This is a genomic window from Petrotoga sp. Shatin.DS.tank11.9.2.9.3, from assembly GCF_003665005.1.
In the GTDB taxonomy this organism is placed as follows: Bacteria; Thermotogota; Thermotogae; order Petrotogales; family Petrotogaceae; genus Petrotoga; species Petrotoga mobilis.
In genome coordinates, this window is sequence record NZ_JGVT01000003.1 from 413140 (window position 1) to 470810 (window position 57671).

Genomic DNA, 57671 nt, shown 5'->3' on the forward strand with positions numbered 1-57671 from the left:
GAGTCTGAGAGGGACCGCAGGTCCCTTCCATAGAAGGGTGGGGAGCGGGGAATGGGCGCTATATCTAATGTTTTAGAGTATAATTTTTAAAAATAAGGGGAGGACTACTATGACTTCACTAGCAGAAAGCGGCAAAAAGAAAATAGAATGGGTAAAAAAGCACATGAAAGTCTTAAACTATTTAAAAGATCTATACCAAACAGAAAAACCCTTTGAAGGGGTAAATGTAGCTATAAGCATCCATTTAGAGGCGAAAACAGCTTACTTAGGAATAGTATTGCACGAATTAGGTGCCAACGTTGCTATAACAGGGAGTAACCCCTTATCCACACAAGAAGATGTCGTAGAAGCTCTGAAAGAATATGGACTCAACGTACATGCAGAAAGAACTTTAGATGAATCAGTCTACTGGAAAAATATCGATAAAATATTAGAAACTAATCCTAACATAATTTTAGACGACGGAGCAGATTTGGGAATAACCTTGATAGAGAAACACCCTGAAAAAGTAAGCAATCTCTGGGGAATCTGTGAAGAAACCACCACAGGTGTAAAAAGATACAAATCCCTCTTCAAAGAAAATAAATTACCTGTACCTGTGATTTTAATAAACGACTCTTACATGAAATATTTGTTCGACAACAGATACGGTACAGGCCAATCAACGTGGGACGGGGTTATGAGATCAACTAACCTTTCTGTTTCTGGTAAAATAGTAGTTGTAGCAGGGTACGGTTGGTGTGGTAAAGGTGTTGCCATGAGAGCAAAGGGATTAGGCGCCAACGTTATAATAACCGAAGTTGATCCAATAAAAGCTAACGAAGCGATAATGGATGGATTTAGAGTTATGAAAATGGATGAAGCAGTAAAATACGGGGATTTTTTTGTAACGGTAACAGGTGACATCGATGTAATAACGAAGAGGCACTTTTTAGAAATGAAAGAAGGTGCGATTCTTTCCAATGCCGGACATTTTGACGTTGAAGTAAAGGTAAAAGATTTGGAAGAAGTTGCGGTAGACAAAATCAACGTAAGAAACGGAGTAGAAGAATACAAATTACCTAATGGGAAAAGCGTATTTTTATTAGGACAAGGAAGACTGGTTAATCTTGTTAACGGCGATGGTCATCCCGCAGAAATAATGGATCTCTCCTTTAGTTTACAGTTAGAGGGTGCAAAATATATAAAAGAAAACCACCAAAATATGAAAGTAAATCTTTCCCCAGTACCTTATGAAATAGACGAAAAAATAGCACAAATTAACCTAAAAACATTAGGAATTGAGATAGACACCCTATCTGAAGAGCAAAAAGATTATTTGAATAGTTGGAAATAATATAAAAGGGGCACCAGTAGGCGCCCCTTTCACTCAATCAAATCTGCATACATTGGAAAACGTTGACAGAGAGAAACAACATCTTTTTTAATTTCTTGTGCTAAATCTTTATCTATATTCCCTTCTTCATCAAGAACATTGTTTGCAACTTTTGCTATCATTGAAGCGATTTCTTTCATTTCTTCTTCTTTCATCCCACGCGTGGTAACGGCTGGTGTACCTATCCTTATTCCACTAGTCACGAAGGGTGACAACTTTTCTTTGGGAACAGTATTTTTGTTAACCGTGATATCACATTGTCCTAATGCGTTTTCAAGGGCTTTCCCTGTTATATTAAGCTCAGATAGATCCACCAAGAACAAATGCGTATCCGTTCCGCCTGAGACGATTCTCAAACTTTGATTAGAAAGTTCTTCGCTTAAAGCTTTAGAATTTTTAACAACTTGTTTTTGATATTCTTTGAACTCTCCACTCATAGCTTCTTTAAAAGCAACAGCCTTTGCCGCTATTATATGTTCTAAGGGACCGCCTTGTATCCCTGGAAAAATAATTTTATTGATTGATTTGTAAATATCACTATCGTTTGTGAGAATAATTCCACCTCTAGGACCTCTTAAAGTTTTATGCGTTGTCGAAGTGACAACATGGGCATACTCCACTGGGTTTGGATGAATACCAGCGGCAACTAATCCTGCAAAATGGGCCATATCAACCATTAAATACGCACCAACTTCATCGGCTATTTCTCTAAATCTTTTAAAATCTATTATCCTAGAGTATGCACTCCCACCTGCCACAATAACTTTAGGTTTTGCATCCTTCGCTATTCTTTCAACCTCATCATAATTGATTGTTTCCGTTTCTTCATCGACACCATAAGAAACAACATTGAACAACATACCTGAGAAATTTACTGGAGCGCCATGGGTTAGATGGCCACCATGGCTCAACGACATTCCCATTAATGTATCCCCAGGTTTCATAAGCGCTAGATAAGCGCCCATATTCGCTTGGGACCCTGAATGGGGTTGAACGTTCGCAAACTTTGCATTGAAAAGTTCTTTTGCTCTATCCCGAGCAAGCGTCTCAACCTCGTCTATATATTCACATCCTCCATAATATCTTCTTTTTGGGTAACCTTCGGCATATTTATTCGTAAAAATACTTCCTGCGGCTTCCATAACAGATTTTGACGCATAATTCTCTGATGCAATCAATTCTAAACCATACTCTTGCCTTTTAAGCTCTTTTTGAAGAATCTCGTAAACTTCGTTATCAGAACTCTTTAAATCTTCCCACACTGTCAACACCTCTTTTTTAAAATTATAAGATTGCTCATTAAAAAATCATGTTTTTAATATTTTAACACACTATTTAATTTTCGAAATTAATTAAGATCAGCTATCATATATCAATGTTAAAATTTTATTATGAAATATATTTCATGAAATTTTTTTCATATGCCCAATAAATGCTTCTAATCGTCAATAAACGTCTGTAATCGTCTGTAACTGACTTTGACTTATCTCGATTATTTGATTATAATTGAGTTGTAGGATAAATAATGAAAAGGGGGGCAAATTATGAACTACGAAAAAAAGTTTTCAAAAGTTGCAAAAACGGCGAAAGCAAGCATTATAAGGGAATTATTGAAGGTAGCTTCTGAGCCTGAAACGATATCGTTTGGTGGGGGTGTACCTGATCCAGAGACTTTTCCTCGAGAAGAATTAGGAGAAATTGCGGCAAAAATAGTTAAAGAAGAATACAAAATAACTCTTCAATATGGTCCCACTGAAGGAGATAACGAATTAAAAAACGCTTATATAAATCTACTAAAAAAACACGAAGGAATAGAAGGGGTATCTCCGGAGAATATGTTGATAACTGTTGGTTCCCAGCAAGCCCTACAATTGATAGGTCTAGCACTGCTCGATGAAGATTCTTACTGTGCTGTAGGAAAACCCGTTTATTTGGGTGCAGTCAGCGCTTTTAGACAAATGTTTCCTAAATTTATGGAAATACCTTTAGAAGATGATGGAATGAATGTTGATATCCTTGAAGAAAAATTAGAAGAGTTAGTAACTAAGGGAGAAATAGATAAGTTTAAATTCGTTTACGTGGTGCCTACATTTCAAAATCCTGCTGGGGTAACTATGTCGTTAGAAAAAAGAAAGAAATTAATTAACTTAGCACATAAATATGATTTTTTAATTCTCGAGGATGATCCTTATGGTTCGTTGAGATTTGAGGGAGAACCAATTCCGTCAATTTACTCTCTTGATCCAGAAAGAACGGTCTTATTAAACACATTTTCTAAAATTTTGTGTCCAGGTCTGAGAATTGGGATAATTGTTGCATCAAAAGACTTATTAAGAAAGCTAACAATACTTAAACAAGGTGTAGATCTATGTACACCATCTTTGACCCAGAGACTAGCCGCTAGATACCTCCAAGCTCACGATAGGATCGAACAGTTAAAACCCACATTAGAACTTTATAAATCAAAAAAAGATACGATGTTGAAGGCGTTAGAAGAGGAATTCGGTGATATGCAAGGGGTAAGTTGGACTCGCCCGGAGGGTGGGCTCTTCATATGGTTAACTTTTCCAGAATGGGTAGATACTATGGAAATGTTTGAAGAAGCAAAGAAGAACAAAGTATTGTACGTTCCGGGAGAGGCATTTTATGTAAACGAGGTGGAAAAAAATCACATGCGATTATCTTTCTGCCTTCCTTCACACGAAGAAATAAAAGAGGGTATAAGAAGATTGAGAAAAGTTACAGAAAATTATATAAATGCGAATTCTATCCGTAGCAAATCCTAAAAAACTGATTATGGGAGGAGCTTTATGTATAAAATATTGGTCATAAATCCAGGGGCAACGTCTACAAAGCTCTCACTTTTTGAGGATGAGAAAGAAGTAATCTCAGAAAGTATAGAGCATTCCGTTAGCGAGATAGAAAATTGTAAAACGATTATGGATCAACTTCCTTTTCGTAAAAAATGTGTAGAGGATTTTCTAAAAAGATACAACATATCTATCAATGAATTAGATGCGATAGCTGCTAGAGGGGGGATACTTCCTCCTATGAAAAGTGGAACTTACCAGGTGAATGAGGATATGGTTAATTACCTAAAAACCAAAACAAGAGTTGAACACGCATCGAACCTAGCTGCTGTAATAGCCTTTGAACTATCAAAGAATTCCTCGAAAGACTTACCTGTTTTCATTACTGATCCTATTTCTGTTGATGAGTTTATCCCCGAGGCGAGAATTTCTGGAATACCACAACTTGAAAGACACAGTTTATTCCACGCTTTGAACATGAAAATAGTTGCAAGATTCGCTGCTAAAGAATTGAATAAAGAATATGAAAAATGCAATTTTGTCATAGCTCACTTGGGCGGTGGAATCTCTGTTGGTGCGCAGAGAAAAGGCCTTATGATCGACGTTAACAACGCAACAGATGAAGGACCTTTTAGCTCACAAAGAACGGGAGAATTACCAATGGGGGACCTTGCAAAATGGATTTTTAAAAATATGCATTCATACTCCAAAAATGATGTCAAATCAACATTTGTAGGAAAAGGAGGTTTGTTTGCATATTTAAAAACAGCAAGTTTAAAAGATGCTTTAAAACTTGCCGAAAAAGATGAATATGCAAAATTAATTGTAGAAGCCATGGCTTATCAAGTCTCAAAGGAAATAGGTGGGATGGCAGCAATTCTGGGTGGAGATCTCGATGCAATTATCTTAACTGGTGGAATGGCTCACAGTGACTACTTTGTTGAATTGATCAAAAGAAGGATCGATAAGTTAGGGGTGGTAATGGTTTACCCTGGAGCTTACGAGATGGAAGGACTCGCCTTAGGAGCCTTGAGAGCACTCGAACAGTTGGAAGATACAAAGATATGGGAGGGTGAAAATATTTTATGAAAATTGAGAACATTAGACAGATTATCGAATTAGTAAAAAATGAGCACAGATCAAAAACGATTGCGGTGGCAGCTGCCGAAGATGATGTTGTCTTGAAAGCTGTTCAAAAAGCTAAGGAAATTGATTTATGTAACTTTATCTTGTACGGAGATAAAACAAAGATCCAACATATATCAGAAGAAATTGGACTTGATACCACCAACATAGAAATCAGAGATGCTTCAACCCCTCTTGAAGCAGCAAAAGGAGCAATACAAGCCGTTGCCAATGGAGAAGCCGATCTTCCTATGAAAGGAAAACTTAACACCTCTGAGATTTTATCGGTATATTTAAAGGATGAATATGGTTTAAAAACAGGAAAAACGATGAATTTAGTCTGTGTCTTTGAAATACCCAGATACCACAAGTTGTTGATAATCTCTGATGCTGGTATGGTGATTGCTCCAACTCTTGAACAAAAAGTTGATATTATAAACAACGCTGTGTCAGTAGCCCATAAGTTAGGTATAGAAACACCAAAAGTTGCCGTTGTAGGGGCATTAGAGCAGGTTAACCCCAAGATGCCTGCAACAGTAGAAGCGGCAATATTAGCACAAATGAACAGAAGAGGCCAGATAAAAGGATGCATAGTAGACGGACCTTTTGCTATGGACAATGCCATTTCTAAAGAAGCTGCTACACACAAAGGAATAAACAGTGAAGTCGCTGGAGATGCGGATATATTAATCATGCCCGATATAGAAGCGGGAAACATATTGTATAAGACCTTAGTATATTTCGCCGATGCAAAGCTGGCGAGTTCAATTGTAGGGGGCAAAAAACCGGTAGTTTTAACCTCTAGAGCCGATAGTGATGAATCCAAACTCAACGCCATGGCGTTTTCAATCTTGATGTCTTAAATTTAAAAAGGAGAATTCATATGTATAAAATTCTCGTTATAAATCCAGGGTCCACATCGACTAAAATTGCTGTTTATGAAGATGAAAATCAAAGGCTAAAAAAAGTCATAGATCACGATGTGAACGAATTGAAAAAATACAAGACTGTTGCCGATCAATACGAATTGAGGAAGAATACGATTTTACAGTTTTTGAATGAAGAAGGAATAAACTTACACAGTTTTTCAGCCATCATTGGGCGCGGAGGACTCTTAAGACCTATACCAAGTGGAACTTATGAAATAACTGATCAGATGTTAGAAGAGTTACAAAAAGCCAAATACGGAGAACACGAATCAAATTTAGGGGCTCTTATAGCAAACGAACTAGCTGAACAGATTGGTGTAAAAGCTTACATAGCCGATCCCGTTGTGGTGGATGAGATGGAAGATATAGCAAGAGTTTCAGGTCACCCTTTCTTTCAAAGAAAATCGATTTTTCATGCTTTAAATCAAAAAGCAGTAGCAAGATCGCTCAGTGAAAAATTAGGCCGTGATTATTATGACTTGAATCTCATCGTTGTTCATATGGGCGGGGGGATATCCATCGGAGCACACAAAAAAGGCAGGGTAATTGATGTGAACAATGCCCTTGATGGAGATGGCCCTTTCACCCCCGAAAGATCTGGGACGTTGCCCCTTGTTGGGTTTATAGACCTTTGCTACTCAGGAAAGTATTCTGAAGGTGAAATAAGAAAGTTCATAAAAGGTAATGGAGGGTTAATTGCTTATTTAGGTACTAACGATGTGAGAGAGGTCGTAAAAAGAATAAAAAACGGGGATAAAAAAGCCGAATTAGTATATTCTGGGTTGATACATCAAATCGTTAAATGGATAGGTAAAATGTCAGCAGTTTTGAATTTTGACGTTGATGCCATAGCTTTAACTGGCGGAATGGCATACGAAAATGAGTTTCTTGTTCCTCAAATAAAAGAAAAAGTAAGTTTCATCGCCCCAGTGTATGTGTTTCCTGGAGGAGACGAAGAAAAAGCCTTAGCCTTAGCGGCGCTTAGAGTATTAAAAAAAGAAGAACAAGCAAAAACGTACTAATAAGGAGCTCTAAATACATGTTGAAAAATTTATTAAAAGATTATCAAGTTCATATTTTTGTTGGGATGTTTGGTTCTGGAAAAACGGAAGTTTCTATGAACGTAGCCTTGGAATTAAAAAAAGAGAACAAGAATGTAGCAATTGCGGATTTGGATATAATAAGCCCGTATTTTCGGGTAAGAGATAAAATTGAAGAATTGAATCGAAAAGATATTAAGGTAATCGCTCCCCCAGAAAAATACATGCATGCAGACGTTCCCATTGTACCTGGTGAAATAGGAGGATACATAACAAACCAAGATTATAAAACGGTAATAGACGTCGGGGGAAACGAAGATGGTGTAAAAGTTTTAGGATCTTTAAAAAATTATATAGATAATGCAAAATGTGCTCTGTATTTTGTAATCAACACGAGAAGACCTTTTATGGATACTAAGGAATATATAATAAAAAATTTGCAATCTCTAGAAAATAGTTCACGATTAAAAATAAATTATTTAGTTGTAAATTCAAACATTCAAAATGAAACAACTAAAGAAATCATAGAAGAAGGAGAAAACATAATAGGAGAAGTATCCAACATAACAAATATTCCCATCGCATTTACAGTAGTAACTAGAGATTTAGAAGATAAGATAAACGCTAAGTTTGAAAAATTTGTGATTCAAAGATTTTTTGGGAACTATGGTTTTTGCTGATCTGTGCAAAATAGTTTGTTTGCAATGCTTTAGAAATGTCTCCCAAAATCTCGTTTGCTACGCTTTTGCAGCTCTGTGCAAAAAGTTTTTTTGGGATAAATTTAAATTTGGGGGTTCTTAAGGGGGTATCCCCTTTTGCGGCTCTGTGCAAAAAGTTTTTTTGGGATAAATTTAAATTTGGGGGTTCTTAAGGGGGTACCCCCCTTAATGCCAATAAATGATTGGAGGGAAAACGATGAAAGAGACAAAGTTTGCAATTGATATCGATAAAGAAAGGTGCAAAGGGTGCGGTCTCTGTATTCAAGCTTGTCCCAAAGATGTCCTTGAATTTTCTAAAGGGTACAACAACAAAGGGTATCATCCAGCACAAGTTAAAAACATCGAAAATTGTATAGGATGCGGTTTTTGCTATCAAATGTGTCCCGATGTATGTATAACTGTAAAAGTACTAGAAAAGGCAAGGAGTTGATTTTTATGGAAAAAACCGAAAAAGTTATGGTTAAGGGTACAGAAGCAATAGGTGAAGCTGCAATAAGAGCAGGATGTAGATTATATTTTGGTTACCCAATTACTCCTCAAAGTGAATTAACAGAATACATGGCAAGAAGATTACCTGAAGTAAATGGGACTTTTTTACAAGCTGAAAGTGAAGTTGCCGTGGCAAATATGATATATGGAGCAGCTAGCACCGGAAAAAGGGTTATGACCTCCACTTCTTCTCCTGGATTCTCTTTAATGCAAGAAGGGGTTTCTTACATAGCAGGGGCTGAACTCCCATGCGTTTTTGTAAACGTGATGAGAGGAGGACCTGGCTTAGGAGATATTCAACCAGCGCAATCAGACTATTTTCAAGCCACAAAAGGGGGCGGACATGGCGATTATAAATTGATCGTATATGGTCCTGAATCCCTTCAAGAAGCTGTTGAATTGACCATTCGTGCTTTCGATGTAGCCGATAAGTACAGAATCCCAGTGTTAGTGTTAACAGATGGATTACTTGGTCAAATGATGGAGCCAGTTTCATTCCCTAGCTTTAAAAATCTAAACACTTTACCCGATCATTCGGATTGGGCATTGACTGGAACAAAAATGCAGCGAGAAGTACACAGAGTTACATCTTTTGATTTGGACCCTGTAAAATTAGAAAAAATGAATATTCAAAGACATGAAAAATACAAAACAATAGTAAAAGAAGAAAAACTATTTGAAGAATACAAATTAAACGATGCGGAAATTGTGTTGGTTGCCTATGGGACGATGGGAAGAATAGTAAAATCAGTTGCAGATAGTGCCAGAGAAAAAGGCGTAAAAGCGGGGGTATTTCGCCCAATAAGTTTATGGCCCTTTCCATATGAAGAATTAGGAAGATACGCTGAAAACGCTAAATTGTTCTTCACAGTAGAAATGAGTTTTGGTCAGATGGTGGAAGATGTAAGACTGGCAGTCAACGGAAAAAAGCCTGTAGAATTTTATGGAAGAACAGGCGGTATAATTCCAACCCCGGGAGAAGTATTGGCAAAATTAATGGAAATAATTTAAAAGAAGGTGAAGTTAATGGCCTATGCAGAAAGGTTTAAAGCACCAACATCATTAAGTGGAAAAGAGTTTACATATTGCCCAGGATGTTCTCACGGAATTGTTCATAGATTGATCGCTGAAGTAATAGACGAACTTGACATACAAGGGAAAACTATAATGGTTGCACCTGTTGGATGTTCCGTATTTGCTTACGAATTTTTTGATGTAGATGGCACTGTAGCAGCTCACGGAAGGGCACCTGCCGTAGCTACTGGTATTAAAAGAGCCAGCCCAGATAATGTTGTTTTTACATACCAAGGAGACGGTGATTTAGCAGCTATTGGAACCGCAGAAATAATACATGCAGCAAACAGAGGAGAACGTATTACAACCATTTTTATAAACAATGCTATATACGGTATGACAGGAGGGCAAATGGCACCAACTACCCTTTTAGGAATGAAAACTACAACTACCCCATATGGAAGAAGAGAAAATATTGAAGGGTATCCCATTCATGTTTCAGAAGTTCTAAAAGAATTGTCAGGAGTGGCGTTTCTAGCTCGTACAAAAGTTACAACTCCACAAGACGTAATAAAAACAAAAAAGTATTTAAAAAAGGCTTTTTATGCTCAACTCAATAATATAGGTTTTGGTTTAGTTGAAGTTTTATCAACATGTCCCACTAATTGGGGATTAACACCCATAGAATCTATGAAGTGGTTGGAAGATAATATGGTAAAAGAGTTCCCTTTAGGTGTATATGTTGATAAAGTTGGAGAAGTTCACTAATCATCTTATATTCCCTTGTTCTTACAAATATCAAAGGGAATAAATAAATGGAGGTGTTTTTATGTCATACCATGGATTAATAGCCGCCGGCTTTGGTGGACAAGGTGTCATGCTTTTCGGTCAGATAATTTCTTTAGCGGCTATGATTGATGGAAAATATACCACATGGCTTCCATCCTACGGACCTGAAATGCGAGGTGGAACAGCTAACTGTACGGTAATAATCTCTGATGAATACATTGCCTCGCCAGTTTTAGACGAACCAAATGAAGTTGCTGCCTTCAATATTCCGTCTATGATAAAGTTTGAAAAAACATTGAAAGAGAATGGGCTATTGTTGATCAACTCTTCTGTGATCGATAGGAAACCAGAAAGAAAAGACATACAGTTAGTAAAAGTACCAGCCAATGAAATAGCAGACGAGCTTGGGAATTTAAAAGTTTTAAATATGGTTATGCTTGGAGCTTACTTAAAAGCAACTCAAGCGGTAAGCTTTGAAGCCGTAGAAGAAGCGTTGAAAGAAAAGTTGACAGGGAAAAAGGGAAAATTGCTAGAAATAAATTTAAAAGCAATAAAAGCAGGAATGAAAGAAACTGTAAAATAAGAAAATAATATAATAAATGCTGGGAATTTTCCAGCATTTATTATTTTTAATGGCGGAGAGAGTGGGATTTGAACCCACGGACAGCTTTTAACCGTCACACGCTCTCCAGGCGTGCGCCTTCGACCACTCGGCCATCTCTCCATAATAGTTATTAACTTTTCCGAAAGTTATTATATCATAATAATCCCTTACCGTCAACCATCCACAAAACTAAATGTCGTTATATTTTAGATAATCCCAAATTAGGAACAACATCCAACTCTAACGTATCAAACATGTTTCTTACATATTTTTCGTATCCAGCCCGGCATATCATTGCTGCATTATCAGTACATAACGATTGTCTTGGATAATAGATATTCAATTTGTCTTTAAAAGCATTCAATTTTTCTCTCAATAGAGAGTTTGCAGCAACTCCCCCTGCTATTACAATATCTTTTATACTTTCTTTAATTGCAAATTTAGTAACTTTATGAACAAGTGTGTCTATTATCGCTTCTTGAAATGAAGCGGCTATATCTTCTTTTTTTGCCTGCGGATAATCTCTTACAAAATACAAAACAGATGTTTTTAAGCCAGAAAAAGAAAAGTCGTATTCTTTATCATACAAGGGTCTAGGAAAATCGTACAATTTTTGAGCCTTTTTTGAAATTTCATCTATAACTGGTCCTCCTGGATAACCCAAATCCAAAATCCTTGCGACTTTATCAAAGGCTTCTCCTGCCGCATCATCACGTGTTTCCCCTATTATTTCAAAGTCCAAATAATCTTTAACTAGCAAAATTGCTGTATGTCCACCGGAAACTAATAATGTGACAAAAGGAGGTTTCAGATTTGGGAAATCGAGAAAGTTAGCGTATATATGCCCCATTAAATGATTTACACCAATTAACGGTTTCCCCAAGGACAAAGACATCCCCTTAGCAAAACTCACCCCGATAAGTAAAGCCCCGATTAATCCAGGGCCGAAAGATACACTAACTGCATCTATGTCGTTTGGGGTAATTTGTGCCTCTTCGAAGGCTTTCAAACTTAGTTTGTACAAAACTTCGACATGTTTTCGAGCGGCAACTTCTGGTACAACTCCTCCAAATACCTTATGAACATCGATCTGTGAATTAACTAAATTAGAAAGCAGTTGATCTTTACCTTTTAATATCGCCACAGCCGTTTCATCACAAGATGTTTCTATTCCAAAAATGATTGGATCTTTTTCACTTTCTAATATGTTCAAGCGCTTTCTTTCCTTTTCACGGCTGGTTTTTTCTTAGTTACAACCTCTTCATCTATAACAATTTTATTAATTTTATTTTTTATCTCCGGAGCTTCATACATTACATCGAGCATTATCTCTTCAAATATTGTTTTTAAAGCCCTTGCACCCGTGCCTCGTTTCAAGGCTTGCGAACATATCTCTTTCATAGCTTCAGCAGTAATTTCTAGCTTTATACCTTCTATTTCCAACATCTTTTGATATTGTTTGAATAAAGCATTCTTTGGCTCCATGGCGATCTTAATGAGGTCTTCTTCATCCAAATCGTTGAGGGTTGCAACGACAGGGAACCTACCAACAAATTCTGGAATTAACCCATACTTAATAAGATCATCTTGGACAATATTTTTTAAGACCTCACCATCTCTCTGTTTGTTGTTACTTTTTATGTCGGCTCCAAATCCTAAAGAAGAATCCTTTACCCTGTGTTTTATTATGTCTGTCAAACCGTCAAACGCCCCTCCTGCAATAAAAAGAATCTTTGAGGTATCTATTTGGATAAATTCTTGGTAAGGATGTTTTCTTCCTCCTTGAGGGGGAACGTTTGCTAAAGTCCCTTCAACAATTTTAAGTAGTGCCTGTTGCACTCCTTCACCAGAAACGTCCCTGGTGATTGATGGGTTTGGCGATTTCCTTGATATTTTATCAATTTCATCGATATAAATTATCCCTTTTTCAGCTTTTTTTACATCATAATCACAAGCTTGCAAAAGCCTCAGTATAACGTTTTCAACATCTTCTCCAACGTACCCAGCTTCAGTTAAAGTGGTAGCATCTGCAATGGCAAAGGGAACATCTAATATCCGAGCCAAAGTTTGAGCGATCAAAGTCTTTCCAGTACCTGTGGGACCGATCAATAAAACGTTAGATTTATCTAACTCAACATCATTGATATTCTTTGAAGAATATATTCTCTTATAATGATTGTAAACAGCAACAGAAATTATTTTCTTAGCTGTTTCTTGACCAATTACATATTTATCAAGTTCTGATTTTATCTGTCGTGGAGTTGGAAGGGGTTTAACTTTTGTTTCAGTCTTTTCCCCGTTTTTTGTTTTATTCTCTTCAACTAACTCTTGAAAAAGATTAATACACTCGTCACAAATATAAATACCGTTAGGACCGGCAATTAAAGCCCCTGCTTGGCTTGCTGGTTTCCCACAAAAAGAGCAATACTTTTCTGACATCAATAATTCCTCCTGTTCTGTGTTTCTTTACTCTGTTTAAGATCGAGACTAATTATACCATGTATATGTTAACATAAATTCACAATAAACTCATATATTTATCCCCACTATCGGGGGCAATGGTAACAATTCTTCTGCCTTTTTCCATTCTATCGGCTAATTTGATGGCTGCCAGTATATTTGCGCCTGAAGATATCCCTACAAACAATCCTTCGTCTTTTGCAAGTTGTTTAGTCATTTCAATAGCTTCTTCGTCATTTATCTGGATTACTTCATCGATTAGATTCTGATCCAAATTATCTGGAATGAATCCTGCTCCTATACCTTGAATCTTATGTTTACCAGGGTTACCTCCAGATATAACAGGTGAACTGGTTGGTTCTACTGCCACTATTCTAACACATTCTGAAAATGCTTTTTTTAACGCCCTCGCTACCCCAGTTATTGTACCACCGGTTCCTACTCCTGCAACAAAAGCTTCCAAAGAATAGTCCATCTGTTTGATAATTTCAGGTCCGGTAGTTACTTCATGTGAATATGGATTGGCAGGATTTGAGAACTGATTGGGCATATACCCTTTTGTTTCGTTCACAATCTCTAAAGCTTTGTTAATTGCTCCTTTCATTCCTTGATCGGCGGGAGTAAGTATCAACTCGGCACCAAAAAACTTTAAAATTTTCTTTCTTTCTTCACTCATACTTTCAGGCATAGTTAATATGACTCGATAACCTCTGCTTCTACCAATTGCTGCCAAAGCTATGCCGGTGTTTCCACTCGTTGGTTCTACAATTATATTTTGGCTTTCATTAAGTTTGTTCTTAATTTCACCATCTCTTATCATAAAAAATGCAGGCCTATCTTTTACACTACCTGCGGGATTATTTTTTTCTAATTTAACAAAAACCCTTCCAGGTTGAATAATCTTTGATAATGTAATAATTGGAGTGTTCCCTATCGACGTGTAAATCAAAAGATCACCTTCCATATGTTTAATTTTATTTCAGATTAGATTCAACAAAAAATCTTTCACTGTTAAAAGTTTTTAAATAGAATCATTTAAATTACAAAATCCGAGTTTATCGTATTGTTTAAGTCATAGTAATTAGAAGAGGGACAATTGATTTTTTTAATTTTTGCCGGTACCCCAACTGCCAATGATTTAGGCGGCACATCCATTAAAACGACAGAGTTAGCGCCAATGACCGATTCATCTCCTATGTATATATGTCCAAGAACTTTAGCTCCAGCACCGATCATAACATTTTTACCAACTATTGGGTGTCTTTTTCCGGTGGTAACAGTTTTAGCTCCCAGAGTTACCCCATGGTAGATCAATGTCCCGCTACCAACGCTCGCAGTTTCTCCAATAACAACGCCAAAACCGTGGTCAATGACTACTCCAGGTTCAATATAGGCTGCGGGATGTATATCCATAGAATGTACTATCTTACTCAACACATATATAATGTAAGAAACAGGATATATCTTGTACCTATAAAAGAAATTAGCAAAACGGTAAGCCATCAACCCGTGAAAAGGGATGGAAGTGAAAAATACCTTCCACTTGTTTTTTGCAACCGGATCTTTCTCGACGTACATATCTAAATCTTTTGATAAAGACTTGAAAATTCTTCCAAAATCCCGAAAGAAACTTAAAATACTTCTCATACATTTCCTCCCCGACTAAATTAAATATAACTAAAATTGTCGCTATTACAACAAAATTATATCCTAATTTCTTTTCAAGAGAACGATGTTTTTCTAAATTACTGTTAACGCTTTATCTCGGGGAGATAATTTAGTTAAGTTAACTTTCTGAACTCTTGAACTAAGAAGCTGGCTCTTTTTTCGTTTTTCTTTTCTACCAAAACTAATTCTTTAGGGGATAAGTAAAATATTATATTTTCTGACATTCTCGATAAAATTGAGCGAATTTTTCTAATATGTATCGTTATTAAATATTGATTTTCAAAAGAATAGGGCAATTTAAAAGATATTTTTGAATTGTTGTTTTCTTTGTAAATGTAGCTGTTTCCTTTATTTAAGAGTAAATAGGCAATATTACTTTCAGAAAATGTTACATATAGTTTTGACAAAACCTTTTTTAATTCCCTTGTGTTGATCTCTTTTTCTTCGACAAAGCTCTTTTGGGTTACCAACAAATTTTTATTGTAAGAAGGCATGGACGAACATATTTTAATGAATATTCCTGGCATTCTTAATACAATATCTTTTTTGTCTATACCAAAATCGAGGATAGAACTTTTTTTCAAAAGGTTTAAAGATTTAACTATATGCCGGGCGGAAATAAACGGAATTTCTCTATGAAACTCTTCCCGGACATTTCCGTAGATGCTGTTCAATTTATAATAATTACTCATATAACCAAAAATTAAGTTATCATTGAACGTAAAAAAGTCAATGACATCTCCTTCGTTGGCAGAAGCAGAAACAAAATCAAGTTTATTAAGAAAAGATCCTATTTCTTTCTTGCTTAATAAAGTAAATTCTCTACTAACCTCGATTTGTTTGGTATCCATCTTTTCGATTTTACTATTCAATGTGATCCCTTGAATTTCAAAGGATATGAGCTTATCTTCTACAGTTAATTTAACCAAAGAATCATCTTTTAACTTCGTATCCCTTATAATTCCCTTTAAGTATTGAATTGGAACGGAGGCAACCCCATCAAACGGAAGGAATTCTTTGGTAATATTCAGATATATCTTCGCACATCCATCTGTCGCATAAATTTTGAGAGCCCTGTCATAATAAAAGTAAGCATTTCTGAAGGAAGGTTCAACGGAACCACAGAATGCGTCAAGAAGTTTTGTAATATTTTTTAATTCACCATAAGTCAACCAACCTTCCATTTATTTCATCCTTTAAATAGTGACATTTGATTTGTTTCTGGCAAGTCTTTCAATACTCCTAATTCCCTTAAAGTCTCAACGTTCGTTCTGTTACACCCACTCTTTGCAGCAAAATCTTCTATGGATTTAAACCCGCTCTCTCTTGATTTAATAATATTTTCTGCAGCTTTTTCGCCTAGATTAGGTACCTTGATAAAAGGCACAACAAGAGAATTTCCATCTATCAAAAACTTTTTTGAATCAGACTTGTTCAAATCAACCATTTTAAAATTATAACCTCTGAGCATCATTTCCAATGCCAACTCTAATACGACCATCTCATTTTTTTTGCGAACATCCAAATCCATATTACGCAGTTCAAATATCCTTTTTTTGATGGCATCTCTACCGGAGAAAATGACTTTTAAGTTGAATTCATCACCTTTGACGGTAAAATACGTAGAATAAAAAGCTAATGGATAATGAACTTTAAACCATGCGATTCTAAAGGCCATACTAACGTAAGCAGCCGCATGAGCTTTTGGAAAGAGATATTTAATTTTTTGACAAGAGATGATAAACCATTCAGGCACTTTTAATTCTTTCATTAGTTCAATGTCTTCTTCGTCGATACCTTTGCCTTTTCTCACCTTTTCCATTATCGAAAAAGCACTTTTGGGTGGAGCGCCTTTGGATAGTAAATAATTCATTATATCATCTCTACAAGAAATTACCTCGTCTAAAGTTGCAATCTTCCTATCTATCCAGTTTTTAGCTATTCCAGCCCATACATCGGTGCCATGTGATAAGCCAGATATTCTTACCAATTCAGAAAAACTCTTTGGCCTTGTGTCTTCCAACATCATTCTGACAAAAGTAGTACCAAACTCCGGGACCCCTAACGTTCCAACGGTTGTACCCAATTCATTTTTTAAGTCTATTTTCAATGCTTTTGTAGAAGAGAACAAACTCAAGGTTTTCTTGTCGTCCATTGGGATCGTCATGGGGTCTACCCCAGTTAAATCAGACATCATTTTAATGAATGTAGGGTCATCGTGCCCGAGTGCATCTAACTTTACAAGATCGTTATGTATTACGTGGTAATCAAAATGAGTAGTTTGAACATTTGATTTATTATCATTGGCGGGGAACTGAATCGGTGTGTAATCGTAAACTTCCTCTTCTTTTGGAACTATCATTAATCCACCCGGATGTTGTCCTGTCGTTCGTTTTACCCCTGTTATCGCCTTGACTATTCTCATTATTTCACTATTTTTTACTATCCCCTGCTCTTCGCAATATTTTTTAGCGAAGCCAAAGGCAGTTCTATCTGCAATTGTTGATATAGTACCCGCTCGAAAAACATGATCTTCTCCGAACATTTTTTCTATGTATTTATGTGCCATGTTTTGGTAATCTCCAGAAAAATTCAAATCTATATCGGGTATTTTGTCACCTTCAAATCCCATGAATGTTTCAAATGGGATATCTTGGCCATCTTTTTTCATTTTTGCTCCACATTTTTCACATCTTTTATCGACAAGATCATACCCAGAACCTATTTCCTCTTTATCAAAAAACTCCACATTTTTACAACTTGGACATATATAATGAGGAGGTAGAGGATTTATCTCAGTTATTCCCAACATAGTAGCCACCAAAGAAGAACCAACGGAACCCCTGGAACCAACCAAGTACCCATCTTCTAAAGATTTTTGTACGATTTTTTGGGCAATTAGATAAAGTACCGCATAACCATGTTTTACGATGGATTCTAGTTCTCTATTCAATCGGCTTTCAACAATTTCTGGTAAAGGATTCCCATATATTTCATACGCTTTTTTCTTCGCAAGTTCTTCTATCTCTACTTCTGCATTCTCTATTTTTGGAGGATGAAGTTTGTTACTAAGAGGCTTTATTATTTCTATTTGATCTGCAATCTCATTAGTATTGGTTATGACAATTTTCTCGGCAATTTCTTTATCCCCAAAAATTCTTTGAGCTTCTTCTATCATCTCATCCGTTGTACGCAAATATCTGTGTGCAGAAGAAGTCTTTCTCTTTTCCCCTACTTTTAATGCGTTGTAAAAGATTTGATCTTCTTTATCTAAGTAATGAGCGTTTGAGACCATTACAACTGGCATGTTCAATTCGTTACCAAGGTTATATATATCTTGATAGATCTTTTTTAATTGTTCTTCTGAAATAGTTTTATCTGATAAAGCATCCAATGGAGTTAATTCCAGATAATCGTAAAATTTGGCGATTTCGATAATTTCATCATGAGATCCACCTCTGAGATAGGTCTGAAAGATTTCTCCATCTTCGGTTCCACTACTACCTATAAGCAAACCTTCTCTCATTCGGGATAGTTCACTTTTTAAAATCCTAGGTACTCTGTAAAAATATTTTACATGGGCATTTGAAACAAGTTTATAAAGGTTTTTAAGACCGGTTTTGTTTTTGACCAAAATAGTCGTATCGTTCGGTTGGATTCTCTTAAAATCTATGAATTTTTTTAATTTTTCAAGATCAGACAACATTTCCACATTCTGGGATTTTGCCATTTCTATAAGTTTTAAAAACACCAAAGCGGTTATATTAGCGTCTTCATGAGCCCTATGGTGTTCAAAACTACCGAGTTTTAGCTCCTCAACTACCTTAGCCAAGCCATAGCTTTTCAAAGTTAACAAGGATTTTGAAAGGGCTACGGTATCTATATAAGTTTGCTCAAAGTGTTCATTATAAACTCTTCTAACCCATTCCCGTATAAAACGGTAATCAAAAATTGCGTTATGTGCAACTAAAACCGCACCTTCTATGAAACTCAAAAATTGAGGTAGGACTTCCTCTATCGGTTTTTCAACTTCCAGCATCTGATTCGTTATACCTGTGAAATTACTTGTAAAGTTTGAGACAGGTTTTCTTGGCTTCACCAAACGATGAAACTTAGACACGATTTTCATATTCTTTATTTTCACGGCACCAATCTCAATAATTTCGTTCATGGCAGGTTCTAATCCAGTGGTTTCCAAGTCAAAAACAACAAACTCAGTTTCACTTATTTTTTTATCTTTTGTCAGCAAACTTATAATATTTACAAATTCATCAACGACATATGCTTGAATCCCAAAAATTGGTTTAATACCTACTGCGACCGCTTTTTCATAGAATTCTGGAATACTTTGAACAACACCAGAATCAGTTATAGCTACCGCCTTATGGCCCCAATTTTTTATGGTCTTCACTATTTCGCCCACATCGAGTAAACCTTCCATAGCACTTAGTTTTGAATGCAAATGAAGCTCCACCCTTTTTGTGGGGTAGTTATCTTTCCTTTCGAGAGTTTCTTCTTTTAACTTAACTATATTTGTAGGTCTAATTGCAAATTCATGACTAAAAGAATCATAAAAAATGCTTCCTTCAATTAATACGTTATCTCCCTCATCTAATTCATTGTTTAAATTATTAGCCGTTTCAGAAAATGTTTTTACAACCGCGGAACTTTTTTTATCAGTGATATAAAGAGTAGATATAGGACCTTTTTCATTGTACTCTTTGTAAAATATTTTCCCGTTAACTACCACGTTACTTCCTTCATTTGAAGGAAGTAACGATAACGGTAGTGGTACCTTTTTAAAATCCCTTCCCATAATTACGACTCTTTCTGTATCATCTAATTTTTTGGAAATATCTGAATTAGACATCAAGTTACTATCCTCGGTATCAGACCTGTGATAACTATCATCGATAAAAGTGGGTTTTAAACTTTCATCTATCATGATTTGATAAGGGATTCTGTCACCGAGATATTTAAATAAAATATTATCCAATTCCTCTTTTTCTTTTGTTAGCCTGTTTATTACTATCGGTGAGTACGTTTTAAATACTATTTTGTTTTTTTGGTTATATTCTGGCTTTAAAAGTCTTAGATAATCTTTTAAACGATGATTCATTATCAACTGTTGCCAATTTCTTACGATAAATTCAGGTCCTTCATCATTTGTAAAAGAGATTTTGACTTCTCTCTTGAGAAGTCTACTAAAGAAAAGCTTCAATGAAGCTTCATCGATATCTTTACCTATATCCTGTAAATTGATTTCTGCCTCTTCGTCTTTTACAATGATTTCTCCACTTAGTTCAAAAGGAACAAAACCTACATTTTCCATCAAGAAATTTCTAATATCCTGCATTTTTGAAACTCCTCCTAAAATTTCCATGACAAAAAGCCGTGGCTAATGCGTCTGCTGCATCATCAGGAGTTGGTGTTTTTTCCAACTTCAATAATAATTTTAAAGTCCTTTGAATCTGTCCTTTTTCAGCCCTTCCATATCCTGTAACAGCCTGTTTTATCTGAAAAGGTGTGTATTCATAAATTGGTATATTTTCTTTTTCTAAACAAAGTAGAATAACACCTCTAGCCTCTCCTACCTGTATGGCGGTTGCAACGTTTTTAAAGAAGTACAATTTTTCTACAGCAGATTCATCAGGCTTATAGGTTTCTATTAAGTTTCTAAGCTGTTCGTCTATGTTCAGTAACCTTTTGGGAAGTTCGTCTTCTTTGCTGGTGTATATTACACCATAATCAATTAAGTTGAACATGTTACCTTTTTTTTCAAGGACGCCGTATCCTATCCTCCCGTAGCCGGGATCTATTCCCAAAATTACCATTAAAGTACACTCCAAATACATTCAATTTCTTCTATTTCTTTGGGGATTTCTCTGGACAAGTTTTCGCATCCATTCTCAGTTATTAGAAGATCATCTTCTATGCGAACGCCGATACCCTCTTCTTCTATATAAAGGCCTGGTTCATTGGTAATAACCATTCCTGGTTTTAAAGGAATATTCTTACCTCCTACGTCATGGGTATCCAAACCTAAAAAGTGACTCACAGAATGAAAATAATATTTTGAAAGTTCTTCATCGGTTTTAATCAATCCTATTTTTTTACAACTTTCTGCTAACGATGTCTTAGCAATTTCATTCAATTCAAAAAGGGTCAAACCTGGTTTTACTTGTGACTGAACTTCTTTCTGGGTATTTAAAACAATTTGGTAAATTTCTGCTTGTCTTGGGGAAAACTGTCTAGTTATGGGAAAAGTTCTTGATATATCCCCACTATAATAATTATATTGTGCCCCCAAGTCCAACAATACTAAATCGCCCGCTTCTGTTTTTCGTTCATTGGCAGAGTAATGTAAAATCGTAGAGTTTGGTCCTGAAGCTACTATTGGTTTAAAAGCAAAATCTTTTACCCCACTTTTTCTTAAAGAAAAATCGAAATATGCTTCGAGCTCGTACTCGTACATTCCAGGTTTTGAATTTTTAATTATGTTCAAAATCCCTTCTCTTGTAATTTCAATAGCTTTCTTAATATTATTAATTTCTTCTTCATCTTTAATAGTTCTCAATTCTGCGATTTTTGCTGAAACATCTTTTACACTGACATATGGAAATAATCTTTGTATTTCTTGAGCAATTAGCTTTTCTTTTGTCAAATTTTCCCAATGAGGAGATTTTAAATACAAATATAGACTCTTAATGTTAAACCTTGATAAGGTGTCTCCAATATATCCATTTAATTCATCCAAAAAAGATATATCTTCTTCTTGAATTTTACTAAACTTAGAACAATGTTCTTTGCTTGGTTTTTCACCAACCCACCTAGCTAACTTTGGATCGTTTCTTTCTATGAATAGTTTTTCAACTGTTTTTGATTCGGTTTTGTGAATTACTAAATAAGCGTTTTCTATATCTAAATCAGTAAAATAATAGAAGTTTCGATCTGGGGTAAAGCTATAGGTTTCGTCTGCGCTTTTTACTGGACTCTTTCCTGAGTAAAGAATCAACATCGAACCTTCTTCCAAACTGCTGCTTATTTTCTCTCTTCTACTTTTCACATCAGCCATATTGACCCCTCCTAATCCGGGGGCGTTAAGGGGATTCCCCCTTAAGAACCCCTAATTTCGCAGAACATCGTTTGCGTAGCAAACGAGAATTTGGAAATTGTTTCTAAATCATTATAAAGAACCATTTTGCACAAAGCTGCAAAAGTTTTAAATCCACTCTTTTTATTATATCATTAAAATATCATACTTTTATTTAAAGAAATAACTTTTTTAGACGATTATATACTAGAAGTTAATCTAAAAAAGGAGTGAGTACAATGTTTGATGATGAGAATATAAAGTTAAAAATAAGTGGTGTAAAAACTGATAATTTAGATATTCCAGTAGATAAGTACAGTACTTTTGAAGAAATGGTACAAGACTATATTAACAAAACGAAAGGCGTTTTAACTAAAATAACCATCAATGAAAAAGAAATTCCTTTGAATTATTACGATGAAATAAAGGATTCTTTCTTTGAAGGTGGAGAAGAGGTAGAGTTGGAATTCACATCAAAAAAAGAAGTTTTGTTCGATCTTATCTCCCAATCACTTGAATATATTAGTAAGGTTAGGGAAAATTTAGAAAGGGTTTCAAAAGAAGTTTTGCTTAATACAAACGAAGGGCATAAAATGCTTAACAGTATTGCAGAAGGTTTGCAAGCACTATTAGACGTCATAGAACAAACACGAGCTTTCAGCGAGGAAGATTTTTACAACCCAGGAGACTTAGACGACGTACAAAATGTTGTCCAAGATATAATCAGATCTCAAGGTGAACAAGATTATTTGGAGCTTTCAGACATCATTGAATTTGATTTCAGTGAAGTTTTGTCTACCTTTGAAACGATTTTAAAAAATGCTCAAAAAACTCTTGAGAAAAAAGGGGTGTAATTTGAATGTACAATAATAATCAAAACGCTAATTATTATTTTGAAAACAGTATAAAAACAGCTAGCCCTGCAAAGTTAGTCGAACTTTTGTATCAAAATTCGATCGAAAGAATAAATAAGGCAATAAAAGCTATCGAGAATAAAAATTTTTCCGAGGCCAATAAACAGATCATAAGAGTTGAAGATATAGTCACAGAACTCAACGTTTCTTTGAATCTTGAAAAAGGTGGAGAGATAGCTAAAAACCTCAGAGCACTATACAATTACATGTATCAAAGATTGTTAGAATCAAATACCAAAAAGGATATTGAAATTTTAAAAGAAGTAAGATCTTTTCTACAAGAGCTCTTAGATACTTGGAAAGAGATCTTGAAAAAAGAAGTCAAAACTTCTCGAGAGTTAAACGCCAAATCTGTCGATCCCAAATTTGATCTTCAATATTAAAAATTCAAAAACCCTCCAAAATCATAAGCGAGTTTGGAGGGTTTTTGTTTAATCAATTCTGAAATCTATCCCATCGTAGATCTTCAACATCTTTATTTCGTGAAGTGATGGCTCCAAAAGCCTTTCTTCAAGAATTTTATCGGTATCTATACTTACTTTTGCAATGACGTCTTCTTCGTCTCCCAATTTAATTAGGGTATCCCCGTGTGAATTTTTTCTCCATTTTATATGCATTTAAAAAATTATGAAAATAATAGTATAATTAAAAAACCTGATATCCCTACAACTGCAACCGCAAAAAAATAACAAAAGATCGAGGAGGAAATATTTTGACTAATTTCAAAGAACAAGCTCATAAAATCTTAGAAGAAAGTCTTGTAATCGATGCACACTTTGATTTACTAATGGATGTAGCAAATCAAAGGAAATATGGGATTCACAAAGTTATAGAAAACGATCATCTCGACAATTTTCGTAAAGGTGGATTAAATGCCGTAGTTTCCTCTTTGTTTATCGAAAGTTTTTTAACCCCCGAAATCTCATTAAGAGAGGCTTTAGACCAAATCAGTTCATTTTACCAGGAATTAGAAGAATCAAGCGATTATTTAATGTTATGTAAATCCTACGAAGATATAATTAAAGCAAAAGAAAGTAATAAAATCGGAATATTTTTATCTTTTGAAGGAGTTGAACCTCTATACAACGATTTAGATTTACTCGATATCTTTTACCGTTTAGGTGTGAGATTTGTCGGGCTGACTTGGAGTAGAAGGAACTACGCTGGTGATGGAAGCAAGTTTCTACCGCCAGACCCCAAGAAAAACTCGAACGGTTTATCTGATTTTGGAATTGATTTAGTTAAAAAAGCTCAAAGCTTAGGTATGGTAATAGATGTTAGCCATTTAAACGACAAAGGATTTTGGCAAGTTATTGAGCTTAGTAAAGGACCTATAATAGCTTCCCATTCTGATTGTAGAAAGATAGTAAACTTAGAAAGAAACCTCTCTGATTCACAGATAAAGGCGATAGCAGATACCGATGGAGTAATAGGAATAAACGCCTATAACAAAATCGTATCGAATGATCCGGAAAAAGCCAATGTTGATGATTTAGTTAAACATATAGATCATATTGTAAATTTAGTAGGTATTGAGTATGTTGGTTTAGGATTTGATTTCTGTGAGCACCTAAAAAAATTCAACCCCCAGTTTGTGAACGAACTTAATCCATCCCCATCTTTTCAAGTTTTAGATAACCATTCAAATATTGTATTACTCGTTGAGAAATTACTACAAAGTGGATATGGTGAACAAGATATAAAGAAGATATTGGGAGAAAATTTTTCAAGGGTGTATAAAAAGGTACTAATTGATTAGAAATTTTAAATTATTAAATTGAAAGAAATCTGGTAAAATAAAAAAGAAGGAAAGAAAATAAAAGAATTAACAGATTAAAGCTATTCTTAACACAAGGGAATCATTCATTAATTGTGGCTGAATCTAAAAAATCAGAAAAAAGATCGTCAAAATGTAGTATAGAGGTGAAAAGCGTGGCTGAAAATAAAAAATATGTAGAACTCCTATGGGCAGGAAAATATAACAAAATTGACTTGAGTGAAAAGATGCCCATTGAAAAACCAAATCTTCCATTTCAGACTATTGAGACGGTGAATAAGCCAAGAGCCAAAGGAAGAAATTCGCTTCCACTTTTTCCAGAGGATAAATATCCTGAAAACTATCCAAAGGATTGGAAGAATTTACTCATTTGGGGAGATAACAAACTGGTGATGAGAGAATTGCTGGCCGAAAATGGCTCTATCTATGTACATTTAAATTGACATGTAGGGCATTATGTTAAGGTGATGATGGATGAAGTTTTCGACACTTAAGGAATTGAAGAGGTTGCCAAAATGGTTTGGTATGAAGGTTTAACTGATGAGCAAAGACCTATCGTTGGTTGCGATTCAGAGAAGTCAATTAGGCTTTTGGCAGGGCCAGGAACAGGTAAGACAAAATGCCTGATTCACCGTGTTGCGTATTTAGAGGAAGAGAAATTGGCTAAAAATCAAGATATAGTGGTTATAACCTTTACACGTGCTGCGGCTCATGAAATTCGTGAACGATTAATAAAGGAGCTAAAATTATCAGAAGAAGATCTTCCTTCGGTTCGCACTTTACATTCTTATGCCTTAGCGATGATGATGAAGCGACCCATATACAATGACATAAAAAGACCTTTAAGAATAGCTGATGATTACGAGGAGAAGAAGATAATTATTCGTGAACTTGCAAAAATGTTAAACATGAATTTCAGGGGTGTAAAAAAATTATTAGAAGAATATAACGCCGCATGGAATACTTTATCAATTGATAACCCTGATTGGAGAGAAACAAATAGAAATATTGAGTTTGAGAAAAAACTCAAAATATTACGTCAATTTTATAGTTTTACGCTTAGAGGGGAACTTCCATACAAATTTAAAGACATGTTAGAGGGAGAGCCGATTATTGCAAGAGAAATAGCCCCTTTATACCTGCTTGTTGATGAATATCAGGATTTAAATAGATGTGACCAAGCGGTTATTTACGCTTTAGCTGAAGCAGGTTCAAGGGTCTTTGTTGCGGGTGACGATGATCAGAGTATATATGTTAGTTTACGTCATGCCAATCCTGAGGGTATTAGACGTTTTCCCGAAAGATTCAAGCCTTGTGAGTCATTCAAAATAGAATTATGTAGAAGATGTCCGAGACAAGTTATAGATATTGCAAATAAGCTGATAAGTAATGACAGAGATAGGGAAGAAAAAAAATTAAAGTCACAACCAGACGCTCCAGAAGGTAATATAAGGGTTTTAAACTTCACAGGGCAACGACGAGAAGCCATTGGGATCGCGAATATATGTCAGGGCTTACATGCTCATTACGGCTATAAATGGTCTGATATTCTTATCCTACTTTCAAGAAAGAATTTGGGAAACTTAATCGCAGAAGAATTAGATAAGAGTGAAATTCCTTTTGTAAATATTGAGAACAAAAAGCCACTCGATGATGAAGCAGTTAGATTATCATATTCTGAATTGAGACTGCTCAGTGATGAGTATGATGCATTAGCTCTAAGAACATGGCTTGATCTTCAAGCAGGTATGGGGAATTCCGCTGTTGAAGCTTTGCGTGACTTATGCAGTGAAAATAGTATTGCCTTAATAGAGGGTGCGAGGGGAGTTGCTTCGGGAGAATACAATCTACCTAGATTTAGAAGTAAAATCGTGTCAGCTTGGCGAAGACTTGCTGAGCGTTTGGAGGTACTAAAAGGGGTGCAAGAAGATCTATTAACGCTTATCGAACTGTTATTTGGTATTAAACCCGAAGGTAAATCGGCAATGGCTGAGATATACAAATTTTTAACTCGACTGATCCAGGAAAAAACTATCGAAAACGTGGACGATTTGATAGCAATGCTTCAAACCACGGAGTTTGATCTGGAGCCAACTGATGAAGGGTTAGAGAATGTCGTAAGGATTATGACAATGCACAAAGCAAAAGGTCTTGAAGCACCTGTGGTAATAGTTCCAGGATTGGAAAACGATTTAATGCCGGGTTCTGAGGATATAGAGACTGTTAATGAGAAAAGGCGACTGTTATACGTATCTATTACCAGAAGTAAAGAAGTGCTGATACTTACACACTGCACCTATCGAAGTGGACGCGGGGCATATATGGGTGCTGGTGGCGGTGAAATTCAGAAGAAGAGAAGCGATTTTTTAAAAGAAATGGGTTTTAACTATTCTACTCTTGCTGATGATAAAAATACCAAGGATTTTAGGGATACAGGAAAATGGTTTTAGAACCCATAGATTTCAAAAAAGAAATATAGCATACAGATATAACATAATAGTGCTAAAGTTAAAAAAGGAGGCAAGAAGAGATGTCAGCCAATAAAACTCCTAACAAAAAATATGTAGAACTCCTATGGGCAGGAAAATATAACAAAATTGACTTGAGTGAAAAGATGCCCATTGAAAAACCAAATCTTCCATTTCAGACTATTGAGACGGTGAATAAGCCAAGAGCCAAAGGAAGAAATTCGCTTCCACTTTTTCCAGAGGATAAATATCCTGAAAACTATCCAAAGGATTGGAAGAATTTACTCATTTGGGGAGATAACAAACTGGTGATGTCTTCGTTGATAAAGCAAGGCTGGGCTGGAAAGATTAATTTAATTTACATAGATCCGCCATTTTTCACAGGTGCGGATTTTTCTGTGAAAACAAAAGTTGGGGAGGAGAAAATAGAAAAAGAGCCTTCCATTATAGAAGAACGTGCCTATAAGGATACTTGGAGCGGTGGAATTGCATCTTATCTGAAATATATGTATGAGCGACTGGTTTTAATGAGGGATTTACTGGCTGAGAATGGTTCTATTTATGTTCATTTAGACTGGCATGTTGGTCATTATGTAAAGGTGATGATGGATGAGATTTTTGGGTGGGATAATTTCGTAAATGATATTATTTGGTCCTATCAAGGCACAGGAGCACCCAAGAAAGGATTTAAACATAAACATGATATGATTCTTTTCTATTGTAAGACTGAGCAATTCTTTTTTAACGAAAAGGAAGCTGCTGAACCTATGACCGAAAAAACAAAAGCGAAATTTTCTATGGTTGATGAAGAAGGTAGAAATTATAAACACTATAAGCATCTGGATGGATCTTATCATAGACAATACCTCGATGAAACAAAAGAAATGAGATTAAGGGATGTATGGGAAATATCTACAATTCAAAGTTGGAATGAAAAATTAGATTTCGATACCCAAAAACCTGAAGCCCTTTTAAAACGTATTATCCTTGCCTCCTCTAACCCAGGTGATATCGTTGCAGACTTTTTCTGTGGTTCAGGTACAACTTTAGCGGTTGCTGAAAAACTTGGCAGGCGGTGGATAGGCTCAGATTTATCCAAGTTTGCAATACAAGTTACAAGAAAAAGGCTTCTAGATATCCATAATTCAAAGGATTTACAGACAGAAGCTCAAGACAAATATGGTCAGCCTGCAAGACCTTTTGAAATCTGGAACATTGGAAATTATGAGACAGTTTACTGGCAGGAGAGAGAAGATGAGTATCTTGATTTTATGCTCAAACTTTATCAGGCACAACCTTTAACTGGTTTTAAATATTTACATGGCAGAAAAGGAGACAGGGCCGTTCATATCGGACCTTTGAACGCACCTGTTACGATGGAAGAAGTGGAAAAGATGGTTATCGAGTGCAGAGCCAATGATTTCAACAAAGCAGATGCTCTTGGCTGGGAGTGGAGTTATGAAGTTAACGAACTCGCCAAAGCACGAGCAAAGGAAAATGGAGTCGAATTACGGCTTGTTCAGCTTCCTTCTGTGAATGAGATAAAATCCTCGCTTGTTGGTTTTGATTTGCAGTTATTAAAGATTCCAGATCAGGTGGTAGAGAAGGAATTAGCCAAATATATTAAATTCCCAGAGGTTGCATATCTCGAAATTGATACTAAAACGAAGGGAAATGAAGTTGTACTGAAAATCACTGATTTTCAAATTCCACCCACAGGAGAACTCGCAGAGATTGCCAGCAAAGTAAAAGACTCAAGGGAACTCATAGATTACTGGGCAATTGATTGGGATTACAAAGGCGATACCTTTCACAATCAATGGCAGAGTTTCAGGGTGAAAAAGAATCCTAAAGTCGATTATGAGGCAAAACACAAATATGATGAAGCAAGCGAATACCAGATAATGGTTAAGGTGGTGGATGTTTTTGGGAATGACACGAATAAGGTTTTGAAGGTGATGATAAAATGAGACCTACTGATCTTTTACAACCCGAACAGAGACGCCCAAGTAAGGCATATTTAGTCAATGAACTTCGAAAAGCAGTATACACATGGCGAGAAGAAGGCTATCCAAAAGTTACGCCCACAACAAAAAGGCTCTTGCAGTTCTGGTTTGAAGAAGACCATTTGGTAGAAAAAGAGCTCTTTCAATTCTGGTTTTGCCAGAGGGAAGCTATTGAAACGCTGATTTACGTTTATGAAGTAATGAAAAAACGGGATTTCATTGATATAGCAAGGGATTTCGGTGCTGGACCTATACAAGGTTATGACCCCTCCTATGATCAATATCCACTTTATGCCTTCAAAATGGCTACAGGTTCTGGTAAGACCTATGTAATGGCATTGAGCATTGTTTGGCAGTATTTCAATTATAAAAAAGAGAGCAAAGATGATTATACCTCAAAGTATCTGCTCATAGCAGGAGAAAAAAATGTAATTTATGATAGGCTGACAAGAGATTTCAAAGATGGCAAGATTTTCCGAGAATTGCCGCTTATTCCTCCTGAGTGGCAAGAGGAGTTCGACTTGAAAGTGATCCTTAAGGAGGATCCAATCCATATAATTCCAGAAGCAGTGTTGTTTTTGACCAATATTCAACAGTTAGAACAAAGGGAGAGTAAAAAGAAAGAAGTAGAGCAGTATATAGATAAAGTTATGGAATTGCCCGAGGTTTATAATGTTTCCGATATCTATCAGGAAAACAGGATAAAAGAGGTTCTTACCACTTGCCCTAATATAATGATCTTGAAAGATGAAGCCCACCACATATACAGTTTTGAAAAGGCATGGAAGAAGATACTTTTGGAACTTAACAAAGACTTGGTCTCTCAATATGGCAAAGGCATCAATATGGAACTCGATTTTTCTGCCACGCCCAAAACTGAAAATGGAGCTTTATTTCCATGGGTCATTGTTGATTTTTCATTGAAAGAAGCCATAGAAATGAACATCGTGAAATTGCCGCTGAAGGGGCTTGTAAAGGGTGCTAAAGAAATTGCTTCTAAAAAAACAGTTGAGAGATACAGAGCTTGGATTGATGCGGGAATAAGAAGATGGAGGGAATACAAGGATAAATTAAAGCCCTTATCAAAAAAGCCAGTACTGTTCTTTCAGTGCCCAGAAAATGAAGAGGCAGATGAGATATATGAGTATCTGAACTCTGCTGTTCCAGACCTTAAAGATAAGGTATTATTGATACATACAAATAGCACTGGAGAAGTTAAAAAAGCAGATCTATCTAAAGCGAGAGAGTTTGCAAAGACAATTGATGATCCAGATCCTGAAAAAAATCCATACGAAGCAATAGTAAGCACAATGATGTTAAATGAGGGATGGGACGTTAGAAATGTAAATGTGATTGTGGGACTTCGATCGTACACATCAAAAAGGAAGGTGCTCCCGGAACAAGTTATAGGGAGAGGTTTAAGAAAAATGTTCCCTGAAGAAGATGCAAATGTTGATAAATCAATAAACATTCTTGAAGTTATTGGACCACCAGGTTTGATGGATATTCTTGAGGAATTAGAAACCCAAGAGGGTATCAAGTTCGCTGAGTTCGATACTGGAAAATCACTTAATTTAACAACTATATATGTAGATGAGAATAAACTTGATAAAGATATCGAGATTCCGATGCTCTCTCCGAGGATTCTCCTAAGGGAATTTCAATTGGATGAAGTTGAGGTTGACAAATTACCTCCGGTTGCAATACCATTGGAAAACAAAATCTTAGAAATGGAATATGTAGCTGTAGATATGCTAAAAGGAATGGAAATTATAAAAAGAAAATGGAATTTGCCTGTACCGCAGGATTCAAAAAGTGTTATTGCCTATTATACAGACCAGATACTTAAGCAGTTGAAAATAAGAGGAGTATTTTCTAGTTTTTACCCACTCGTAAAAAAATATGTCGTCGAAAAACTATTCAGCGAAAAAGTTGACCTCGATGACCCAAGAGTTCTTTATAAGCTGAGTACTCCTGAGGTTCAGGAACAATTAACAAGATTGTTTGTAGAAGCGTTCAAAGATATGACTTTTATAGAAAAGGAGCCAGAAAAGATATATTTTATTAGACTTTCAGACACGCCACCTTTTCCCTCATCAAAAATGGTTTATCCTGCTGATAGATGCATCTTCAACTATGTTCCTTGCGATAACAATTTTGAATTGGATTTTGCCAAGTTTTTAGACAGAGCTGAAGATGTGTTAGCGTTTAGTAAAATAGTTCCCAAAATTGGTTTTTTTGTAGAATATAGAGATTCTGATGGGAATCTTAAGCTATACTACCCGGATTTCGTCATATTAACAAACAAAAACGAACATTTGATTGTTGAAACAAAGGGTAGGGAAGACGTTGATGTTAAACATAAAGATAAAAGAATGAAATTGTGGTGTGAAGATGCTACTAAAATTATAAAAAGTAAATGGACTTTCAAACGAATTAATCAAGAAGATTTTGAGAAATATAGATTTAAAAGCATTCAAGAGTTGATTTCAACTCTGAAAGATGTTGGGTGATATCAATATCAAAAACCAAAGAGGTGGTCTTCGAATGAGCCATTTACCCGTTGCTGTTGAAACCTTTTATTTTCTTGTATAGTTTTGTCAGAATTGATCATACAACACAGAATATAAAATTCACTTTTCTTACAGAAATTACTATTTTGTGTTATAACTGTGAATATGCTGCTTATATGCTATAAAAGTAAAATTCAATTTGATAGAATTCTTCAATCAAAACCGTTGTTCTTTGAAAGTTATACTTTAGTTCGTTTCACAAAATTATGGTTAGGAAAAACGAAATAGGAACAAAGGATTGAATAATCATGTACCGTTAGGAAAGAGATAAAAAATGACAACGTACTTGCTATTAAAAAATCCTAACAACCTTAAAAGAAAGATAAAGTTAGACTCGATGAATTGATGGAATATCAACATCTTGACACAGTTCAACCCTCCGGATTGGTACTTGAGTTTAAAAAAATGTTCGATTACAAGAAACCTTCTTATGCAGTTAAGTATTTTAAACGATGGTATGAAAAGGTAACGAAATCACATATACTCGATGAAAATGGTCGATATTTCTATCCTATGCCACTAAATAAATGATGTTATAGCTCAGAAAAAAACCTATTTGTATAAGTATAATTTAATCCTTCTAACAGTGCATATATACTCCTTTGGTGCTATTTGTAATCTCGCAGTCTCACCTTTGCTATTGTTATGGTGAAAACTCACATACGCCGGAACCTCATGGCTATGCCTTCAGAGGTAGGCAATAAAAGAGATTAAAAACATAAAATTAACGAAATTTTAGAAATAAAAAATTTTTAAAAATAAGATTTTGATTTAAAAAGGGCAACAAGGCAAAAACTTCTCTATTTTTGTGGGCCGATTGCGTGCTAAGAGGTACTAAAACAGATCTGATGAAACTTAGAATGAAGGAAGTATTTTTAAAATTTTCAAATTCTAGAATTATGGTTTCAAGCTTGTTTTATATTTTTTAAAGGGAGTAATAGAATTGTTTGAGGAGGTTTAAGATATGTCTAAATCTGTTTCAAATACTGATAGGATAGCAAAAGTGTTTACCGATTACTGTGATAGTAAAAACTACCAAGTCAAACAAACTGTAGAGAAAAGAAATTTGAGACTTGATATTTCAAACTATTCCGAGAGAACAATAGTAATAATCTACAATACAGGTACAGTACTCATTCAAGGTAAGCAAAACTCGTTGAAGATTGAAATGGAAAATCTAAAATCTCGTTATGAAGATAATCCGCAGTCTTTTCTTGGAGATGAGATAACAGAGATCAAACCGTGCGCGACAAGATATGATATTATGCTATTTGGACTCAGAACAAAAATAAAAGAATCTTTAAACAATCTTGAAGCAACAGTGGCAATTACCGAAAATCCAAGCCCTGCTATTGAATATAGGGCTAAAATTGCTAGGAACAATTTTTCTATAACTTTAACCCAATACAATAATGGCACCTTATTACTTCAAGGGAAAATGGATAAGCTTTTTGAGGATTGCTGTAACCTGATTGAAAGAATTGCTAACCCATCAGAGAAGGACGTGATAGCCAGATTCATATCAAGCGACGAAAAGAATTTGGAGTTTTTTGCAGCTAAATATACTCCTGAGCTCATAGATATAGCTGAGGATAATGTAAAGAAAAAAATAGGCATTGTTTATAATTATCTTGAGACTTATGATAGAAAATGGTTTGTAGCTTCCGAATGTCTCTGCTTAACTAAAATTCCTTTACCTGAGTTCTCCCCTTTAGTAATGCCTGCATCAAAGGCATTTGAGGGTTTTGTAAAAAAACTTCTTGTTGGGATAGGGCTTTTCGAAGCAGGGTATTTCAATACAAAAAATGCAAATTTCTCCAGTCTGAATGATAGAAGCAATCCAAAAAGAAAAGCTATTTGTGAAAAAGAAAAACATGCAGATACAATGCTCACAAGAATTAGTGTGTGTCTCGATACGAACAGAAACTTTATGATGCATAGTGACGAGAGTAAAATTACCAAAGTTGATTCGCAAGAAAAATCAGAGGACATAGTCAACAAGATATTTAATGATACAAAAGAAATATTTGACTATTTCAATGACCTTTATTCTTTATTTCCTCGAAATAAGGAATGAGTTGTATGCAGCCAAAAAATAAACTTCTTGAGAGCTATAAACATATAAGATCCGCACTAGAAAGCAACAATTTCAATGTATCTGATTGTAAAGAAATCGCTTATGGTGTGCAGTTTACCGTTTCTACTCTTAACTGGTCTGGACTAATTAGAATTTATCAAAACAAGAAGGATGTTTTGAAAATCGATTATTCGCAACTTAATAGTAAAGCAAATGTGATAAAAATCCAAACTTTAATAGAAAGTAAAGGAATACCATCTGGTTCAAAAAATTTAAATAAAAATGTTGGACTAGAATTCCCTATTATCGGCACAGATGAATCGGGGAAAGGCGATTTTTTCGGACCCTTAGTTAGCGCTGGTGTCTATGTAGATGAGCAATCTGCAAAAAAATTGATTGAATGTGGCGTAAAGGATAGTAAGAAACTTAGCGATGCTAAGAACTTAGAACTTGCCCAGAAAGTAACTAAAATATGTAAAGGGCGCTTTGCGATTATTGAAATATCCCCGGAAAAATACAATAACTTATATGAGCAGTTAAAAAAGGAAAAGAAAAATCTAAATACCTTACTTGCCTGGGGACATGCAAAAGCTATAGAGGAAGTTCTTTCAAAGGTTGATTGTAAGGTTGCAATCGCTGATCAATTTGCAGACGAAAGCTTTATCCTTAGTAAACTTCAAGAAAGAGGTAAAAACCTGCGACTTATACAGATGCACAGAGCTGAACAAAACATAGCTGTGGCAGCAGCATCGATTCTAGCACGAGCAAGGTTTTTAGAAAAACTATCTAAACTATCAAATGAATATAAAATAAACTTGTCTAAAGGTGTATCGCAGACAGTTATAGAAAGTGGGAAGAAGATTGTTGCCACATATGGAGAAGATATTCTCAGAAAAGTAGCCAAATTACATTTCAAAACAACTAATGATGTCCTTAACAAATAGTCGAAACGTAGAGAATATATATAACAGAACAGGTACAAAAAGCTAATGAATTTAGAAAAATAGGGGCTTTTGAGGAAGCATTTCCACTCGTTAGATATTTATGAAAAGAAACAGAAGATGAGTTTGAGGAGGAAAACTTCTTCTCTGCATTAGGAAATTGGAACTGCAGGTTATAGATAATAATTTTTGATAGAAAAGTATTGAGAGAGAATGCTATGGAGAAGAAATTAAAATTTTTCATAGCCAATTACTTTCAGATGAAAAGCCTTATATTGCACAATTTAGAAAATATAGTGTTTCCTTGCAAGACAAAAGTTTGATATTTGATAGAAGATTGGCATAATAGAAAAACTTTATTAAGTGAAAATTATCAGTCGGAGATTGAAAAAATTAAAAAGATGGTAACATTATTTACTTATTTATTTCAACAAATTTTCTTTCCTCACATGACTATAAAAAAGAAATTATTGGGATTAAGAAAAAAGAAAAATGAAGATAATCTTTCGAAAATAGCAGGTAATTAAGGCGAGGTAAAATGAAGTTTTACACAGGCAATAATGGGAAATAATACTATGTTGAATAAGAAAGCTTCTTGTAAACGTTCTGCGAAATTGTTTTGGGCTAGCTTAAATTTATTTATATTTTTCACAGAAAAAAGAAGTATCAAACCATTTCAAAAATATGATAAAATTAAAACGAGAAAGCATATGAAGGAGTCAACGAATGCCAGGATACTTAACACACATTATCTTCGGTCATAAGATTTTTCCAAACAGTTTAAAAAATGTGAAGATGTTTAACCTTGGATTGATGGGGCCAGATATCTTTTATTACAATATTTCTGATCCCAAATATCACATTATTGGTGAAACGTTGCATAATGTTGATTTGACAAGGTTAATAAGAGAGATTCAAAAGGAAAGTCCAGAGTATGCCTTAGGTTTATACCTACATTCTTATCTTGATATGAAAATACATCCACGAATCAATATCATAGAAAGAAACACTGGCAAATCACATACTAAAATAGAAACCTTGATCGATGCAGCTTTATTAAAAAAAGAGTGGAACACCACTGTTTTCAGGTTAGACAAGCATTTTTTCCCCAACAAATTACCAGCCAGGTTCATGAGGATCTTTGATGAAGTTCTTTACGAATATTACGAGATAGAAGATGTGAATATTAAAAGCTTGTATGATGTTTTTTTGAAAAACTTTTTCTTCTTATACAAATGGTATCCTATCAAGGCGGTTGCTTCGTATGTGCTCTACGTTGTTTCCGTGGGAAGATTCAATTACAAGGACTATTTTATATTTAGAACCCCTTCCTTGGATATTCTGAATGATTTTGGAATTGAAACATTGTGGAAAGAGTCTTTAGATGAGATTGATCAACTACTATCCGAAAAATTTAATTAAAACTAATGAAAAAGGGATGTGAAACTTTAATATGGCAACAGGTAATTTAGTAGTAATTGTTGGACCTATGTATTCTGGCAAAACTTCCGAATTAATCTCTTTCATTGAAATTTACACACTTGGTAAAAAGAAAATAAAAGTCTTCAAACCTTTGTTAGATAACCGATACAATGAAACTTACATTGTATCCCACTCTAATACATCTGTTAAAGCCATTCCCATCAATAACTCCGCTGAAATTTTGCCTAAACTTGATGGAGACGAAAAAGCGGTTTTTATAGATGAAATTCAGTTTCTAGACGAGCCCCTTAGAGAAGTTGTTGTCGAGATGATCAATTCAGGTAAGGATGTTTATTGTGCTGGTTTGGATTTGAGTTATAAAAATAATCCATTCAAAGTTACTTCACTTTTAATGGCTCATGCAGACACGGTAATTAAAAAGAAAGCCGTTTGCCATGAATGTGGGGAGTATAGAGGTACAATATCTTACAAGATTGTTGAAAATGGTGGAGAAATAGATGTTGGGGGATTTGAAAAATATATCGCCGTCTGTAGAGATTGCTACTTGAAGTTGAATGAAAAAAAACAAAATCAAGATAAAAAACTGAAACAAGGGGGTTGATCTATGAGAATTACAAGCATCTATGATAACACAGAATTAGCCAATAAAGTGAAAATCCCTTGGTTGGGCTATGGGACGTACAAAGCCCATGGAGATGAGTTGATAGAGGGTGTAAAGTACGCTTTAAGTATAGGATACAGATTGATAGATACTGCAGAAATGTACGAAAACGAAGAAGAGATAGGTAAAGCAATCAGGCAAAGTAAAATACCGAGAGATGAAATTTTTATAACCTCCAAAGTATGGAATACGAACCAAGGTTTTGAAAGTACTTTAAACTCTTTTGAAAATTCATTAAAAAGATTGGGAACAGATTATTTAGACTTATACTTAATTCATTGGCCTGTAAGTGGAAGATATATAGAAACCTGGAAAGCTCTTGAAAAGCTGTATAAGGAAGGTAGAGTAAGGGCTATTGGTGTGAGTAACTTTTTAATTCATCATCTCCAAGATATAATAAACAACTGTGAAATTACCCCTATGGTGAATCAAGTAGAATTTCATCCATACTTACTGCAAAGAGATCTTTTGGATTTCTGTCAAAGAAATAAGATACAGCTAGAGGCTTGGAGTCCATTAATGAGAGGAAGAGTTCAAAACATACCTCAGATAGTTGATATAGCAAATAAGTATAAAAAAACTCCCGCACAAATAGTATTGAGATGGGACTTGCAACATGGGGTGGTAACCATTCCAAAATCTGTGCACAAGGAAAGGATAAAAGAAAATGCTGATATTTTCGACTTTGAACTAACAGAGGAAGAAATGAAGATAATAGACAATTTAGATCAAAGTAAAAGATTTGGGGCAAATCCCGATGATTTTTAAGGTTAACATAGCTTTTAACAAGATTAATTGATTTTTCAACAATGAAATGATATAATATGAAAGCGTCATTACAGGAGGCTGGGTCCTGCGCAATAGGAACCCGCGAAACTGGTCAGGCCTGGAAGGGAGCAGCCATAAGCGGAGATTTCTATGTGCAGCAGGGTTACCCAGCCATCTTTAATAATTTTGGAGGTACGAATAAATTGACTCAAAAAAAGAAAAATAATAACGAATATGAAGATGTTCAAATATACGGTCCTGAAGATATTGCTTTCATGAAAGTTGACGAAGTAATAAAAAAAGTTAATAACGATCTGAACCCTGTAAAAGAAAAAGAAATCAAAAGAACACCCTCTTTTGAGCATTACTACACCGAAAACCCAACTTCAGAACTAACGGTAAAAGAATTAGTTTTAATATTAAAAAATGGGCATAAGTATCTTTTTAAAGCCCCTTCTGGAGTGTATGGAAAGAAAAGGATAGACAGGGCAAGCATTTTATTAATCGAAAAAGTAGAATTAACAAATGAAAAAGTTTTGGACATGGGATGCGGATATGGTGTAATAGGTATATCCTTAAAAAGAGAGTTTCCGGACATAGATCTGTATATGAGTGACGTAAACAACAGAGCAGTTGATTTTTCTAAGATAAATGCCAAAAATAACAACGTGAACGCTGTGATCAAACAAGGAAATCTATTCAAACCATGGGAAGATGACTACTTCGATGTTATTGTTAGCAACCCTCCAATAGTTGCAGGTAAAGAAGTATTACATGAACTAATCGAAGAATCTTATCACCATTTGAATGAAAATGGCAAGATATATTTAGTTGCTTACCACAATAAGGGTGGGAAAGCATTAGAAAGTTACATGGAACAAATTTTTGGCAACGTAAAAGAGTTGGAAAAATCCGGAGGTTTTAGAGTTTATCTTTCGATAAAGAGGGGCTAAGATGTTTTTTGGATGCAAAAATCTTTCTTTCAGTTATTATGAAAAAAAAGTACTAACGAATATAAATTTAGACGTCAAAAAAGGCGAGTTTATCGGTTTAGTTGGGAGTAATGGAAGTGGGAAATCTACGCTTCTAAAGCTTCTATGTGGTATTTTATTCCCTCAAGAGGGAGAAGTAATTATCAAAGACCAAAAATTAGATGAACATAATAAAATAAAGGTCGGTTATATTTTTCAAAACCCTGAAAATCAAATTATAGGGGTCACGGTTGAAGAGGATGTGGCCTTTGGGTTAGAAAACATAGGGGTCCCAAGAGAAAAAATGCTAGAAAGAATCGAATGGGCACTTTCAACGGTAGGGTTGGAAGGGTTGAACCACGCAGACCCAAATGCATTATCTGGAGGGCAAAAACAAAGACTTGCAATAGCCTCCATTCTGGCAATGGAACCTGAGATTATACTCATGGATGAACCTACTTCCATGTTAGATCCAAAAGGTCGAAATGAAATCTATAAAGTTATACGCAATCTCAGAGAAATAGGAGAAACGATCATAATTGCCTCTCATCATTATTCTGACCTGGAGCATGTAGACAAAATAATCGCTCTCAACGATGGAGAGATTGTTTATGAAGGGGAGAAAGATCAATTTTACAAAAGTAACGTTATTCAATCTGAACTACCTTTCAACGAAAAAATAAAAAGACAATTTAATGCTGATTTAAAAGAGTTGGTTGATGAAATATGTCGATAATGTTTGAAGATGTAAGTTTTACTTACGCATTGAATACACCTTTTCAAAAGACAGCCCTAGCAAATATAAATCTGGAAATAAAAAAAGGGGATTTGTGGTTATTCGTTGGACATACAGGATCTGGGAAAACTACATTGATAAGTTTAATGAATGGATTGCTTCTACCCCAACAAGGAAGAGTCTTAGTTGAGGGATTATCCACAAAAGACAAAAAGGTCAACATAAAAGATATCAGAAAGAAGATAGGCATAGTTTTTCAATACCCTGAATCCCAATTTTTTCTTCCCACTGTAAAGGAAGAAATAATGTTTGCACCAAAAAATTTTGGGGTTCAACTAAGTGATGATTTACTAAAGTATTATTTAGAGTTGGTAAAGTTACCGGAATCATACCTCGAAAAAAATCCATTCGAACTCTCAGGTGGAGAAATGAGGAAGGTAGCTATTATCTCTGTTCTCTCATATAACCCTGATTATATAATCTTTGACGAACCCACTGTTGGATTAGATTACGTAACAAAAACTTCTATATTCAACCTTATAAAAGAACTTCACAACTTGGGAAAGACCATAATAATATCAACCCATTGGATAGACGAATTCGCCAGTTTGAAACCTAACGTACTGCTGTTAAAAAATGGAGAAGAAGCTTTTAAAGGCAATTTTGACGAATTTGTTTTACTGGATGAAAAAACTCTCTTGGAAGCTGGTATAATATTCAATGAAAAGATGCAATTGTATAAATGTGCTATAAAAACCGGGAAAAAGGAATTGGCTGAAAAGATTTCATCTATTTAAATAAAATTGAGGGGATGATGAAAATTGAAAAGGATTCTGATGTTATCTATTTTTGTTTCAATCTTTTTATTGCAGTTATTTTCTCAGTCTAGTGAAGTTATCGATCTAAGAAGAAGTTTTTTGATTTACACAGAAGGTGATTCCAGTATTGGTTCTTTGTTAGAACAATATTTAAAAAATGATCTCGAAGAACAAGGCAAATATAAGGTATTATCAAAAGATGATCTGTTATTAGAAAATCTTAGAGAAATGCTCGAAAATGAAGATTACATGAAGAAAAATCTAGATGCGGATTTTTTAGTTTATATTCAAATACTTGAAAGCTTCCCTAACTTAGAGAAAACCGAAGAATTAATATGGTGGGAGTACCGTATACTAGCGAAGGTCAACGTCGTCAAAATTTCCACAGGAGAAAACATCTATTCCAAACTTCTCACTTCAAGTGGCACCTCATACATAAATGCTAGTACAAGTGATTTTGAAGCGATATACTATTCAAGAAGATCCGCTACCAATAATCTTGCCTCTTCTATTTCTACGGAGTTGAACAAACTTTTTAAAATAAAAGCCAATATTATATCTATAGAAAATAAATATGTTCATATAGATGCTGGCAGAAACGTTGGAATAAGAGAAGGTATGATGTTTGAATTTGTAATCACTAAAGAATTGAATGGAGAGTTCTATGACCTTCACGGTGGGAAATTGATAGCCGAAGAAGTCTGGGATAACAACAGTTTGTTAAAGATACTCGAAGCCCCAAAAAATTTCAACTACCGAGATGAAAATGTTTACGTATTAGAAAATCCAACTCTCTCTCCAATAAGAACCATCACAGGAATATATTACGTGAACGAAGGATTTGAAAAAAACGGTGTCGGGTTCGAAGCTGGATTCGATAACTATGAACACTTATATACTGGATTCTCTTTTGTATTTTTGTTCGATGAAAGCACATTTGATGGAGATTTTGATTTCAAATTAGGTTATCTTAACTATCTATCAGAAACGGACGCAACCCTTTTATTGGGGATCTTAGTTGGGGTGAAAAGTGTTACAGCTTCGGATGACGCATCCGCTGTTTACTTTAAACTATCACCAGTTATAGATTATAGTTATTATATAAACGAAACCTCTGGACTATACATAGAAGCGGGATATAATTTCCTATTCCCCATAGAAGAAGTAGGAAATATCGAAACGACAAATGATTTTAAAATCAGTGCAGGATTCACTTTTAGATTCTAATATATTAGAATTTAAAGCAGAGGTTTGATGGAGGTGTGTTTATCATGTTTAAGCTTCGTTCCGAATACGAACCTCAAGGCGATCAACCAAAAGCAATAGAAGAACTCTCTTCTGGGATCAATAAAAATTATAGGTTCCAAACTTTACTGGGCGTTACTGGATCTGGTAAAACATATACAATGGCTAATATTATTGCAAACGTGAATCGACCAACTTTAGTTCTCTCTCCGAATAAAATCTTAGCCGTTCAACTATACAACGAATTCAAAGAGTTCTTCCCGGAAAATAGAGTCGAATTTTTTATAAGTTATTACGATTACTATCAACCAGAAGCCTACATCCCCTCTCGAGACATATACATAGAAAAAAATGCAGACATAAACGATATTTTAGTTAAAATGAGGCTCTCAACGTTAAAATCAGTTTTAACAAGGAGAGACGTAATTGTAGTTTCAAGCGTCTCAGCTATCTATGCCTCGGGCAATCCCGATGACTTTTCAAACATAAACCTTTATCTGAGAGTGAATGAAGAGTATTCTAGAAGAGAAATCTTAATTAAACTTGGTAAAATGCAATACACAAGGCAAGAAAAAGATTATCTCGGTGGAACGTTCAGATGGAAGGGTGATGTTTTAGAGATATTCCCTCCTTACGAAGATTTTGGAATAAGGGTAACTTTTTTCGATAACGAAGTCGAAAAGATCGAAGCACTTGACGTATTCAACAGAACCATAATAGAAGAATTTGATAAAATTACTATTTATCCAGCGAAAGAATTTGTAACCAGTCAGGAAAAGATTTTTTCAGCTATTGAAAGAATAAATGCCGATCTGCAAACCCAAATAGAATATTTCAAAAGGGAAGGTAAACTTTTAGAAGCTCAACGAATAGAGCAAAGGGTAAAACAAGATTTAGAATTCCTTCAAACATTGGGATACTGTAAAGGGATAGAAAATTATTCAAGGTATTTCGATGGTAGGAATCCTGGAGACTCTCCATGGACACTTTTGGATTACTTCGATGAAGATTTTGTTACTTTTATTGACGAATCTCACATAGCGGTACCACAGTTAAGGGCAATGTTCAGAGGGGATTACGCGAGGAAGAAAAACTTAGTTGACTACGGATTTAGATTGCCGTCAGCTTTAGATAACAGACCTTTAAGATTCGAAGAGTTTTTGGAAAGAACCAATCAAATTATCTTTGTATCAGCTACCCCGGGGCCATTCGAAATGGAAGTATCAGACCAAATAGTTGAACAAATAATCAGGCCTACGGGACTTGTAGATCCAAAGGTTGAAGTAAAATCGACAGAAGGGCAAGTAGACGACTTCATTTCCGAAGTAAAAGAGGTTGTAGAAAGAGGAGAAAGGGCTCTAGCGGTGGTTTTAACGAAGAAAGATGCAGAAATCCTTTCAGACCACTTGAACCTAATGGGCATTAAATCACTATATCTACACTCTGAACTCGATACAATTGAAAGGTCAGAGGTAATAAAAAAAATAAGAAACGGCGAAATTGAAGTAGTTGTTGGTGTAAACTTACTTAGAGAAGGGTTAGATTTACCGGAAGTTTCTCTTGTTGCCATAATGGATGCAGATAGAGAAGGATTTTTAAGGTCTGAAACAACGTTGATTCAAACGATTGGTAGAGCTGCAAGAAACGTTCAAGGTAAGGTATTACTGTACGCCGACCGAATAACGGAGGCGATGAAAACTGCCATCGATGAAACAAACAGAAGAAGAGAAATACAGATTCAATACAATATAGATAACAACATCACTCCAAAAAGTATCATTAAAAAATTACCCGAAGACATGTTTGCACCATTCAAAGATAACGAGGTAAAAGAAGAAGATTATATATTCGCTGTAGAGGAGAACCTCTCTCCGGATGATTACTTGGCTATGCTTGAAGAAAAAATGTACGAAGCAGCCTCCGAATTAAAATACGAAGAAGCAGCGAGGTACCGGGACGAGATCAAAAGGATAAAAAGAAAATACAACATTAAACAAAATTAATTTTAAAAAACAAAAGAATGCAGGAGGTAGATGATTCAATCATCTACCTCCTGCCACACGATTGTATGAGCTACGTGGTATTACACATAGAGACATTTTTATTTCAGTTTAGTTATCATATTTTGTAGGCCTTTTTCCAATTCACTTGAAATCCTTTTTACTTCAGAAAGCAGTGCTTGTTTATCTTCTCTTGTTCCAAGTTCTTCAGCTTTTTTATGCAATTGGGAATGTAATCTTAAGAGCTGTGCCCAATCATCAGACAGTTCTTTTTCGATATGAAATGTTTTTGAAAAAATACCGAAACTACATCTCTCTGGATTACTTTCTAAATCAATATTAGGATCCTTTAACTTCTTTTCAAATAAATCAACCCAATTTTGATGAGCTTTTATAGCTTTTTCAAACTCTTTTATTTTCTCCTCGTTATTGTATAAACTAAAAGTTGATACAGTTTCTATAAGTGCATTAAGTCCAGTAAAAACATGCTCTGAAACATTAACTAAATTTTCACTATCTTTGGATAGAATATCCGTATCTTTAGTAATACCCTCGACACTATTTCTTATTTGATCGACCATTTTTGAAACAGAATTCATGTTTGAACTTATTTCTTCTGCTGTAGCAGTTGTTTCTTCAGTATTGGCAGAGAAATTTTCAATTATTTCGTTCATTTCGGATATTCTTGAATTCATCTCTTCAAACTGTCCCAATACATTTTGAGACTCATCCTCTGTTTTTTCTATGAGATTTGATGTTTCTTTATTGGAAAGATTTGTTTTTTGAGATATTACAATTAGATCAGTTATTATTTTTGCTATGTTTTCTGTGGCTTCTTTACTTTCTTCTGCAAGTTTTCGTATTTCATCCGCTACTACAGCAAAGCCTCTTCCAGCTTCGCCAGCTCTAGCTGCTTCTATGGCAGCATTCAAAGCTAATAAATTGGTCTGTTCAGTTATACTATCTATTGTGTTTATTATTTCTTTTATTTCTTCAGAATTTTTGGATAGGATTTCTGAATTTTTCATTGATTCTTCAGCTTTTTTTACAGCTTCGAACAACATTTCGTTCATTCTTTCAATATTTTTTACTCCTTCATCTGAACTTTGGTGTATTCCATTTGATATTTCGTTTAGATTTTGTGCTGATTTTGCCTGATTATCGTTTGCAGTGGTTAAATCTTCAATACTTTGACGTACCTCATGAATTCTCTCATCTGTATCTTGTGAATTGTAATTGATGTCCTTTGTTTTTTGACTAGTGTTATCCAAATGCTCTTTAGAAATTTGTGAAGACCTTGCGAGATTAGCACTTAAAATTCCAAAGTCTTGAGAGATTTGAGTTATTTTCATCATTGAATTTTTGAGCTTATTCACTGCTTCTTTGATTGAGTTAGCTATTATCTCAAATTCACTATCTAAATTCATGTCAGAAAAGTCCAAAACCAAATTACCATTTGAAAAATCGTTTACTTTATTTTTCAAATAATTAACTTCTTTAACTAGTTTTCTTGATATAAGTAGAGTAACTAAAATAATTATAATCAAAATAGCAGAACTGATAATTATAGAAAAAAATATCCCGTTGTTATTGTTAGAGATAATTTCACTGTAATCTATTTTTGTCCCGACATATCCTATTACTTTATTACTAAAATCTACTAGGGGGAACATAGCCATTAAATAATTATCTTTTATATCGTAGAAAAAATCATTTCCCGATTTTATTGATTCTACATTGTTGGTGAATAAAGAAAGATCATATTTATTTGATTCAAAAATTTCTACTTCACCACTTAAGTCATTATCGAAAATTTTAAGGACAGAGTCTCCTTCGATTTTCTCTAAGAGTTCCTTGTTTATTGATAAACCCAATTCTGCTGTACCTTGAAATTCATTGTTATAACTCACTGGAGCTACATATCTAAAACCTAATCCAGCTCTTCCAATTTCAGGGCCTGAAGTAGGTTCTTTTGTTTTGTTTACCTGATTTATTGTTTCCCTGAAAGAACTCAAATCATCACCGTATTGTCCTGTGTCATGTAATCTCAAAAAAGTAACAGAGTTTTTGTGAAATTGAAATTGCTCAATATTATTTTCCCTTAGCGTGTTCCAAATCGGAAGGGTCAGTTCTTGAAGCTTTTGACGATCATTTTCTGCAAAAGCTTTTGTGATGTCTTCATTTGCCAAAATAGAATCTAAAGTTCTTTTTAAAGAGTTTTCAAGGTTTTTTAATTCGCTTAAGTAACTATAATTTACCTGTTCTACAAAGTTTTCATTTTGAAAATCATAAACCTTCTGTTGATAAAAAATAGATACAAGAATTATACTTATAACCCCAACTATTACTATTACTGGAACGAAAAAGTTTAACTTTGTTCTAATTTTCATATGTGTTCCCCCCTATATAATTTGTGGTACGGGAAACTAAAAGAATGATACTAAAAATTTGTTTTTTTAATTTTTACCCTTCTCGATTGTGAGTTGCGTGTAAACTTCGCACCTTTTTTCTCAAAAATCTATCCGTGTCAAAAAAGAATCTGAAAAGACCCCAAATGAATATAAAAAATATACATAATGTAACCCACAACATTTCAACTTCTCCCATTGCCCCAAAAATACCTGTTCCTCTTATACCAGTAATGATAAAAGCCAACAACCACTCTTTACTCAAAAGAGCAACAATGGTTATAGCAAAAAGAATCCACGGCTGGTTAATAACCAAAGAAAACACAAACAAAGAAGCCAAACCGGCAATCCATAGGATTATTCTGTAGATATTTCGACCTTTACTTTTACTCTCTTTTAAATCTCCTGCCAACTCTGACACCTCCAAATTTATTCTTCATCTTCGTTAACCTTCAACAAAGCCAGGAAGGCCTCTTGAGGAATATTGACTTTACCAATCTCCCTCATCCTTTTTTTACCTTCTTTTTGCTTTTCTAGCAATTTCATCTTTCTGGTCACATCTCCACCATAACACTTCTGAAGGACATCTTTTCTTAAGGCTTTAATAGTGGATCTTGCGATTATCTTACCCTTGCAATATGCTTGGATAGGTATCTCGAATTGATGTCTAGGAATTAAATCTCTTAATTTATCCACTAATTTTCTTGCAAGTGTATAACTCTGGCTCTCATGAACAACGTAAGATAAGGCGTCAACTTTCTCTCTATTTATTAAAATTTCTAACTTCACTAAATTAGACTCTTTGTACCCTGTTATCTCGTAATCCATTGAGGCGTAACCTTTACTGATAGCCTTCATCTTATCGAAGAAATCGAAGATCAAATCAGCCAAAGGAATTTCAAAATGTAAAACCACCCTATTTTTACCTGCATTTGATACATGAGAAAAATTTCCTCTTTTTTCGACCTGAGCAAGATTGATCAAATCTCCCATATAATCAGGTGGCGTGATAATATCCAACTTGCAAAAAGGTTCGTAAACTTTTTCTATCAAATCTTCATCTGGAAACTCTGAAGGATTTGTAATTTCTATTTCTTCCCCATTTCTTAGCTTGGCTTTGTAAATTACACTAGGAACAGTGAGTATAACGGCAAGCTCAAACTCCCTTTGCAAACGTTCTTTAACCACTTCCATGTGAAGTAAACCTAAAAAACCTACTCTAAAACCATATCCCATAGCGGGAGAACTTTCGGGTGTGAATACAAGAGAAGCATCGTTCAATTTCAACTTTTCAAGAGCCTTTCTTAACTCCTCATAATACTCTGGCAAACCTGGATAAAGTCCCGCATAAACCATCGGTTTAACTTCTTTGTATCCAGGAAGGGGTTTTTCTATGGGATTCAGTGCATCAGTAATCGTATCTCCTACTCTTGCCTGCTCAATATCTTTTATTCCAGCCACAATATAACCTATTTCTCCAGCGGACAGATCCTCTGTTTCTATCATCTCAGGGTGAAAAATCCCGACCTCGATAACTTCATAGGTCGCATTAGAAGCCATTAATTTAATCTTATCGCCTTTTTTTACCTTACCACCAAATATCCTACAATAAACGATGATACCTTTGTACTTATCATACTTAGCATCGAATACTAGACCTTTCAACTTGTCTGAAGTATTGCCTTTGCTAAGAGGAGAAGGGACCTTTTGAATAATCAATTCAAGTAAATCTGTAACGCCCTCTCCAGTTTTAGCACTAATAGGGATTATTGAGTCAGCTTCAATACCAACCAAATCATTTATCTCCAACATCGTTTCATCGATATTTGCAGTGGGAAGATCTATTTTGTTTATTGCACCAATGATCTCCAAATTGTTTTCCAACGCTAAATACGTGTTAGTAACGGTTTGAGCCTGAACACCTTGTGTGGCATCGACCAGTAAAATAGCACCTTCACATGCTGCCAAACTTCTCGAAACTTCATAGGTAAAATCAATATGCCCAGGAGTGTCCAAAATATTCAGCTCATATTCATTTCCATCCTTTCCAGTATAAAAAACCTTGACCGGATGTGATTTTATAGTAATTCCTTTCTCTCTTTCTAAGTCCATTGAATCTAAATACTGTTCTCTCATATTTCTTTCGTCTATCGAATGTGTCAATTCCAGTATTCTATCCATCAAGGTTGTTTTTCCATGATCAATATGTGCAATTATTGCTATATTTCTAATAAAATTGGGATCAAACAAAAAAGAAAGCACCTCCACAAACCTAAAAATATAGAAATATTATATCATAAATAAGAGAAACTAAAAAGACTTACTGCTGATAGACGACTCAATATCTTCCAATTGCCTTGAGTATCCATCAATTCTTTCTTTTAGATCTTTGAAATGTTCTAGGTTATTTATCTCCTTTTTAAATGCCTCGTAGTTTTCAAACATACTTGTTTGCATTTTTACCTTTAAGCTATTTAAAAAAGATTCAACATTAGATTTAAGTGTATTTTCTAAAGCCTTCATTTGATTAGAAATTTCATTATCCAATCTTTTTTGAACACTTCTTGAGATGTATAACCTGTTCAACAGATTTTTGTTTTTAAACGTCACTGTTTTAAAGGTTCTATCTAAAATTTTGTTGATTTCTTTTTCTAAATCATTGGAAAAAATAATAAACTCTTTATCAACATCCAACTTTAACTTTTCCCTTAAGAAAGGATCGATTCCTAATCTATCTACAACTTCCTTCTTATCAAAAAATCTATTTATTCTGCTCTTTTCTTCATCCGTAATGTTTAAAATCTCTCTGGTTATTCTATCGTTCAGGGTTTTTGATACTTCTTTTTTGAATTGAGAAATCTCATACTCGATATTTTCTTTCACTTTTTTCTGCGTCTTATAAAAGTTTAAGATTGAATCTTTCAAATCAGTTAACTTATTCAAGTAATAATTTTTTATAGCATCATTAATTGAATCAAACCTAATATTAAAAAAAGAATGATTCTCTCCCAAAAACGCATTAAGGGTTTCATAATATCTCTCAAGAACTTCCAATTCATCGATTTTTTCGTTCAAAATGTTGCTATTTTGGTCAACGGAAAATCTAATCTTACCTATAATTGTTTTCAACTTCATTCTTTTCTTGTCATGACTACCTATTTCGTTAAAAATATAATCTCTAACCTGTTGGAACCCACTATCAGGTTTAGACTCAATTTCTAGCTTAGCTGAAGTTAAAAAGATTTTGGGATCTTTCAAATCTATTTTGTTGCATCTATTTATAAGCTCTTTTTTAGCCATTTCTATCTCTTCTTGTGAAGCTCTATCCTTCTGGGAGAGAATAAAGATGACATCTTTTTTCAAATCCTTGATGATCTTTTCGATCAACTCCCAATCGCTTTTTGTATATATATTTTTCGAGTCGAAAACAAACATTATCAGATTGCTATTTTCTAAAAAATCTCTGGTAATCTTTTCATGTTTCTCCATTATTGTGTCCGTTCCTGGGGTGTCTATTATCTCTATTCCTTCCAAAGAATCCAAATCTTTGTAGATTGTAACCATATCACCTCTTGTTTCAACGTTCCCTTGACCCTTTCGAACGATTGTTATTTTGGAAGTCTGAGGTCCTGGTCCGACCTCGAAGATACTCTCTTCTCCTTCTTTAATTCCAAGTAAAGCGTTTAAAAAGCTACTTTTACCAGCTTTAACTTTGCCTACAACCACAAAATTGAAAAGTGTTTCGAATTCATTTTTTACTTCGTCAATTTTATCTTTAATCAAAAAAGAATTCCTATTGATAAGGTCTAAATAATCATTCAACAAGGCTTTTAACTTAGATTCTTCTTTCTTGAATTTATCGCTAACTAAGGGTATTCCCATAGAACACCACCTCTCATTTTTGAATCCGGTTTTATAAATTATATAATATTTATTATCGATTTTTTACTTTTTAACACATGTCTGTCGATCCCCTGGGTTTTTCACCCTATTGGAGGTCGACAGACAATTGAAAAAAACTAAAATGCCCTAAAAATCATCATCATCATCATCATCATCGATAAGATCTTCAAAAGTTAGATCTTCAAGATCTTGGTAATCTTCATTGATGTCATATACAACTGGTGTATCAGAAATATAACCTCCATCCTCAAGTTCTGCCTCAAGGTCCCAATTATATTCTAAATTATTTTCTTTGTAAAACTCATAAGTTAAACGATTGAAAATATTCCAATATGCGTAGCTTTTAATTTCTTTAGGTAGAGTGTCAAAAAAATTAGGGTCTTCAAAATCTTTGAAAGTCTTAACATATTCTTTTAAATACTCTTGATTCTCATACTCTTCAAATAGGTCTTTTAACTCTTCTTCTTTTAAATTGTGAATAATATTTTTAAAGTCATAATCTTTGGCGTCAAAACGACCTATATAAATAGCTTTTCCAGATGATACTTCACTGGCTATTGTTTCAGTAGAAGGTGAATTGACTATATACGCTTTACCGTTTTCATCAAGGATAACATCAACAATTCCTTCGTTGGTATTGAACGCTTCATCAATAGCCCATTCTACTTGAATCCTTAAATCATCTTTATATTCTTCTATCAAACTTTTCCACTTTTCATCCATTTTAAATTCCTCCTTTTATTGAGTTTCAACTAATTATGGTAGTACTTTCTCTCTTTAATTGTTTGCATTAATGTGAATAAATATAATATAATTACAGTATAAAAAAACGAAAGGAAGGGTCTTTCATGGATATGTCAGAATATGATAAATTAAATAACTATGAATTGTCTCAAGTAATAAAAAGGTTGAGGACGGAGAACCAACTTGATGAAGCTGAGAAAATAGGGAAAAGACGCCTAGAGCAATATACACATGAATCAAAAAATAATGATAAAAGCATTAATTTAGTAAAAAATCAATATTCTTGGATACTATATTACAAATATTTTAAAAATAATCCTAATTTTCATGTAAAATACTACAAACAATTAAAAGAACTTTTAGAAATGTACAAAGACGGTGCTGATAAATATTCTTCGTATTCAAGAACGGTAGATTTACTCGTAAAAAACGTTAAAAATAGCCAAATCTCCTCGGATCAAAAAATTTACTATTTATCCTTGGTTAATCCTGACAACCTAGACAACGAAATTAGGCCGAACGAAAAGAATCCTGAGAAAAAGCCTTTGGATTCTATTTTTGCTAGTTATGTTAGTTATACTGCAAAACTTTTACATGTAAAAGATCTCGATAGGTTTCTTAGCTTCTATGAAAAAACCGAATCAAAAAAACCAAACTTTGCAAATAGTCAAAATAAATATTGGCATATGAGTAAATATTACCATGCGAAGGCTCTTCGTGGGGATCTAGACGAAGCTATAACTTGGCTTAAAATTCTCAGAAACCAATTAAAAAGTGGAATTATAGATCAATTCATTGCTGAAGCATTGAAAAAGAAAGACAAGAAAAAAGCTTTGTGGTATTATATAAAATCTGTTAAAACGGATGAAAATTATAAAAAAGTGAACAGATCTTTCTGGTATACTTCAAATCTTTTGAGAGAGCTTGGTAAGGTAGAAGATTCAAAATTATTTTACTTTTATTTTAAAAAAATAAGGGATAAATACGGCTACAAATTTACGGACAATTTTGTAATTCAAGAGTTTGAAAAGGAAGTTCTCAATGTTTCAGATAAAGAGGCAAAGAAAAAGATCGACAAATACTTTTATGAACTTATGCCTAAAGAAGAAGGAACAATTAAGATATACTTTAAAGATAGAGGCTTTGGTTTCATTACATCAAAAAACAACATTGAATTTTATTTTAAATCTAATAATTTCATAAATTTGAAAGATACTTCAGAGATCATAGCCCATAAAAAAGTTAGTTTTTTACCGGAGGTAAAGCTTAATTTTGATCCAAAGAAAAATCAGGAATTTTCATATTTTGCTGAATACGTTGAGTTGATAAATACAAAAGCTGAACCTAATACATAAAAAATAGTCAAAGAAAAATAGTCTGTTGAGGCCCCAACGGGGTTCCAACAGACTTTATTTAAGATTAACTTTTAGATTTGAAATACGTTAATTCTCGAGCAAGATATCCTAAAAAACTTAAGAGTTCTTCTTTAGTGTACTTGGCTTTTCTTTCTTTAACAACATCTTTAAGCATTTTGAAGGCTGATCGGTCTCTAATGATATGTTTATCTACTTTATTTTCATTGATAGCTAAAAATTCATCAACGTCATAATTTTTAATAAAATTTATGTTGCCTTTTATAGTGTTGATAAATCCGTTAAGATCATCTATTTTTACTGCGAAATTATCGGCGATTCTCTGGGCATCCTTTATTATCGCTTTTTTGTTTGTCATTTGCCATCACTTCTTTTTGAGTCTTCTATTATTTGATTAAGATTTTCGTTGTTCGCTTCACTCATACTTTTAAGATATGCATTGCCGCATGAATATATGAATTGAGCTAATTCTCTTTCTACGTAAACTTTTCTTGTGTTTTTGAATGATTTATTCGGTTGAATTAACTTTAAAGGAGTAAAACGTACCGATCCCATATCTAAGTTTTTACCCCTTCCAATTTTGAGATCAAACATATATTTGGGAACAATTCCCATCGCCAAAGACAACAACCCCATTTCAACCTTTGTCAGCCCTTTGATGAGTATTTCAAAATCCAAGATTGTTTCAGTGGGCAAAACCTCAAATAGAACTTTGTGATCTAAATCTTCGTGATCATTGTGGCTGTACAAACGGATCGATGGATAGCGATTATCATGTTTTTGGCTCCATTGTTGTTTTCCATCTATAATTTTAGTTTTTACTTTTTTTTCATCAATTATTATATCGTTGAAGAGAAGCCTTGAAGCATATTTCCCTCTTCCAGTTATTGCGTTCACTGGGTCTGGTTTTATGTTTTTAGGATCTCTTTCAATTTCTTCATCGTATGACTCGCTTAAAGCCTGCATGTATGTTTTTATAGCCCCTTTTAGTTGGGAACCAGGCAGAACAATTTTTCCACCCTCTCTTTGCAATAAGTAAGTAGGTTTCTCATTTTGAAATTTAAACAAGTTTTGGGTGAAACACAGAGGCTTGAGTGTCTTTATGTATCCAATTAAGGTTCCATAGAATAATTTGGGATCTTTGTATATATCGGAATGTTTTACCGTCGTTGCTACAGAGGCTGACGGTTCTTTTCTCTGCACATAGTAGTACCCTTTTGGAGATTCGTATTCTTGCATTATTCATCATCTCCTTGTATATAACCCATCCTAAAATAAACAGGAAAATTATCCTTTTTTACGCCATTGACTTTTGTTTTGGGTAAGTTTTTAATCTTGGGGTTTAAGCATAGTTTCTCATTTGGTTCTATACTTTCCAGATCATAAATTTCTTCACCATAGTTGTACAAGTAGTCAAATTCTTTTGCAAATGCTCTAAAGTAGAAATCTTTGTAATTTGTGGATTTTAATTTATCAAAGATTTCCTTTGCTTCTTCAACTGTCAACTTTAAATAAACGAATTCTTTGTAATCGTTGTATATCACTTCGCATTTTAACTTTTTATCAAATTTATCAAATATTATATTCATCTTATCACCAACTTTCGGGTAGTTTTGTCAACATTTGATCAAAATAACTTTTAATTTCATCTTTGTTGGTAATCTTGATTTTTAAACCTATTAAATCTTCTTCCTTTTCTGCATTTTGGAAGTTGAATTCAACGTTTTTGTTCATAAAGCGACCATTTTCAAATGTAGTGAAAGTTATGGCATTTTTATTTGTAGAATATATCTCCAACGATTTGATTTCAACATCTAACTTTCCTAATCCTCTAGATTTTTTACCGCCAACTTTAACAAACCCATCATTTATATTGTTTATCGTTTTGTAGAACATCAAAACTTGCCAAATTTCAGGATTTTTTAGAAGTACATTACCATAAAAATTCCCACCGTTTAATACTTCAAAGTCGTATAAAGCTTTTTCCACAGTGCTTCCTGTAAACCTGTCAATCTTAATTCCGTTTCTTACAAAAGTGTATTCTTCTATTTCTTTTATTTTTTTGGCTTTTTCATTATCCCCGTCATCACTTTCAAAAGGGAAGAAGTCTTCAAATCTCACAACAGAAGCCATTTTCATGTTTCCAAACATTTTACATGCATAACATACTTGTGGATATATTTCTTCAGCTTTTTCAACCTTTTTTAGCTCAAATTTGTCACCACAATCTTTATTACGGTTTATAGAAAGTTCACAAACTTCTTTACCCATAGATTTAAGCAAAGCTTCTGCGTCTGCTCTAAAAACACCTTTTAAAGAACTTCCTGGTATATGTACAGTTTTTCCCCAAGGTGTGTTTAGCCTTACAAATTGTGCATCGGTAGCTACTGGACTTATATCTATGTCACCAGAACCTATGTGAAAACCACTTTTGGGGGTTATCTTGAGATGGAATATATGAAAATTTCTTATCGTTTTAAACATTTTTTTCACCAGCTTTTGCTAAATAATCTAAAGTTGCCTTTTTTATTTCTTCTATTCTAATGGGATCTAACGGTTGGGGCTCGAATTTACCCTGAGTGACATCTTCTAAATCTATGGAGCTAATTTTATAATTAAATTTTAGCTTACCTAAGCCTACTGATTTTTTACCACCAAATCTTACAAGTCCGTTGTTCACCATATCTATGAGAAATAGAATGTATCCAACTTGATAATCCTCTACGTTTTCCATTAAAATGTCAGTTTTAAAAGTTGTTCCGACAGATACGATCTCGTAATCATATTTGGCCTTGTCTGCAGTTATTTCGGTGTCTCTTCTGATCTTTACACCATCTCTATTTTCTATGTTTTGCCGATTTTGATCTGCTATCGCATCACTGAAAAAAACCCTAGAAGAAAAAGAGTTAGAACCAAAAAGATTGCAAACTTCGCAAATGTTTTTTTCTATGTGGGCAAACCATTCATTTTCAGTTTTATATTTCTTCCTTTCCTTTTGATCGATGCATGGTTTACCATTTTCTTCTTCACAAACGTTGATATTTTTGGATTTTAGTATTTGCTCTAAGGTTGATCTAAAAACACCTTTCAAAGTTGAACCTGGTATCACAGCGTTCCCTTGTGAATCTTTTAGTACGCTGTTATCGACTTCTAATGGGGATAAACCTTCCTCACCTGATCCCACATGTATTGGTGTTTGGGCGATGATTTCTACATTGACATAATATTTATTCACAAATTTATCAAAAGCTAACATTTACAATCATCTCCTTTTCCCGTATTCATTAGTCTTGTTGGGAGGAAAATTCTTTTTATTAGGATAATTGTTGTTTGCGGGGGATTTCTGATTATTTCGATTATGATTTATCTCATCGAGATATTTTTTATACCTCGCCATGTAACCAAAGAATAACCCCAAGGCTTTGAGGTAGATTTCATCTGATTTAAATCTCTTTTCTATTTCATTTAGTTTATCTAAAACAATCATTAAATAAGTTTTTTCATCATTATTTGAAGCTCTTCCAATTTGGTAGTGTAGATAATTTAAAAATTCCTCTTTACAATCTGATTTAATTGCGGTAGCTGCGTATTTTCTAATCTGCGTATTTTTTGGAGCTTTTTTGCCATGCTCATCCATCAGTTTCTTCATCTCATTTATGAGATACGTTTTTTCTTCTCCTGACAACATTATTTAACACCTCCAACGGTATTCAATTTTGAATAATCTACTACCAAAAAACTTCCAAACCCGCTTCCTGTTCTGTGCCCCAAACCATCTAAAAACATTTGCCAAATTTCTTCTATACAATTTTCATTCTCAGATTCCAAAATGATTACCGATCCTGCTTTTAATGTTTCATAGAAAGTTTTAGTGTTGTTTGTTCCAGTATTCCATGAGGAAAAAGTGTCTTTTCGATAAATAGTTTGATTTACCTCAAAACCGCTAAATAGATCTTTTAACTCTTTACCAACAGGAACTATTAGATCAGATGTGAGTAATAGTGGAATATATGTCCTCTCAGATTTTATATGTCTTTTTACACTTTCTGTGAAACTTTTTATATTTTTTTCGAATTGCTCTTTTAGATTATGTAAGGGGATTATCTTTGCCTTCATTTTTCCAAAACCCCTAGTTTTTGAATTTCCAACTGAGATACTCTCGATCCTGGCAATCATTTCTATATATTCCTTATTTGAGGATCTTATTATCCCAACCATTTTTTCGAAGTGTTCGGTGATGTAACTTCGTAACTGTCCTGCTTTAGTGGCTCTTGTTTGCCTGGAAACTGCAGTTTGAGTATACTGTTTGGTATCTGATTCAACATTAATTATTGAATTGTTGAAATAATCGAGGTAACCCCCAACATTTTCAAGTCTTTCCCCATCAGTCGACATATCTTCTAAAGACAGTAAATTTCTACCTATGTTTATATTGTTTTCGACCATTTTTGCCAAAGCCAAATCGAAGATGCCTGTATCAGTACTCTTGTACTTTCTTTTCATAGTGGTGGAAGGAGAGGGAGCCATTAACTTATCTTCTTTGGAAGGAACTACTGTTGGAAATTTTACTTCTTCGTTTAGAATTATCTTTTCAAATAAAGGATCATTGGAAATTATTTGAGCGTAAGCCCCTCTGATTGTTTCACCGTAGATAATTTTTGATGATTTGTACATATAGTTTTTTGATCTCTCTTTTATAGCTAAAAAAGGTTCTAATGGTTCTAAAACAAGAAGTGCGTAATTTTCAAAATCTGTACTTACTTCGACTTTTGAGTTACTATCTTGATATTCAAAGGAAATATCAACCAATCCATAACCTGCTGATTTCATCCCACCGATTTTCTTAACCATTTTTGTCAATCCATCCAATAACTCTTTTTCTTTAGCGGTTAATTCACCATCGACATAAATATAACCTTCCAAAATATTACCGTTAGCCAATGCGTTTGTACTAAAAAGCTTGTTGTGAGCATGGGTTTTGGTTTTTCTATTGAGTACTACGTGTGTTTTTTCAATGTATGAGGGATCCTTACAAATTATCTTAGAGAACTGTAATTTCCCTTGCTTTGAACCTTCCATTCCAAAGAGGCTAAATACTTCTTGTTTGTATGGGGTCAATGTATCGGCGGTTTCTCTTAAAGCACCTTTTAATGCAGAGCCTGGTATGTAAGCTGAGTTTATGTCTCTTTTTTGTGATTTGTTCCAGATACTAGAAACCTCTTCAGAAACTAACAAAGGGGACTTTGTTTCAATGGCCACTTTTATTTTCATTTTTCTCCCCCTCTTCAATAAAATTTAAAAGATCTATAGAGCTTAAGACTCTTGTTCTATTTTCTTCTGGAAAAAATATATATGTGTACAATTCCTTTAATCTTTGTTCGTGTTGGACGTTTTTAATATTTTTTACGAAGAAATAATTAATGTTCAACTTAATTACAGGAGAGATTTCATTCATCAACTTCACAACCTTTATTAAGAACTTCTTCTCGTCACTATTTAAGCTTTCCAACAACTTTAGATAACTTTTGAAATAACTAATCTCCATTCCTTCTGCCATAATTTCTTTAATATCGTTGTTAGGGCTGAAAAACTCCTCACTTTTAACTTCTGTACTATTGTTCCATAACACCCTTGTAGCGATGTAATTTTTCTCTGTTTGACCGTTTTTATAATCATTGTAAAACTTAGACTTAGCTTGCTTCAAAAGATTGCTCGAAGCCTCAAAAATCA

At 34.4% G+C, this 57671-nt stretch carries 51 protein-coding genes, 1 tRNA gene and 1 other RNA gene (1 of these 53 running past the window's edge); 29 read left to right on the plus strand and 24 right to left on the minus strand.

Annotated features, from left to right (window positions below; genetic code table 11):
• The first annotated feature begins 109 nt into the window (after positions 1 to 109).
• The gene (locus BZ25_RS03815; protein WP_121515256.1) at positions 110 to 1336 is read left to right on the plus strand and encodes an adenosylhomocysteinase; all 1227 of its coding nucleotides are present in this window, start codon (positions 110 to 112) and stop codon (positions 1334 to 1336) included.
• Between the two features lie 29 nt (positions 1337 to 1365).
• Here the strand turns inward: BZ25_RS03815 and glyA are convergent, their stop codons facing one another.
• Positions 1366 to 2637 (minus strand): serine hydroxymethyltransferase, encoded by a 1272-nt coding sequence (glyA, locus tag BZ25_RS03820; protein ID WP_121515257.1) that lies wholly within the window; start codon positions 2635 to 2637, stop codon positions 1366 to 1368.
• A gap of 282 nt (positions 2638 to 2919) precedes the next feature.
• Between glyA and BZ25_RS03825 the strand changes: the two genes are divergently transcribed.
• From BZ25_RS03825 to BZ25_RS03865, 9 genes are all read left to right on the plus strand, one after another.
• The gene (locus tag BZ25_RS03825) at positions 2920 to 4161 is read left to right on the plus strand and encodes a PLP-dependent aminotransferase family protein (protein ID WP_121515258.1); all 1242 of its coding nucleotides are present in this window, start codon (positions 2920 to 2922) and stop codon (positions 4159 to 4161) included.
• Between the two features lie 24 nt (positions 4162 to 4185).
• On the plus strand, positions 4186 to 5274 hold the full coding sequence (buk, locus tag BZ25_RS03830) for a butyrate kinase (RefSeq protein WP_121515259.1): 1089 nt from the start codon (positions 4186 to 4188) through the stop codon (positions 5272 to 5274).
• The gene (locus BZ25_RS03835; RefSeq protein ID WP_012209273.1) at positions 5271 to 6173 is read left to right on the plus strand and encodes a bifunctional enoyl-CoA hydratase/phosphate acetyltransferase; all 903 of its coding nucleotides are present in this window, start codon (positions 5271 to 5273) and stop codon (positions 6171 to 6173) included. Before buk (BZ25_RS03830) ends, BZ25_RS03835 begins: the two co-directional genes overlap by 4 nt.
• A 20-nt stretch (positions 6174 to 6193) precedes the next feature.
• A complete protein-coding gene (gene buk, locus BZ25_RS03840) occupies positions 6194 to 7261 on the plus strand; it encodes a butyrate kinase (RefSeq protein ID WP_012209274.1) in 1068 nt (355 codons plus the stop codon).
• Between the two features lie 17 nt (positions 7262 to 7278).
• Complete coding sequence (locus BZ25_RS03845; protein ID WP_121515260.1) at positions 7279 to 7959, plus strand: cobalamin biosynthesis protein CobQ; 681 nt, start codon at positions 7279 to 7281, stop codon at positions 7957 to 7959.
• 235 nt (positions 7960 to 8194) lie between these two features.
• Positions 8195 to 8428, plus strand: a complete 234-nt coding sequence (locus tag BZ25_RS03850; protein WP_012209276.1) for a ferredoxin family protein — start codon at positions 8195 to 8197, stop codon at positions 8426 to 8428.
• Positions 8429 to 8433: 5 nt separating this feature from the next.
• Complete coding sequence (locus BZ25_RS03855) at positions 8434 to 9498, plus strand: 3-methyl-2-oxobutanoate dehydrogenase subunit VorB (RefSeq protein WP_012209277.1); 1065 nt, start codon at positions 8434 to 8436, stop codon at positions 9496 to 9498.
• Positions 9499 to 9513: 15 nt separating this feature from the next.
• Positions 9514 to 10269, plus strand: a complete 756-nt coding sequence (locus tag BZ25_RS03860; RefSeq protein WP_103064491.1) for a thiamine pyrophosphate-dependent enzyme — start codon at positions 9514 to 9516, stop codon at positions 10267 to 10269.
• Positions 10270 to 10330: 61 nt separating this feature from the next.
• The gene (locus tag BZ25_RS03865) at positions 10331 to 10873 is read left to right on the plus strand and encodes a 2-oxoacid:acceptor oxidoreductase family protein (RefSeq protein ID WP_012209279.1); all 543 of its coding nucleotides are present in this window, start codon (positions 10331 to 10333) and stop codon (positions 10871 to 10873) included.
• 50 nt (positions 10874 to 10923) lie between these two features.
• Here BZ25_RS03865 and BZ25_RS03870 read toward each other — a convergent pair.
• The 9 genes from BZ25_RS03870 to BZ25_RS03910 form a co-directional block, all read right to left on the minus strand.
• Positions 10924 to 11014 (minus strand) — tRNA-Ser (locus BZ25_RS03870).
• Positions 11015 to 11093: 79 nt separating this feature from the next.
• Complete coding sequence (tsaD, locus tag BZ25_RS03875) at positions 11094 to 12107, minus strand: tRNA (adenosine(37)-N6)-threonylcarbamoyltransferase complex transferase subunit TsaD (RefSeq protein ID WP_103064492.1); 1014 nt, start codon at positions 12105 to 12107, stop codon at positions 11094 to 11096.
• The gene (gene clpX / locus BZ25_RS03880) at positions 12104 to 13333 is read right to left on the minus strand and encodes an ATP-dependent Clp protease ATP-binding subunit ClpX (protein WP_012209281.1); all 1230 of its coding nucleotides are present in this window, start codon (positions 13331 to 13333) and stop codon (positions 12104 to 12106) included. Before clpX ends, tsaD begins: the two co-directional genes overlap by 4 nt.
• 79 nt (positions 13334 to 13412) lie before the next feature.
• Complete coding sequence (gene cysK / locus BZ25_RS03885) at positions 13413 to 14303, minus strand: cysteine synthase A (protein WP_012209282.1); 891 nt, start codon at positions 14301 to 14303, stop codon at positions 13413 to 13415.
• Positions 14304 to 14389: 86 nt separating this feature from the next.
• Positions 14390 to 15001: a serine O-acetyltransferase EpsC gene (gene epsC / locus BZ25_RS10580; protein ID WP_012209283.1), complete on the minus strand. Its 612-nt coding sequence runs from the start codon at positions 14999 to 15001 to the stop codon at positions 14390 to 14392.
• 134 nt (positions 15002 to 15135) lie between these two features.
• A complete protein-coding gene (locus BZ25_RS03895; RefSeq protein WP_121515261.1) occupies positions 15136 to 16206 on the minus strand; it encodes a hypothetical protein in 1071 nt (356 codons plus the stop codon).
• A gap of 5 nt (positions 16207 to 16211) precedes the next feature.
• Entirely contained in the window at positions 16212 to 20378 is a 4167-nt protein-coding gene (locus BZ25_RS03900; protein WP_121515262.1) for a PolC-type DNA polymerase III, read from the minus strand.
• Complete coding sequence (gene ruvC / locus BZ25_RS03905; RefSeq protein ID WP_012209286.1) at positions 20365 to 20856, minus strand: crossover junction endodeoxyribonuclease RuvC; 492 nt, start codon at positions 20854 to 20856, stop codon at positions 20365 to 20367. Before ruvC ends, BZ25_RS03900 begins: the two co-directional genes overlap by 14 nt.
• A complete protein-coding gene (locus tag BZ25_RS03910) occupies positions 20856 to 22097 on the minus strand; it encodes an aminopeptidase P family protein (RefSeq protein WP_121515263.1) in 1242 nt (413 codons plus the stop codon). Before BZ25_RS03910 ends, ruvC begins: the two co-directional genes overlap by 1 nt.
• 257 nt (positions 22098 to 22354) lie before the next feature.
• Between BZ25_RS03910 and BZ25_RS03915 the strand changes: the two genes are divergently transcribed.
• Together BZ25_RS03915 and fliS are read left to right on the plus strand one after the other, a co-directional pair.
• On the plus strand, positions 22355 to 22969 hold the full coding sequence (locus BZ25_RS03915) for a hypothetical protein (RefSeq protein WP_012209288.1): 615 nt from the start codon (positions 22355 to 22357) through the stop codon (positions 22967 to 22969).
• A gap of 5 nt (positions 22970 to 22974) precedes the next feature.
• On the plus strand, positions 22975 to 23412 hold the full coding sequence (gene fliS / locus BZ25_RS03920) for a flagellar export chaperone FliS (RefSeq protein ID WP_121515264.1): 438 nt from the start codon (positions 22975 to 22977) through the stop codon (positions 23410 to 23412).
• Positions 23413 to 23460: 48 nt separating this feature from the next.
• Here the strand turns inward: fliS and BZ25_RS10280 are convergent, their stop codons facing one another.
• Positions 23461 to 23598, minus strand: coding sequence for a hypothetical protein (locus BZ25_RS10280; protein WP_158585718.1), 138 nt, complete (start codon positions 23596 to 23598; stop codon positions 23461 to 23463).
• Positions 23599 to 23741: 143 nt separating this feature from the next.
• Here BZ25_RS10280 and BZ25_RS03925 point away from each other — a divergent pair, with 143 nt between their 5' ends.
• The 16 genes from BZ25_RS03925 to uvrB all read left to right on the plus strand — a co-directional run bounded on the left by BZ25_RS03925 (position 23742) and on the right by uvrB (position 43516).
• The gene (locus BZ25_RS03925; protein WP_121515265.1) at positions 23742 to 24788 is read left to right on the plus strand and encodes a dipeptidase; all 1047 of its coding nucleotides are present in this window, start codon (positions 23742 to 23744) and stop codon (positions 24786 to 24788) included.
• 173 nt (positions 24789 to 24961) lie between these two features.
• A complete protein-coding gene (locus BZ25_RS03930) occupies positions 24962 to 25249 on the plus strand; it encodes a hypothetical protein (RefSeq protein ID WP_121515266.1) in 288 nt (95 codons plus the stop codon).
• 72 nt (positions 25250 to 25321) lie between these two features.
• Positions 25322 to 27256 (plus strand): ATP-dependent helicase, encoded by a 1935-nt coding sequence (locus BZ25_RS03935; protein ID WP_121515267.1) that lies wholly within the window; start codon positions 25322 to 25324, stop codon positions 27254 to 27256.
• An 80-nt stretch (positions 27257 to 27336) separates the two neighbouring features.
• Entirely contained in the window at positions 27337 to 29244 is a 1908-nt protein-coding gene (locus tag BZ25_RS10370) for a site-specific DNA-methyltransferase (RefSeq protein WP_199676840.1), read from the plus strand.
• Entirely contained in the window at positions 29241 to 31793 is a 2553-nt protein-coding gene (locus tag BZ25_RS03945; protein WP_121515268.1) for a DEAD/DEAH box helicase, read from the plus strand. Before BZ25_RS10370 ends, BZ25_RS03945 begins: the two co-directional genes overlap by 4 nt.
• 1024 nt (positions 31794 to 32817) lie before the next feature.
• Positions 32818 to 33930 (plus strand): type II toxin-antitoxin system RnlA family toxin, encoded by a 1113-nt coding sequence (locus BZ25_RS03950; protein ID WP_121515269.1) that lies wholly within the window; start codon positions 32818 to 32820, stop codon positions 33928 to 33930.
• 5 nt (positions 33931 to 33935) lie between these two features.
• Positions 33936 to 34874 (plus strand): ribonuclease HIII, encoded by a 939-nt coding sequence (gene rnhC / locus BZ25_RS03955; protein ID WP_121515270.1) that lies wholly within the window; start codon positions 33936 to 33938, stop codon positions 34872 to 34874.
• 723 nt (positions 34875 to 35597) lie between these two features.
• Complete coding sequence (locus BZ25_RS03965; protein WP_121515271.1) at positions 35598 to 36293, plus strand: hypothetical protein; 696 nt, start codon at positions 35598 to 35600, stop codon at positions 36291 to 36293.
• A 31-nt stretch (positions 36294 to 36324) separates the two neighbouring features.
• On the plus strand, positions 36325 to 36915 hold the full coding sequence (locus tag BZ25_RS03970; RefSeq protein ID WP_012209302.1) for a thymidine kinase: 591 nt from the start codon (positions 36325 to 36327) through the stop codon (positions 36913 to 36915).
• A 3-nt stretch (positions 36916 to 36918) separates the two neighbouring features.
• Positions 36919 to 37743 carry an aldo/keto reductase gene (locus BZ25_RS03975; RefSeq protein WP_121515272.1) on the plus strand — a complete coding sequence of 275 codons (825 nt, stop codon included), beginning with the start codon at positions 36919 to 36921 and terminating at the stop codon, positions 37741 to 37743.
• Positions 37744 to 37819: 76 nt separating this feature from the next.
• Positions 37820 to 37919, plus strand: an RNA gene (gene ffs, locus BZ25_RS03980) — signal recognition particle sRNA small type.
• A gap of 99 nt (positions 37920 to 38018) precedes the next feature.
• Positions 38019 to 38696 (plus strand): class I SAM-dependent methyltransferase, encoded by a 678-nt coding sequence (locus tag BZ25_RS03985; protein WP_012209304.1) that lies wholly within the window; start codon positions 38019 to 38021, stop codon positions 38694 to 38696.
• 1 nt (position 38697) lies between these two features.
• Positions 38698 to 39450, plus strand: coding sequence for an energy-coupling factor ABC transporter ATP-binding protein (locus BZ25_RS03990; protein ID WP_121515273.1), 753 nt, complete (start codon positions 38698 to 38700; stop codon positions 39448 to 39450).
• Positions 39441 to 40247 (plus strand): ATP-binding cassette domain-containing protein, encoded by an 807-nt coding sequence (locus BZ25_RS03995; protein WP_121515274.1) that lies wholly within the window; start codon positions 39441 to 39443, stop codon positions 40245 to 40247. Before BZ25_RS03990 ends, BZ25_RS03995 begins: the two co-directional genes overlap by 10 nt.
• Before the next feature lie 24 nt (positions 40248 to 40271).
• Positions 40272 to 41495 carry a hypothetical protein gene (locus BZ25_RS04000; RefSeq protein ID WP_121515275.1) on the plus strand — a complete coding sequence of 408 codons (1224 nt, stop codon included), beginning with the start codon at positions 40272 to 40274 and terminating at the stop codon, positions 41493 to 41495.
• Between the two features lie 44 nt (positions 41496 to 41539).
• Positions 41540 to 43516 carry an excinuclease ABC subunit UvrB gene (gene uvrB / locus BZ25_RS04005; protein ID WP_121515276.1) on the plus strand — a complete coding sequence of 659 codons (1977 nt, stop codon included), beginning with the start codon at positions 41540 to 41542 and terminating at the stop codon, positions 43514 to 43516.
• Positions 43517 to 43614: 98 nt separating this feature from the next.
• Here uvrB and BZ25_RS04010 read toward each other — a convergent pair whose 3' ends face one another.
• The 5 genes from BZ25_RS04010 to BZ25_RS04030 form a co-directional block, all read right to left on the minus strand.
• Positions 43615 to 45903 (minus strand): methyl-accepting chemotaxis protein, encoded by a 2289-nt coding sequence (locus tag BZ25_RS04010; RefSeq protein ID WP_121567392.1) that lies wholly within the window; start codon positions 45901 to 45903, stop codon positions 43615 to 43617.
• 73 nt (positions 45904 to 45976) lie between these two features.
• Positions 45977 to 46333, minus strand: coding sequence for a hypothetical protein (locus BZ25_RS04015; protein WP_121515279.1), 357 nt, complete (start codon positions 46331 to 46333; stop codon positions 45977 to 45979).
• 17 nt (positions 46334 to 46350) lie between these two features.
• Positions 46351 to 48171, minus strand: a complete 1821-nt coding sequence (lepA, locus tag BZ25_RS04020; RefSeq protein ID WP_121567393.1) for a translation elongation factor 4 — start codon at positions 48169 to 48171, stop codon at positions 46351 to 46353.
• A 60-nt stretch (positions 48172 to 48231) separates the two neighbouring features.
• Entirely contained in the window at positions 48232 to 49803 is a 1572-nt protein-coding gene (locus BZ25_RS04025; protein ID WP_121567394.1) for a dynamin family protein, read from the minus strand.
• Between the two features lie 147 nt (positions 49804 to 49950).
• Positions 49951 to 50547, minus strand: a complete 597-nt coding sequence (locus BZ25_RS04030; protein WP_121567395.1) for a hypothetical protein — start codon at positions 50545 to 50547, stop codon at positions 49951 to 49953.
• Positions 50548 to 50672: 125 nt separating this feature from the next.
• Between BZ25_RS04030 and BZ25_RS04035 the strand changes: the two genes are divergently transcribed.
• Positions 50673 to 51923 carry a hypothetical protein gene (locus tag BZ25_RS04035; protein WP_121567396.1) on the plus strand — a complete coding sequence of 417 codons (1251 nt, stop codon included), beginning with the start codon at positions 50673 to 50675 and terminating at the stop codon, positions 51921 to 51923.
• A gap of 64 nt (positions 51924 to 51987) precedes the next feature.
• On the opposite strand, the gene BZ25_RS04040 is transcribed toward BZ25_RS04035, so the two are convergent.
• The 8 genes in view from BZ25_RS04040 to BZ25_RS04075 are tightly spaced (at most 6 nt apart) and all read right to left on the minus strand, a layout consistent with a single transcriptional unit that may run on beyond the window.
• Positions 51988 to 52299 carry a hypothetical protein gene (locus BZ25_RS04040; RefSeq protein ID WP_121567397.1) on the minus strand — a complete coding sequence of 104 codons (312 nt, stop codon included), beginning with the start codon at positions 52297 to 52299 and terminating at the stop codon, positions 51988 to 51990.
• The gene (locus BZ25_RS04045; RefSeq protein WP_121567398.1) at positions 52296 to 53180 is read right to left on the minus strand and encodes an RAMP superfamily CRISPR-associated protein; all 885 of its coding nucleotides are present in this window, start codon (positions 53178 to 53180) and stop codon (positions 52296 to 52298) included. Before BZ25_RS04045 ends, BZ25_RS04040 begins: the two co-directional genes overlap by 4 nt.
• Positions 53180 to 53530: a hypothetical protein gene (locus BZ25_RS04050; protein ID WP_121567399.1), complete on the minus strand. Its 351-nt coding sequence runs from the start codon at positions 53528 to 53530 to the stop codon at positions 53180 to 53182. The genes BZ25_RS04045 and BZ25_RS04050 overlap by 1 nt, the downstream gene beginning before the upstream one ends.
• Before the next feature lie 4 nt (positions 53531 to 53534).
• Positions 53535 to 54425 carry an RAMP superfamily CRISPR-associated protein gene (locus BZ25_RS04055; RefSeq protein WP_121567400.1) on the minus strand — a complete coding sequence of 297 codons (891 nt, stop codon included), beginning with the start codon at positions 54423 to 54425 and terminating at the stop codon, positions 53535 to 53537.
• A complete protein-coding gene (csx7, locus tag BZ25_RS04060; RefSeq protein WP_121567401.1) occupies positions 54418 to 55197 on the minus strand; it encodes a CRISPR-associated RAMP protein Csx7 in 780 nt (259 codons plus the stop codon). Before csx7 ends, BZ25_RS04055 begins: the two co-directional genes overlap by 8 nt.
• A 6-nt stretch (positions 55198 to 55203) precedes the next feature.
• Positions 55204 to 55629: a hypothetical protein gene (locus tag BZ25_RS04065; RefSeq protein ID WP_121567402.1), complete on the minus strand. Its 426-nt coding sequence runs from the start codon at positions 55627 to 55629 to the stop codon at positions 55204 to 55206.
• Entirely contained in the window at positions 55629 to 57212 is a 1584-nt protein-coding gene (locus tag BZ25_RS04070; RefSeq protein WP_121567403.1) for an RAMP superfamily CRISPR-associated protein, read from the minus strand. The genes BZ25_RS04065 and BZ25_RS04070 overlap by 1 nt, the downstream gene beginning before the upstream one ends.
• Positions 57190 to 57671, minus strand: partial view of a hypothetical protein gene (locus BZ25_RS04075; RefSeq protein WP_121567404.1) — the 3' portion only. It continues 1123 nt past the right edge of the window; only the last 482 of its 1605 coding nucleotides appear in the window; its start codon lies off the right edge, out of view; the stop codon is at positions 57190 to 57192. Before BZ25_RS04075 ends, BZ25_RS04070 begins: the two co-directional genes overlap by 23 nt.

Excerpts from the sequence above, each read along its gene's own strand:
- buk (WP_012209274.1), top strand. The coding sequence starts at position 6,194 with ATGTATAAAATTCTCGTTATAAATCCAGGGTCCACATCGACTAAAATT.
- BZ25_RS04025 (WP_121567394.1), bottom strand. The coding sequence starts at position 49,803 with ATGGGAATACCCTTAGTTAGCGATAAATTCAAGAAAGAAGAATCTAAG.
- BZ25_RS04055 (WP_121567400.1), bottom strand. The coding sequence starts at position 54,425 with ATGTTTAAAACGATAAGAAATTTTCATATATTCCATCTCAAGATAACC.
- BZ25_RS03855 (WP_012209277.1), top strand. The coding sequence starts at position 8,434 with ATGGAAAAAACCGAAAAAGTTATGGTTAAGGGTACAGAAGCAATAGGT.
- BZ25_RS03985 (WP_012209304.1), top strand. The coding sequence starts at position 38,019 with ATGAAAGTTGACGAAGTAATAAAAAAAGTTAATAACGATCTGAACCCT.
- ruvC (WP_012209286.1), bottom strand. The coding sequence starts at position 20,856 with ATGGTAATTTTGGGAATAGATCCCGGCTACGGGAGGATAGGATACGGC.
- fliS (WP_121515264.1), top strand. The coding sequence starts at position 22,975 with ATGTACAATAATAATCAAAACGCTAATTATTATTTTGAAAACAGTATA.
- BZ25_RS03970 (WP_012209302.1), top strand. The coding sequence starts at position 36,325 with ATGGCAACAGGTAATTTAGTAGTAATTGTTGGACCTATGTATTCTGGC.
- BZ25_RS03845 (WP_121515260.1), top strand. The coding sequence starts at position 7,279 with ATGTTGAAAAATTTATTAAAAGATTATCAAGTTCATATTTTTGTTGGG.
- rnhC (WP_121515270.1), top strand. The coding sequence starts at position 33,936 with ATGCAGCCAAAAAATAAACTTCTTGAGAGCTATAAACATATAAGATCC.
- BZ25_RS04065 (WP_121567402.1), bottom strand. The coding sequence starts at position 55,629 with ATGTTGTCAGGAGAAGAAAAAACGTATCTCATAAATGAGATGAAGAAA.
- epsC (WP_012209283.1), bottom strand. The coding sequence starts at position 15,001 with ATGAGAAGTATTTTAAGTTTCTTTCGGGATTTTGGAAGAATTTTCAAG.
- BZ25_RS04045 (WP_121567398.1), bottom strand. The coding sequence starts at position 53,180 with ATGCAAGAATACGAATCTCCAAAAGGGTACTACTATGTGCAGAGAAAA.
- BZ25_RS03865 (WP_012209279.1), top strand. The coding sequence starts at position 10,331 with ATGTCATACCATGGATTAATAGCCGCCGGCTTTGGTGGACAAGGTGTC.
- BZ25_RS04035 (WP_121567396.1), top strand. The coding sequence starts at position 50,673 with ATGGATATGTCAGAATATGATAAATTAAATAACTATGAATTGTCTCAA.
- BZ25_RS03935 (WP_121515267.1), top strand. The coding sequence starts at position 25,322 with ATGGTTTGGTATGAAGGTTTAACTGATGAGCAAAGACCTATCGTTGGT.
- BZ25_RS03915 (WP_012209288.1), top strand. The coding sequence starts at position 22,355 with ATGTTTGATGATGAGAATATAAAGTTAAAAATAAGTGGTGTAAAAACT.
- csx7 (WP_121567401.1), bottom strand. The coding sequence starts at position 55,197 with ATGTTAGCTTTTGATAAATTTGTGAATAAATATTATGTCAATGTAGAA.
- BZ25_RS04010 (WP_121567392.1), bottom strand. The coding sequence starts at position 45,903 with ATGAAAATTAGAACAAAGTTAAACTTTTTCGTTCCAGTAATAGTAATA.
- buk (WP_121515259.1), top strand. The coding sequence starts at position 4,186 with ATGTATAAAATATTGGTCATAAATCCAGGGGCAACGTCTACAAAGCTC.
- BZ25_RS03815 (WP_121515256.1), top strand. The coding sequence starts at position 110 with ATGACTTCACTAGCAGAAAGCGGCAAAAAGAAAATAGAATGGGTAAAA.
- clpX (WP_012209281.1), bottom strand. The coding sequence starts at position 13,333 with ATGTCAGAAAAGTATTGCTCTTTTTGTGGGAAACCAGCAAGCCAAGCA.
- BZ25_RS03945 (WP_121515268.1), top strand. The coding sequence starts at position 29,241 with ATGAGACCTACTGATCTTTTACAACCCGAACAGAGACGCCCAAGTAAG.
- BZ25_RS04050 (WP_121567399.1), bottom strand. The coding sequence starts at position 53,530 with ATGAATATAATATTTGATAAATTTGATAAAAAGTTAAAATGCGAAGTG.
- BZ25_RS03910 (WP_121515263.1), bottom strand. The coding sequence starts at position 22,097 with ATGGCTGATGTGAAAAGTAGAAGAGAGAAAATAAGCAGCAGTTTGGAA.
- BZ25_RS03900 (WP_121515262.1), bottom strand. The coding sequence starts at position 20,378 with ATGCAGGATATTAGAAATTTCTTGATGGAAAATGTAGGTTTTGTTCCT.
- BZ25_RS04070 (WP_121567403.1), bottom strand. The coding sequence starts at position 57,212 with ATGAAAATAAAAGTGGCCATTGAAACAAAGTCCCCTTTGTTAGTTTCT.
- BZ25_RS03990 (WP_121515273.1), top strand. The coding sequence starts at position 38,698 with ATGTTTTTTGGATGCAAAAATCTTTCTTTCAGTTATTATGAAAAAAAA.
- BZ25_RS03860 (WP_103064491.1), top strand. The coding sequence starts at position 9,514 with ATGGCCTATGCAGAAAGGTTTAAAGCACCAACATCATTAAGTGGAAAA.
- BZ25_RS03950 (WP_121515269.1), top strand. The coding sequence starts at position 32,818 with ATGTCTAAATCTGTTTCAAATACTGATAGGATAGCAAAAGTGTTTACC.
- BZ25_RS03965 (WP_121515271.1), top strand. The coding sequence starts at position 35,598 with ATGCCAGGATACTTAACACACATTATCTTCGGTCATAAGATTTTTCCA.
- BZ25_RS10370 (WP_199676840.1), top strand. The coding sequence starts at position 27,337 with ATGTCAGCCAATAAAACTCCTAACAAAAAATATGTAGAACTCCTATGG.
- BZ25_RS03975 (WP_121515272.1), top strand. The coding sequence starts at position 36,919 with ATGAGAATTACAAGCATCTATGATAACACAGAATTAGCCAATAAAGTG.
- BZ25_RS04040 (WP_121567397.1), bottom strand. The coding sequence starts at position 52,299 with ATGACAAACAAAAAAGCGATAATAAAGGATGCCCAGAGAATCGCCGAT.
- uvrB (WP_121515276.1), top strand. The coding sequence starts at position 41,540 with ATGTTTAAGCTTCGTTCCGAATACGAACCTCAAGGCGATCAACCAAAA.
- BZ25_RS04030 (WP_121567395.1), bottom strand. The coding sequence starts at position 50,547 with ATGGATGAAAAGTGGAAAAGTTTGATAGAAGAATATAAAGATGATTTA.
- BZ25_RS03995 (WP_121515274.1), top strand. The coding sequence starts at position 39,441 with ATGTCGATAATGTTTGAAGATGTAAGTTTTACTTACGCATTGAATACA.
- BZ25_RS03825 (WP_121515258.1), top strand. The coding sequence starts at position 2,920 with ATGAACTACGAAAAAAAGTTTTCAAAAGTTGCAAAAACGGCGAAAGCA.
- BZ25_RS03895 (WP_121515261.1), bottom strand. The coding sequence starts at position 16,206 with ATGGAAGGTTGGTTGACTTATGGTGAATTAAAAAATATTACAAAACTT.
- BZ25_RS03850 (WP_012209276.1), top strand. The coding sequence starts at position 8,195 with ATGAAAGAGACAAAGTTTGCAATTGATATCGATAAAGAAAGGTGCAAA.
- BZ25_RS03835 (WP_012209273.1), top strand. The coding sequence starts at position 5,271 with ATGAAAATTGAGAACATTAGACAGATTATCGAATTAGTAAAAAATGAG.